This window comes from Acidimicrobiales bacterium (assembly GCA_035630295.1).
Taxonomy (GTDB): domain Bacteria; phylum Actinomycetota; class Acidimicrobiia; order Acidimicrobiales; family Iamiaceae; genus Iamia.
In genome coordinates this window covers 1-56,623 of the sequence record DASQKY010000050.1, presented here as the reverse complement: position 1 = coordinate 56,623, position 56,623 = coordinate 1, and the positions used below count along the sequence as shown (strand labels likewise).

At 74.4% G+C, this 56,623-nt stretch carries 53 protein-coding genes and 1 tRNA gene (1 of these 54 cut by a window edge); 22 read left to right on the top strand and 32 right to left on the bottom strand.

Annotated features, from left to right (window positions below):
* Window positions 1-701, top strand: partial view of an EAL domain-containing protein gene (locus tag VEW93_14000; protein HYI62903.1) — the 3' portion only. It extends 1,699 nt beyond the left edge of the window; only the last 701 of its 2,400 coding nucleotides appear in the window; its start codon lies off the left edge, out of view; its stop codon occupies window positions 699-701.
* Between the two features lie 28 nt (window positions 702-729).
* Here the strand turns inward: VEW93_14000 and VEW93_13995 are convergent, their stop codons facing one another.
* From VEW93_13995 to VEW93_13980, 4 genes are all read right to left on the bottom strand, one after another.
* Entirely contained in the window at window positions 730-885 is a 156-nt protein-coding gene (locus VEW93_13995) for a GPGG-motif small membrane protein (GenBank protein HYI62902.1), read from the bottom strand.
* A 69-nt stretch (window positions 886-954) separates the two neighbouring features.
* Window positions 955-1,575 (bottom strand): class F sortase, encoded by a 621-nt coding sequence (locus tag VEW93_13990; GenBank protein HYI62901.1) that lies wholly within the window; start codon window positions 1,573-1,575, stop codon window positions 955-957.
* A 67-nt stretch (window positions 1,576-1,642) separates the two neighbouring features.
* On the bottom strand, window positions 1,643-2,401 hold the full coding sequence (locus VEW93_13985; GenBank protein ID HYI62900.1) for a hypothetical protein: 759 nt from the start codon (window positions 2,399-2,401) through the stop codon (window positions 1,643-1,645).
* 492 nt (window positions 2,402-2,893) lie between these two features.
* Entirely contained in the window at window positions 2,894-3,580 is a 687-nt protein-coding gene (locus tag VEW93_13980) for a hypothetical protein (protein ID HYI62899.1), read from the bottom strand.
* A gap of 166 nt (window positions 3,581-3,746) precedes the next feature.
* Between VEW93_13980 and VEW93_13975 the strand changes: the two genes are divergently transcribed.
* From VEW93_13975 to VEW93_13965, 3 genes are all read left to right on the top strand, one after another.
* Entirely contained in the window at window positions 3,747-6,233 is a 2,487-nt protein-coding gene (locus VEW93_13975) for a hypothetical protein (protein ID HYI62898.1), read from the top strand.
* Window positions 6,230-6,934 (top strand): hypothetical protein, encoded by a 705-nt coding sequence (locus tag VEW93_13970; GenBank protein ID HYI62897.1) that lies wholly within the window; start codon window positions 6,230-6,232, stop codon window positions 6,932-6,934. The genes VEW93_13975 and VEW93_13970 overlap by 4 nt, the downstream gene beginning before the upstream one ends.
* A 148-nt stretch (window positions 6,935-7,082) precedes the next feature.
* Window positions 7,083-7,241, top strand: coding sequence for a hypothetical protein (locus VEW93_13965; GenBank protein ID HYI62896.1), 159 nt, complete (start codon window positions 7,083-7,085; stop codon window positions 7,239-7,241).
* Here the strand turns inward: VEW93_13965 and VEW93_13960 are convergent.
* Entirely contained in the window at window positions 7,238-10,375 is a 3,138-nt protein-coding gene (locus VEW93_13960; protein ID HYI62895.1) for an AAA family ATPase, read from the bottom strand. The genes VEW93_13965 and VEW93_13960 overlap by 4 nt on opposite strands.
* A gap of 120 nt (window positions 10,376-10,495) precedes the next feature.
* Between VEW93_13960 and VEW93_13955 the strand changes: the two genes are divergently transcribed.
* Both VEW93_13955 and VEW93_13950 read left to right on the top strand, forming a co-directional pair.
* Window positions 10,496-11,347 (top strand): class I SAM-dependent methyltransferase, encoded by an 852-nt coding sequence (locus VEW93_13955; protein HYI62894.1) that lies wholly within the window; start codon window positions 10,496-10,498, stop codon window positions 11,345-11,347.
* Window positions 11,344-12,249 carry a carbon-nitrogen hydrolase family protein gene (locus VEW93_13950; GenBank protein ID HYI62893.1) on the top strand — a complete coding sequence of 302 codons (906 nt, stop codon included), beginning with the start codon at window positions 11,344-11,346 and terminating at the stop codon, window positions 12,247-12,249. The genes VEW93_13955 and VEW93_13950 overlap by 4 nt, the downstream gene beginning before the upstream one ends.
* On the opposite strand, the gene VEW93_13945 is transcribed toward VEW93_13950, so the two are convergent.
* The 3 genes from VEW93_13945 to VEW93_13935 are packed head-to-tail and all read right to left on the bottom strand — an operon-like array spanning window position 12,239 to window position 14,693.
* On the bottom strand, window positions 12,239-12,805 hold the full coding sequence (locus tag VEW93_13945; protein HYI62892.1) for an ATP-binding protein: 567 nt from the start codon (window positions 12,803-12,805) through the stop codon (window positions 12,239-12,241). The two genes, VEW93_13950 and VEW93_13945, sit on opposite strands and share 11 nt — an antisense overlap.
* Window positions 12,802-13,110, bottom strand: a complete 309-nt coding sequence (locus tag VEW93_13940; protein HYI62891.1) for an STAS domain-containing protein — start codon at window positions 13,108-13,110, stop codon at window positions 12,802-12,804. The genes VEW93_13945 and VEW93_13940 overlap by 4 nt, the downstream gene beginning before the upstream one ends.
* Complete coding sequence (locus VEW93_13935) at window positions 13,107-14,693, bottom strand: PP2C family protein-serine/threonine phosphatase (GenBank protein HYI62890.1); 1,587 nt, start codon at window positions 14,691-14,693, stop codon at window positions 13,107-13,109. Before VEW93_13935 ends, VEW93_13940 begins: the two co-directional genes overlap by 4 nt.
* Before the next feature lie 136 nt (window positions 14,694-14,829).
* Here VEW93_13935 and VEW93_13930 point away from each other — a divergent pair, with 136 nt between their 5' ends.
* The gene (locus VEW93_13930; protein ID HYI62889.1) at window positions 14,830-15,051 is read left to right on the top strand and encodes a helix-turn-helix transcriptional regulator; all 222 of its coding nucleotides are present in this window, start codon (window positions 14,830-14,832) and stop codon (window positions 15,049-15,051) included.
* Window positions 15,052-15,083: 32 nt separating this feature from the next.
* On the opposite strand, the gene VEW93_13925 is transcribed toward VEW93_13930, so the two are convergent.
* The gene (locus VEW93_13925) at window positions 15,084-15,269 is read right to left on the bottom strand and encodes a hypothetical protein (GenBank protein ID HYI62888.1); all 186 of its coding nucleotides are present in this window, start codon (window positions 15,267-15,269) and stop codon (window positions 15,084-15,086) included.
* A gap of 59 nt (window positions 15,270-15,328) precedes the next feature.
* Window positions 15,329-16,291: an SDR family NAD(P)-dependent oxidoreductase gene (locus VEW93_13920; GenBank protein HYI62887.1), complete on the bottom strand. Its 963-nt coding sequence runs from the start codon at window positions 16,289-16,291 to the stop codon at window positions 15,329-15,331.
* A 145-nt stretch (window positions 16,292-16,436) separates the two neighbouring features.
* On the opposite strand from VEW93_13920, the gene VEW93_13915 reads away from it, so the two are divergent.
* The gene (locus VEW93_13915) at window positions 16,437-17,294 is read left to right on the top strand and encodes an SDR family oxidoreductase (GenBank protein ID HYI62886.1); all 858 of its coding nucleotides are present in this window, start codon (window positions 16,437-16,439) and stop codon (window positions 17,292-17,294) included.
* A gap of 54 nt (window positions 17,295-17,348) precedes the next feature.
* Here the strand turns inward: VEW93_13915 and VEW93_13910 are convergent, their stop codons facing one another.
* Window positions 17,349-17,903 (bottom strand): hemerythrin domain-containing protein, encoded by a 555-nt coding sequence (locus VEW93_13910; protein HYI62885.1) that lies wholly within the window; start codon window positions 17,901-17,903, stop codon window positions 17,349-17,351.
* 118 nt (window positions 17,904-18,021) lie between these two features.
* Between VEW93_13910 and VEW93_13905 the strand changes: the two genes are divergently transcribed.
* Complete coding sequence (locus tag VEW93_13905) at window positions 18,022-18,276, top strand: GlsB/YeaQ/YmgE family stress response membrane protein (GenBank protein ID HYI62884.1); 255 nt, start codon at window positions 18,022-18,024, stop codon at window positions 18,274-18,276.
* A 13-nt stretch (window positions 18,277-18,289) separates the two neighbouring features.
* On the opposite strand, the gene VEW93_13900 is transcribed toward VEW93_13905, so the two are convergent.
* Window positions 18,290-18,556, bottom strand: coding sequence for a Rho termination factor N-terminal domain-containing protein (locus VEW93_13900; GenBank protein HYI62883.1), 267 nt, complete (start codon window positions 18,554-18,556; stop codon window positions 18,290-18,292).
* Between the two features lie 101 nt (window positions 18,557-18,657).
* Entirely contained in the window at window positions 18,658-22,446 is a 3,789-nt protein-coding gene (hrpA, locus tag VEW93_13895; GenBank protein HYI62882.1) for an ATP-dependent RNA helicase HrpA, read from the bottom strand.
* Between the two features lie 133 nt (window positions 22,447-22,579).
* Here hrpA and VEW93_13890 point away from each other — a divergent pair, with 133 nt between their 5' ends.
* Window positions 22,580-24,124 carry a PAS domain-containing sensor histidine kinase gene (locus tag VEW93_13890; protein ID HYI62881.1) on the top strand — a complete coding sequence of 515 codons (1,545 nt, stop codon included), beginning with the start codon at window positions 22,580-22,582 and terminating at the stop codon, window positions 24,122-24,124.
* Entirely contained in the window at window positions 24,121-24,915 is a 795-nt protein-coding gene (locus VEW93_13885) for a response regulator (protein HYI62880.1), read from the top strand. Before VEW93_13890 ends, VEW93_13885 begins: the two co-directional genes overlap by 4 nt.
* Here VEW93_13885 and VEW93_13880 read toward each other — a convergent pair.
* The 3 genes from VEW93_13880 to VEW93_13870 form a co-directional block, all read right to left on the bottom strand.
* Window positions 24,905-25,261, bottom strand: a complete 357-nt coding sequence (locus VEW93_13880; protein HYI62879.1) for an STAS domain-containing protein — start codon at window positions 25,259-25,261, stop codon at window positions 24,905-24,907. The genes VEW93_13885 and VEW93_13880 overlap by 11 nt on opposite strands.
* Before the next feature lie 147 nt (window positions 25,262-25,408).
* Window positions 25,409-25,834, bottom strand: coding sequence for an ATP-binding protein (locus VEW93_13875; protein ID HYI62878.1), 426 nt, complete (start codon window positions 25,832-25,834; stop codon window positions 25,409-25,411).
* 57 nt (window positions 25,835-25,891) lie between these two features.
* Window positions 25,892-27,646 carry a GAF domain-containing SpoIIE family protein phosphatase gene (locus VEW93_13870; GenBank protein HYI62877.1) on the bottom strand — a complete coding sequence of 585 codons (1,755 nt, stop codon included), beginning with the start codon at window positions 27,644-27,646 and terminating at the stop codon, window positions 25,892-25,894.
* A gap of 271 nt (window positions 27,647-27,917) precedes the next feature.
* Here VEW93_13870 and VEW93_13865 point away from each other — a divergent pair, with 271 nt between their 5' ends.
* Window positions 27,918-28,445, top strand: a complete 528-nt coding sequence (locus VEW93_13865; protein HYI62876.1) for a hemerythrin domain-containing protein — start codon at window positions 27,918-27,920, stop codon at window positions 28,443-28,445.
* An 18-nt stretch (window positions 28,446-28,463) separates the two neighbouring features.
* On the opposite strand, the gene VEW93_13860 is transcribed toward VEW93_13865, so the two are convergent.
* Window positions 28,464-28,922 carry an SRPBCC family protein gene (locus VEW93_13860; protein HYI62875.1) on the bottom strand — a complete coding sequence of 153 codons (459 nt, stop codon included), beginning with the start codon at window positions 28,920-28,922 and terminating at the stop codon, window positions 28,464-28,466.
* 58 nt (window positions 28,923-28,980) lie between these two features.
* Window positions 28,981-29,730: a maleylpyruvate isomerase family mycothiol-dependent enzyme gene (locus tag VEW93_13855; GenBank protein HYI62874.1), complete on the bottom strand. Its 750-nt coding sequence runs from the start codon at window positions 29,728-29,730 to the stop codon at window positions 28,981-28,983.
* A gap of 98 nt (window positions 29,731-29,828) precedes the next feature.
* Here VEW93_13855 and VEW93_13850 point away from each other — a divergent pair, with 98 nt between their 5' ends.
* Genes VEW93_13850 through VEW93_13840 form a run of 3 tightly spaced genes read left to right on the top strand, consistent with a single transcriptional unit; the run spans window position 29,829 to window position 31,645 of the window.
* A complete protein-coding gene (locus VEW93_13850) occupies window positions 29,829-30,056 on the top strand; it encodes a hypothetical protein (protein ID HYI62873.1) in 228 nt (75 codons plus the stop codon).
* Entirely contained in the window at window positions 30,053-31,117 is a 1,065-nt protein-coding gene (locus VEW93_13845) for an iron-containing redox enzyme family protein (protein ID HYI62872.1), read from the top strand. The genes VEW93_13850 and VEW93_13845 overlap by 4 nt, the downstream gene beginning before the upstream one ends.
* Window positions 31,118-31,150: 33 nt before the next feature.
* Window positions 31,151-31,645: a DUF6328 family protein gene (locus tag VEW93_13840; protein ID HYI62871.1), complete on the top strand. Its 495-nt coding sequence runs from the start codon at window positions 31,151-31,153 to the stop codon at window positions 31,643-31,645.
* 344 nt (window positions 31,646-31,989) lie between these two features.
* Here the strand turns inward: VEW93_13840 and VEW93_13835 are convergent, their stop codons facing one another.
* A complete protein-coding gene (locus VEW93_13835) occupies window positions 31,990-32,145 on the bottom strand; it encodes a hypothetical protein (protein HYI62870.1) in 156 nt (51 codons plus the stop codon).
* Between the two features lie 245 nt (window positions 32,146-32,390).
* Between VEW93_13835 and VEW93_13830 the strand changes: the two genes are divergently transcribed.
* Window positions 32,391-33,506, top strand: a complete 1,116-nt coding sequence (locus tag VEW93_13830) for a DUF262 domain-containing protein (protein ID HYI62869.1) — start codon at window positions 32,391-32,393, stop codon at window positions 33,504-33,506.
* A 1,180-nt stretch (window positions 33,507-34,686) separates the two neighbouring features.
* Here the strand turns inward: VEW93_13830 and VEW93_13825 are convergent.
* From VEW93_13825 to VEW93_13815, 3 genes are all read right to left on the bottom strand, one after another.
* Window positions 34,687-34,775 (bottom strand) — tRNA-Leu (locus tag VEW93_13825).
* 28 nt (window positions 34,776-34,803) lie between these two features.
* Window positions 34,804-35,679, bottom strand: coding sequence for a 4,5-DOPA dioxygenase extradiol (gene ygiD / locus VEW93_13820; GenBank protein HYI62868.1), 876 nt, complete (start codon window positions 35,677-35,679; stop codon window positions 34,804-34,806).
* A 34-nt stretch (window positions 35,680-35,713) separates the two neighbouring features.
* A complete protein-coding gene (locus VEW93_13815; GenBank protein ID HYI62867.1) occupies window positions 35,714-37,477 on the bottom strand; it encodes an amidohydrolase family protein in 1,764 nt (587 codons plus the stop codon).
* Between the two features lie 169 nt (window positions 37,478-37,646).
* On the opposite strand from VEW93_13815, the gene VEW93_13810 reads away from it, so the two are divergent.
* On the top strand, window positions 37,647-39,188 hold the full coding sequence (locus tag VEW93_13810) for an alkaline phosphatase family protein (GenBank protein HYI62866.1): 1,542 nt from the start codon (window positions 37,647-37,649) through the stop codon (window positions 39,186-39,188).
* A 20-nt stretch (window positions 39,189-39,208) separates the two neighbouring features.
* Here VEW93_13810 and VEW93_13805 read toward each other — a convergent pair whose 3' ends face one another.
* On the bottom strand, window positions 39,209-40,351 hold the full coding sequence (locus tag VEW93_13805; protein ID HYI62865.1) for a hypothetical protein: 1,143 nt from the start codon (window positions 40,349-40,351) through the stop codon (window positions 39,209-39,211).
* A gap of 25 nt (window positions 40,352-40,376) precedes the next feature.
* Complete coding sequence (locus VEW93_13800) at window positions 40,377-40,697, bottom strand: hypothetical protein (protein HYI62864.1); 321 nt, start codon at window positions 40,695-40,697, stop codon at window positions 40,377-40,379.
* Between the two features lie 54 nt (window positions 40,698-40,751).
* Between VEW93_13800 and VEW93_13795 the strand changes: the two genes are divergently transcribed.
* From VEW93_13795 to VEW93_13785, 3 genes are all read left to right on the top strand, one after another.
* On the top strand, window positions 40,752-41,726 hold the full coding sequence (locus tag VEW93_13795; GenBank protein ID HYI62863.1) for a PD-(D/E)XK nuclease family protein: 975 nt from the start codon (window positions 40,752-40,754) through the stop codon (window positions 41,724-41,726).
* 175 nt (window positions 41,727-41,901) lie between these two features.
* Window positions 41,902-42,774 carry a lysophospholipid acyltransferase family protein gene (locus VEW93_13790; protein ID HYI62862.1) on the top strand — a complete coding sequence of 291 codons (873 nt, stop codon included), beginning with the start codon at window positions 41,902-41,904 and terminating at the stop codon, window positions 42,772-42,774.
* Between the two features lie 6 nt (window positions 42,775-42,780).
* Window positions 42,781-43,827, top strand: a complete 1,047-nt coding sequence (locus tag VEW93_13785) for an NAD-dependent epimerase/dehydratase family protein (protein HYI62861.1) — start codon at window positions 42,781-42,783, stop codon at window positions 43,825-43,827.
* Window positions 43,828-43,833: 6 nt separating this feature from the next.
* Here the strand turns inward: VEW93_13785 and VEW93_13780 are convergent, their stop codons facing one another.
* From VEW93_13780 to VEW93_13770, 3 genes are all read right to left on the bottom strand, one after another.
* Window positions 43,834-44,496 (bottom strand): GNAT family protein, encoded by a 663-nt coding sequence (locus VEW93_13780; GenBank protein HYI62860.1) that lies wholly within the window; start codon window positions 44,494-44,496, stop codon window positions 43,834-43,836.
* Window positions 44,497-44,563: 67 nt separating this feature from the next.
* A complete protein-coding gene (locus VEW93_13775; protein HYI62859.1) occupies window positions 44,564-45,496 on the bottom strand; it encodes a Ppx/GppA phosphatase family protein in 933 nt (310 codons plus the stop codon).
* Window positions 45,493-46,077 (bottom strand): DUF501 domain-containing protein, encoded by a 585-nt coding sequence (locus tag VEW93_13770; protein HYI62858.1) that lies wholly within the window; start codon window positions 46,075-46,077, stop codon window positions 45,493-45,495. The genes VEW93_13775 and VEW93_13770 overlap by 4 nt, the downstream gene beginning before the upstream one ends.
* Window positions 46,078-46,153: 76 nt before the next feature.
* Between VEW93_13770 and VEW93_13765 the strand changes: the two genes are divergently transcribed.
* Both VEW93_13765 and VEW93_13760 read left to right on the top strand, forming a co-directional pair.
* Window positions 46,154-47,917 (top strand): hypothetical protein, encoded by a 1,764-nt coding sequence (locus tag VEW93_13765; GenBank protein ID HYI62857.1) that lies wholly within the window; start codon window positions 46,154-46,156, stop codon window positions 47,915-47,917.
* Window positions 47,910-50,333: a polysaccharide pyruvyl transferase family protein gene (locus tag VEW93_13760; GenBank protein ID HYI62856.1), complete on the top strand. Its 2,424-nt coding sequence runs from the start codon at window positions 47,910-47,912 to the stop codon at window positions 50,331-50,333. Before VEW93_13765 ends, VEW93_13760 begins: the two co-directional genes overlap by 8 nt.
* On the opposite strand, the gene VEW93_13755 is transcribed toward VEW93_13760, so the two are convergent.
* The 5 genes from VEW93_13755 to mfd all read right to left on the bottom strand — a co-directional run.
* Window positions 50,323-50,646: a septum formation initiator family protein gene (locus VEW93_13755; protein ID HYI62855.1), complete on the bottom strand. Its 324-nt coding sequence runs from the start codon at window positions 50,644-50,646 to the stop codon at window positions 50,323-50,325. The two genes, VEW93_13760 and VEW93_13755, sit on opposite strands and share 11 nt — an antisense overlap.
* A 77-nt stretch (window positions 50,647-50,723) precedes the next feature.
* Entirely contained in the window at window positions 50,724-52,007 is a 1,284-nt protein-coding gene (eno, locus tag VEW93_13750; GenBank protein ID HYI62854.1) for a phosphopyruvate hydratase, read from the bottom strand.
* A gap of 173 nt (window positions 52,008-52,180) precedes the next feature.
* Entirely contained in the window at window positions 52,181-53,524 is a 1,344-nt protein-coding gene (locus VEW93_13745) for a MazG nucleotide pyrophosphohydrolase domain-containing protein (protein HYI62853.1), read from the bottom strand.
* 13 nt (window positions 53,525-53,537) lie between these two features.
* The gene (locus VEW93_13740; GenBank protein HYI62852.1) at window positions 53,538-54,569 is read right to left on the bottom strand and encodes a hypothetical protein; all 1,032 of its coding nucleotides are present in this window, start codon (window positions 54,567-54,569) and stop codon (window positions 53,538-53,540) included.
* Between the two features lie 20 nt (window positions 54,570-54,589).
* On the bottom strand, window positions 54,590-56,623 hold a 2,034-nt coding region (mfd, locus tag VEW93_13735), incomplete at its 5' end, for a transcription-repair coupling factor (GenBank protein ID HYI62851.1).

The window sequence follows — 56,623 nt, the reverse complement described above, 5'->3', positions numbered from 1 at the left end:
TCGGCGTGGAGGCGCTTCTTCGCTGGGACCACCCCAGCCGCGGCCTCACCCAGCCCGACGAGTTCATCCCGATCCTCGAGCACACCGGCCAGATCAACGATGTCGGCCGTTGGGCCCTCCACCAGGCTTGTGAGCAGATGGCGGCCTGGCACGCGGCCGGCAACATCCTCGACATCTCCGTGAACGTCTCAGGTCGCCAGCTCGACAAGGACGACATCCTCGGCCACATCCGAGACGCCCTCGCCACGAGCGGCCTCGACCCCACCTCGTTGATCATCGAGGTCACCGAGACCGCCCTCATGCGCAACGCCGAGGCCACCGCCGGGCGACTGCGGGCCATCAAGGACCTCGGCGTGAGGGTCGCCGTCGACGACTTCGGCACCGGTTACTCCTCGCTGGCCTACCTGCAGCAGTTCCCTGTCGACTGCCTGAAGATCGACCGCATGTTCACCAGCGCCATCGCCACCTCACCCGAGTCCAAGGCCCTCATCGGGACCCTTGTCCAGCTCGGGAAGGACCTCGGCCTGAAGACCCTGGCCGAAGGCGTCGAGACGGTGGAGGAGATGGACCTCCTACGCGGCCAGCACGTCAACGAGGCCCAAGGGTTCCTCCTCTCGCGCCCGCTCGATCCCCACACCCTCGAGGCCCAACTCCTCGCCCCCGCCCGACCGCCCACCCCGACGAGCGACGTGACCGACTGACGCCGTCGCCATCCCCGTCTACGAGCCTTCAGGCGGTGCGACGGAAGATCGAGACACCACCTGGCCCCACGAGGCAGCCAAGGACGATCAAGGCCACGCCGAAGAGGATCTGCCCTTGGAAGAGCTGGACGATCCCGACGACGACGAGGACGGCGGCGATGATCCAGAGCACGGTCGCGTTCATGACGGGCCCACTCCCCCAAGGAATCTCCCCCAACCACCGCGCTCGACCCCCTGGCATCGGCACGTCGGCCTAGGGCAGGGCCGTGGCGAAGACGACGAGGTTGTCGACGTAGTGGCCCGTCGCCGTGTCGAACTCCCCGTCGCAGGTGATGAGGCGCAGTTCGGGTCCCGGGGTCAGGCCGTAGACAGCAAGACTGGGGAAGGCGTCCTTGGCGAAGCGTTCCGTGCGGAGGACGCCGTAGCGGACCGCGCCACCCCCATCGAGGGCCACCTCGATGACCGCTCCGGGTCGGAGCTCGTCGAGTCGGGAGAACACGGCGGGGCCGTTCGTCGAGTCGACATGGCCGACGACGACCGCTGGACCGCGCTGGCCCGGCTCGGGGCCCCGCTCCCACCAACCGGTCTTCTCCCAGTCGGGGACGGCGAGGGACGCATCCGCGTTGCGAGCCAGATCGACCACCGGGGCATCGACCTCGATGGACGAGATGACGATTCGAGCCGGCGTTCCCCGTGGTTGGGCCGGCAGGGCTTCACCACCGGGAACCCCGGTCGGCGCCGGTGGGGGCACGGTCGTCCCTACATCAGCGTTCGAGGGTGCGGACGCCGAGGGGGAAGGGGTCACCGACGATGGCGCAGGGGACCGGGTGGAAGCCCGGTCCCCTGCCTCATCGCCACCTCCGCAGGCCACCATCAGGACCGTGGTGGCGGTGAGCAGCACACGACTCAGGCGGAGGGGGAACATGTGCACCTACTGGCTCTCAGGCCGCACGGCGACGGAGCACGAGGCCTCCGGCCACGGCGAGGGCTGCCCCGCTCAGGGCGTAGGCGGCGATCGGGACGCCGGAGCCGCTGTCGGTGTCCGCGCCCATGTCGTGGCCAGCCATGCCGCCACCGCCGGTCTGCACGCCACCCATGGGGATGGCGACCATCTCGCCGCAGTTGGCCGGATCGGTGGCCTCGGCGGGGAGCGACGGGTCGAGGTCGCTCATGCGGTCGCCGTCGTAGGCCCCGCTGTCGTCGAAGTCGACGCCGTGCTGGACGATGTGGAGGGCGTCGATGTCATCGCCGACGCTCGCCGGCATCGGGAAGGTCCGTGAGTAGCTCAGGTTGCCCTCCGCGTCGGCGGCGGGCATGCGATCGACGGCCAGCGCGTCGGCCATGGGGTCCATCGCTCCCTCGGTGGTGAGCGAGACCAGGATCGGCCCGTAGGTGGCCTGACCCTCCGAGGTGGTGACGATGCCGTCGCCGTCAGCGTCTTGCTCCGCGGTGGGGCAGGCGCTGTCCTGGCCGAGCACGCCGTGGATGTGTTGGGCGTGCGGTGCCTCGCCGGGGGTGAACCCGCGACCCTGGATCTCGACGGTCATCTCACCGCTCCGCAGGGTCACCGTGGCGGTGGCCGCGGCGCCGGAACCGTTCTGCTCGGTCAGGTCCGCCTGCAGCACCTGCTCACTTGGGGCCTGGGCCATGACCGGCGCACCGGTCGCCAACACCAGGCCGGCGGCGGTTGCCGCGGCCATCAGAAATCGTCTCATCTCATCACTCGTTTCACGTCGGGAATGGGGGAGCAAGCCGGCCGGCCCGCCGCGATTGACTCCCTGCGCGTTCGTCGTCCCCCCATCGCCGGATTGGAGGGCCCGAGACATGGCGGCCACGGACATCCCGAGGGAAGGGTCGCGGGCTCGCATCCCGTCGTCCGCTTTAGCCCTGGCTGACGTCGGTGGTCGCCGGGTTGGGCGCGCCGCCGGCCAGTATCTCGTCGATGTCTCCCCCACCGCCGGGTTGCACCCCCTCTTGCACGGCCGGCAGGGAGTCCCGGGTCGACCAGCGTGACCCCCGACCTTGCCGAGCCGCGCGAAACGACCCAGACCAAAAGGGCACCAGATGTCGGGCCTCTGATCAGGGCCCGGTCGCAGACGATCAGCGCGCTCCAAGCCCCTGGCCCCTGTGGCCAGGGGCTGGATCGTTCCACCGCCCCTTCGGGTTCCCGCCCTTTGCAGGCGAGCCGGCCCTCAGACCTGCTCGTAGATGGCCCGGTTGTAGCCGGCCGGGTCGTTGGGGTTGGCGTCGATGGTGACCGGGACGGTGATGGGCAGCGGCGGGGCTGGATCGGGGTCGATCAGCGGGGGGCAGAGGGCATCGATGGTGAGCTCGCCCTCGGCCCGGAGCGCGATCTGGTCACCTGTGGCCAGCGGGAGGGTGGCGCCGCCGCGGAGGCGACCCCGGGCCCGGAAGCCGTCGATCTCGTAGCTGCACAGCGTCTCGACCGGCGTGCACGTCTCGGCGTCGAGGCGGTAGACGGTCACGGACATGTCCGGGAACCGCATGCGCCGGAACCTGCCCGTCGCCGGGTCGAAGTCGCCCGCCGCGTTCCCCGACGAGGTCCCGGTGTAGACCTCTTGGAAGACGTCGGTGATCGTGAACAGGTCGATCGAGTCACCGGTCCACGTGAGGGTGCCGGTGATGTTGTCGGTGGTGGTGGAGTCGTCGATCGTGCCCGTGAACGTCGACGAGCCGGGGCACAGCGAGGGGTTGCCCTGGTGGGGGATGTCGCGCTCCCGCAGCAACCCGACCAGCTGGGCCGAGACGGCCTCGGTGTCGAAGCTGTGGACGGTGGCCGAGGCCGGGGCGGCCAGGCCGATCCAGCCGGTGAGGGCGGCGACGGCGACCGCCGCCACCCGGTGCACGTGTCGCTTCATGGTGTCTCCTCGCGGTGCGACAGGGGTCTCGGGCGAGTATGGGCATCGGGCATTGCCGTCCGTGAGCGGAGGGCGTTGGAGGGCGATGGTCGGGCTCGGCCCAGCCCTCACGGGGCCCCGGGTAGCCTCGCCCCGGGTTGGTGATGGGACCGGGAGGACGCGACACATGGTGAGTGGTCGGGAAGGCACGCGCTTCGACTGGGACTCGATCGAGGCCGAGTGGGAGGAGCGGGACGATCGCACCTTCGGGCTGTCCGTCGACGCGGCCCTCGGGGACCTGAGCGGGCTCGGGCTCCCGAGCGGGCGCCTGACCGCGCTGGTCGACGACGCTTGGAAGGCGGCGGTCAACGATCGCGACGGCGAGGTCGACGTCCCCTCCTTCGGCGCCATCCTCCGCGGCGCCGATCGCGCCGACCCCAGCGGGACCACCACCGCGCTGACCGCGGCCTGGATCTACTTCTGGCTCCTGGTGCGGTGGGAGAACAGCGACGAATACCCGCTCCTCCGGGCCTTCACCACCGCCGCCACCGATGCCCTGCACACCGATGGCCACCATCCGTCCGACGCCGAGCGGGTGCTGCGCGCCCTCGACCTCCTCTACGACACGCTCCTCATCCAGCTCGACGCCGAGAACGCCATGTTCTGCGGCAGCGCCGGCCTCATGGCCCGTGAGGCGGCGGCCGTCGCCGCCCCGGTGGCCGCCGCCCACGCCGCGCTCGAGCCCCTCGTGGCCCGGGAGCCACCTCTTGACGAGCCGCCGTCGGACCTGGCCGCCCTGAGCGGGATCCTGCTGTCTGACACCGAGGCCCTGACCGTGCACTACCCGGCCGTGGCCGCCGCCGCCGAGGCCTCGGGGGCCTGGCGGCGAACCGTGCGCGGCCGACTTCACGGGGGGTCGCCACCACCGGCCGACCGGGATGCCCTGGCCGCGGCGGTGGCGACCTGCCGGCACGCGGCCGCCGCCCTCGACGAGATCGACGTGGTGCTGGCCAGCGAGCAGCGGGCCCACGCCCATGCCCTCGCCGACCTCCTCGACGTGGCCGAGGCCCCCCTGCTCCACGTGGTCGAGGGCGAGGTCGTCTTCGTCTACCCCTTCGGCCTGCCCGGCTGCGACCCCCACGACCTAGAGGAGCTGGTCGCCCGGTTTCCGCTGGCCGAGGTGGCGGGCCTGGCCGTGCGCACCCAGGAGCTCCGGCTCTCCGACTCGTGGTGGGACCAGGAGGCGACCACGTCCCGCTCCCGCGTCCACCACGTCACCCGCCTGGCCCTCGTCGGGGGCGTCGACCTGGCCACCGCGGCGGGGACTGACGACGAGGAGGTCTGGGAGGGCATCGACGTCGAGCTGTGCATATCGTCGGTGGGCAACCACGGCGTCCGGGTGGTGATCCCCACCGGCGCCGGGCGCCGGCGGCCGGACGGCGCCACCACCACCGACCCGTGGACCCCCTTCGAGCTCGACCAGCTGATCCGGCGGGCCGGCCACCAGTGCGGGCGCGAGCGGATCGCCACCGCGGTGCCACCCCGCCCGGGCGGCGCGCCCCACCACGACGGCATCGGCTGGACGTGGTTCGCCCACCTGGCCTCCGACCTGATCCGCGGCTTCACCATCGAGGCCTCCAGCCTGTTGCGCGACCACGGACGGGCCGGGGCCGAGGAGGTCCGGGCCGCCTGCGGCCACAACGACCTGCGGGCCGGGCGCCACGTCGTCGTCCGCGTCGACCGGGCCATCGCCGTCGACGCCGACGGGGGGCGGCACGAGGTGGACCGGCTGGCCCCACCGGTCGTCCCCGGGGGGGCCGTGGTGGGGACGGCGGTCCTCCACCTCCCCCAGCGCCGCCACGCCACCAGCCTCGACGAGTGGGTGCGCTACGAGGCCCCGGCCCCCGAGGACCTGCTCGGGGCCCTGGCGCTGCCGGGTGACCGGCTCACCTGCGCCGGCGACGTCACCGTGCTCTGGCTGCCCGACCTGCCCAACTGGGCGGTGCTCAGCTACCAGGAGGTGGCCGAGTTCAACGCCCGCCTCGGCGGCGTCTACCACTCGTGGGCGGCCTGGGTCGAGGACGCCGTGCACCGCACCACCGAGGACGTCTCGGCCCACCAGGCCCGGGTGGCGGGCGACCCCGACGGCCCGGACGCCGTCCTGGCCGGGAACTCGGCGGGCGCCCAGGTCACCCTGGACGAGCTGATCGCCTTCGGCACCGAGATCGTCGAGCAGATCGTCGTCGTCCGGTCCATGCTCCGCCACTTCTCCTCCCCCCGGCTGCTGCGCACCCGGGCCGAGCGCGACCTGCTCGACCGCCTCATGGTGGCCAGCGGCATCGTCGAGGTCGGCGAGCTCATCGACCGCTCCCTGAACCTGCTGGTCGACCAGCAGGCGCGCGTCACGCAGCTGACCGAGCGCCGCATGCACCGGCTGCGCGAGCTGGAGGCGGAGAGCGCCCGCCACCGCACCTGGTGGGTCGAGCTGTTCATCTCCGTCATCGGCATCGTGGGCCTGGCCGGGCTCTTCGAGTTCTTCAACAACGAGGTGGTCGACCAGGCCGGGACCCTGACCGGGGTGGCCATCGGGGCGGCCGAGCTGGTGCTGCTGATCGCCGTGGTCATCGCCGTCGTCCGGTGGCGGTGGGCCGACCGGCCGGAGCCGGCCCGATGACCCCCACCGGGGGCCGGACCCGGGCCGTCCGCACCCACGGGGAGATCGTCGCCGATCCCGCCCTCCTCGACGCCGTCGTCGACCAGGTGCTGCTCCCCTCCTTCTCCACCGACGAGATCTGGGACCGCGACACGACCCGGGACCTCGTCGTGGCCGGGGCCCTCACCGCCACCGCCTTGGTCGAGGACGGCATCGTCCTGGGCGCGTCGGCCGAGGAGCGGGGTGGGCCCGGCGAGGTCGGCCTGCTGTCCTACCTGGCGTCCCGGCCGGGGAGTCGCAGCCGCGGCGTGGGCGGCGAGCTCCTCGACCACCTGGTGGCGGACTGGGCCCGGGGGCCGGCGGCCCTCGTCGTCGGCGAGGTCCACGACCCCCGGCTCTGGCCCGAGGCCGACGACGAACGACCCGCAGCCCGCCTGCGGTTCTACGCCCGCCACGGCGCCCGGCTCCTCGACCTGCCCTGGGTCCAACCTGCCCTCACCCCCGGGCGCGCTCCGGTCCCCGGCATGCTGCTGATCACGCTCCACCCCCTCGGTGGCACCCACGTGGAGAGCGCGCCCGTGCGGCGGTGGATCGAGGCCTACACCGGCGACGAGCCCGCGCCCGAGGTCGAGCCCGTCCTCCGGCGCCTGGGCCGGCGCCCCACGCTGGAGACCCTCGACGTCGACGACCTGGCCCGCATCAAGCCCCTCCCCTCGCCCTGAGCTGGCCCCGGGGCCGGACCGGGGCCTGCCCGTCGGCACCGCCTACCGCGACCGTCCTGTCGGCAGCCGTGACAGGGGAGACCGTCCCGGGCTGGTTTGGACCGGCGCAGCCCGGCGAGCGGTCCCGGAGGACGACGAGGAGGTCACGATGGGGTTGTTGAGCGGTGCGGCCAAGGCGGGTCTGGCCCGCAAGGTGTGGAACGAGGTCCGCAAGCCCGCCAACCAGCAGAAGGCCAAGGACATGCTGGGCCGGCTCCGCGACAGCCGCAGCGGGCCGGCCGGCCGCCGGGAGCGCCCGCCGCGCTAGCGGCCCGGGTCCGGCGCGTCAGGTGCCCGTCCGAGGTCGACGGACCAGGAGCACGCCTCGTCGGTCCGGTAGCGGCAGTAGGTGCCGGTGATGATGGTGCTCTCGAGGTGGGTGGCGAGCTCGGGCAGGACCGGGTGCAGCTTGCGGATGGCGTCGCGGACCCGGGCCGTGACCGCCTTGCGGGCCCGTTCGGCCGGGTGGTTGGCGAACTGGCGGGGCTGACCGGCCGGGCCGGTGATCCGTCCCAGCTCGTCGAGGAGGGCCTGCCGCTCGACCGCCACCCGGGCGATCCGTCCCTCGTCGTGGTGGCGGGCCGCCTCCTCGGCGTCGTCGTCGAGGTCGCGCAGGCGGCCCCGGTAGGCGTCGAGGGCCCGGCGGTCGACGACGGTCCCGGCCGGGCCCGAGCGGTCGCTGGCGCCGGCCAGGTCGAGCACGTGGACGTCGGTGTTCGGGGCGGTGACGAGGCGGGCGATGTCGGCCAGGCCCTTGGTGTGGGCCGTGGTGGCCGAGCGCCCGGCGAAGCGCAGGTGCCACAGGTTGCCGTCGCGTCGCATCGAGGCGGCGGCCGCCGACGGGCTCGACGCCGGGGCCATGGCCTCCAGGGCGTGGCGGGCCTCGACCAGCCAGCCGGCGGCGCCCAGGCGCCGGTAGGTCTCGACCGCACTCTCCAGCGAGGCCCGGGCCGCGTCGTGGCGGCCGAGGGCGGCCGACAGGAGGCCGGCGGTGTGGGCGTGGCACCCGGCGAAGGCCACCACCGCGCCGTTGACGCCACACGTGGTGGCCAGGGGGGCCACGTCGTCGAGCAGGTCGGAGCACAGCTCCCGGTCCTGGAGGGCCGCGGCGGCCCAGGCCAGCTCCCGCACCAGCACCGACCACAGGTAGGAGCGATCGGCTCGCCACGTGCCCAGGTCCACCACGGTGGCCACGTGGTGAGCGGCGGCGTCGAGGTCCCCGGCCCGGGTGTGGAAGCCGGCGGCCACGGCGTGGGCGTGGATCGGCGCTCCGGTCCAGTGCTCGACCGCGGCGCGGGCGAAGGCCCGCAGCTCGTCCTGGTCGCCGCCGGCCCGCACCAGCTCGAGGCGCTGGGACATGGCGACGTTGCCGGTGTCCGGCTCCCGGATGCGCTCGCCCATGGCGACGGCGGAGTCGATCGTGGCCGCCGCCGCGGCCAGGTCGCCGCCCAGCAGGTGGAGGCAGGCCCGGCGCGTCTCGGCCACGTAGCGGTGGCGGGGCTGGGCCAGCTGGTCGAGGAGGGCGAGGTGCCGGTCGAGGGCGGCCCGGTAGGCGCCCGAGCCCTGCTCCAGGAGGGCGTTGGCCAGCAACAGGTGCCCGTCGGCCTGCCGCTCCGGGTCACCGGCGGCCACGGCGACCTCCACGATCTCGCCAGCGATCTCCGCCCGCTCCACCGCGGTGCCGGGGGTCCAGACCACGTCGTGGCGGGCGAGGAGGCAAGCAGCCAGCGTGGCCGGATCGGCGGTGCGGCGCCCCAGCTCCAGGGCGCGCTCGCTGAGCGGGCCGGCCCGGGGGCGGTCCTCGGCCACCGAGTGCTGGAGCTCGCGGGCCAGTGCCGCGCTGAGCCGGGCCTCCAGGACGGGGTCGGCCTCACCGGCGGTGACGGCGGCCAGGGCGTGCTCGAGCTCGGCCACGACCTCGTCCCGCCGGGCCGAGAAGCGGGCGCCGAGTTGGGCCGTGGCCAGGGCCACCCGCGCCGTGCGGGCCGTGTCGCCGGCCCGGTCGGCCACGTCTCGGGCCACTCGGAGGAGGCCGCGGGCGTCCACCGCGCTCCCGCCCCGGGCCAGGGCCTCGGACTCGGCCAGGAGCACGTCGACCAGCCGGTGGTCGTCGAGGCCGGCCCCCGAGTCGGCGACGGCGGCCCGCAGGCGCCGGAGCTGGGCCGCCGCCTCCCCGAAGGCCAGTGCCGCGCTGTCGGCGGCAGCCGCCTCCAGGGCCCAGCGCGTGGCCCGCTCGGGGCCGTCGAGGGCGATGGCGGCGATGGAGTGGCGGGCCACCTCGGACGGCACCACCGGCCCGCGCCGGGCGGCCCGATCCTCCAGGGCGGCGGCGACGGCGCGGTGGACGGCGATCCGTCGGGGCGGTTCGACCCCGGCCAGGATCGTCTCGCGCCAGAGGTCGTGGGTGAAGCGCAGGGCGTCGGGCCCGGCGGTGAAGACGCCGGCCTCGACGGCGTGGCGGGCGGCGACGTCGACCTCCACCGTCGAGGACCCCAGCGCCGCGGCGAGCACGTCGGGGCGCAGCTCGGGGGCGGCCACGGCGGCCACCTCCAGCATGGCCCGGGTGGCGGCCGGCAGCCGGTCGACCTTGCGCCCGATGGCGTCGCGCACGGCCCCGGGGACGTGTTCGGCCCCGAGGCCGGCCCGGTCGGCGGCCAGGGCCACCTCTCGCACGAAGAAGGGGTGGCCTCCGGTCCGCTGGTGGACGGCGGCGGCCAGGGCTCCGTCGACGGGCCGGCCGGAGACCCGCTCGACCAGGGCCCGCACCGCGTCCACGCCGATGCCGTCGAGCTCGATGCGGTGCCCGTGGCTGACCAGGGGCGCCAGGTGCCGGCGCACCCCGTCGGCCAGCTCGTCGTGCCGGTAGGCCCCGATCAGGCACAACCCCGCCGGTCCCGGGGCGCGGGCCACGAAGTCGAGCAGCACCAGCGAGGACTCGTCGGCCCATTGGAGGTCGTCGAGGACCACGACCAGCGGGCCGGCCCCGGCCAGCGCGTCGAGGAACCGGGCGGTGGCGTCCATCAGCAGCAGCCGGGCCCGGTCCGACGCCTCGCCGTCCGTGGGCTCCCCCAGGGCCGGGGCGATGGTGGCCAGCAGCGGCGCGTCGTCGCCCGCCAGCTGGCGGGCCCGCGGGAGGCCGACGGAGCGGACCAGACCGTCGAGCACCTGGGTCCACGGCCAGTAGCCGGGCGCGCCGCCGACGTCGATGCAGGTCCCCCACCCCACCCGGGCCCCGGCGCCGGCCACCGCCGCCCGGACCAGGGACGTCTTGCCGATGCCGGCCTGCCCGGCGACCAGCACCGTGCTCCGGCCGTCGTGCAGGCCCCGGTCGACCGCCTCGGCCAGCTGCGCCAGGGGGCGCGACCGGCCGACCAGCTCGGGGAGGGTCGCTCCGTCGGACACGCCGGCCATTCTCGCCGCCCCGGCGGGCCCTCGGGTCTGGCGATGTGCCAGACGGGACCTTCCGCGGTGGACCGGTGATCTCGCGCCCAGTCGGGTGACAGCCACACGAGGAGGCCCCCGATGAGCTTCGACCCGATCCAGTACAAGGCCACCACCCGCCAGCAGTGGGAGGACGCGGCCGACGCGTGGCACCGCTGGGGCCCGACGCTGGAGGCGTGGCTCGGCCACGCCACCGAGCGCATGCTCGACACGGCCGGCGTCACCTCCGGGAGCCGGGTCCTCGACGTCGCCGCCGGTGCCGGGGGCCAGAGCCTCGCCGCCGCCCGGCGGGCCGGCCCGTCGGGGCGGGTGGTGGCCACCGACATCTCCCCGACGATCCTCAGCTACGCGGCCAAGGCCGCGGCCGAGGCCGGGCTGACCACCGTCGAGACCCTCGAGGCCGACGGCGAGACCCTCGACGGGCTGGCGCCGGGGTCCTTCGACGCCGTGATCTCCCGGGTGGGGCTGATCTACTTCCCGGACCAGCAGCAGGCGCTGGCCGGGATGCGCCGGGCGCTGCGCGACGGCGGACGGGTGGCCGCCGTCGTCTACTCGACCCCGGACCGCAACGAGTTCTTCTCCCTCCCCGTGTCGATCATCCGGGCCCGGGCCCAGCTGCCGGCGCCCCAGCCGGGCCAGCCCGGGCCCTTCAGCCTCGGTGGCCCCGGCGCCCTGGAGGCGGCGCTGGCCACCGCCGGGTTCCGGGACGTGACCGTCGAGACCGTGCCGGCTCCCCTGCACCTGGCCTCGGCGGCCGAGTGCGTCCGGTTCGAGCGCGAGTCATTCGGGGCCCTGCACCAGATGCTGGCCGGCCTGCCGCCCGACGACCGACCCGGCGTGTGGGAGGAGATCGAGGCCGCCCTGACCCGGTTCGAGACGCCCGACGGGTTCGTCGGCCCCTGTGAGCTCCTGGTCGCGGCGGGCACCCGATGAGCGCCGGGGGCCGGACGTTGACGGTGGCGGCGGTGCAGGCCACGCCGGCCTTCCTCGACCGCGACACCACCGTCGAGCACTTGGCCGACCAGGTGGCGGAGGCGGCGGCGGGGGGAGCCCGGCTGGTCGTGTTCCCCGAGGCGATCATCCCCGGGTACCCCGACTGGGTGTGGCGCACGCCGGCGTGGTCGGACGGGGGCTGGTACGAGCGGCTCCACGACCAGGCCGTGGACATCCCCGGCCCGGCCACCGAGCGCCTCGGCGCCGCCGCCGCGGCCGCCGGAGCCTGGGTCGCCGTCGGGGTGACCGAGCGGGTGGCGTCGGGCACCCTCTACAACACGCTGCTCTACCTCGACCCGGAGGGCCACGTCGCCGGCGTGCACCGCAAGCTCGTGCCCACCGGTGGCGAGCGCACGGTGTGGGGGCAGGGCGACGGGTCCACCCTGACCGTGGTCGAGGCCGGGTTCGCCCGCATCGGCGGCCTGATCTGCTGGGAGAACCTCATGCCCCTGGCTCGCGCCGCCCTCTACCAGCAGGGCGTCGACATCTACCTGGCCCCGACCTGGGACAACAGCGACGCCTGGGTCTCGACCCTGCGCCACATCGCCCGCGAGGGCCGGGTCTTCGTCATCGGCACCAACACCTGCCTGCGAGGCAGCGACGTCCCCCGCTCCCTACCCACCGCCGAGGACCTCTACGGCGGCGACGACGACTGGATGTCCCGCGGCAACACGGCCATCGTCGGCCCCGACGGCACCGTGCTGGCCGGGCCCCTGCAGGAGGAGGCCGGCATGCTCCTCACCACCATCGACCTCGACGAGCTCACCATCGCCCGCCGCCAGTTCGACCCCGTCGGCCACTACGCCCGCCCCGACGTGTTCCGCCTCACCGTCAGCCGGTAGGGGACGGGGTGGCGGCCCGGCGCAGGGCCGCTCGACGCCGAGTGCAGTGCGCCGTCGGGTCCTGGCGGCACGTGCCCTTGGAGCCCCGGCCCGGCCACGGGGCCGACCGGCCGGGGACGGGGCCAGGCCGGCTGGGGCTGCCGCTGCGGCCCGGGGTCCGGGCCCGATGGCGCTGCTCCGGCGGGGCCGAGCCGGGCCCGGTGGCCAGGACGAACCAGACGGTCGTGCCCCGGTCGTCGTCCTCGACGCCCCACGTCTCGGCCAGCGCCTCCACGATGCGGAGGCCCCGGCCCGACAGCGCGCTCGGCGACAGGGCACCGGCCCGGGGCGTGCCCTGGCCCCGGTCGGTCACCTCCACCCGGACGTCGGTGCCCTGCTGCGTCACCGAGAGGCGGAAGGGCGACCGGGCGTGGCGCACGCTGTTGGAGGCCAGCTCGGAGACCATCACCGCCAGCGACGACAGCTCCTCGCCGGTGAGGCCCCGCACGGCGCCCTCGGCGAAGGCCCGGGCCTCCCCGACCGACGCCGTCTCCCCGTCGAAGCGACGCTCGCTCACGGCTCGACCACCAGGACACCGCTCAGGCCGGTGACGTCGATGATCCGGCGCACCGTCGTCGAGGCGTTGCGCACGATCACCGGGTGGCCGGCGACGTTCGTCTTGACCAGCACAGCCAGCCCCGAGCTGTCCATGAACGTGACCTCGGACAGGTCGAACACGACCGGCCGGTCGCCGCAGGCGCCCATGAGCTGCTCGGCGGCCGCGGCGAAGACGTCGCAGGAGTCGATGTCGATGGCGCCGAAGGCCCGGACGACGGGCGGATCGTGCTCCACCTCGCAGCGGAAGTCGTCGCCGTCCGTCACGCCGGCCACCGTAGGGCAAGGATGGCCACGTCATCGGTGGCCGACTCGCCCGTCAGCTCGGCCAGGATCGCGTCCACCACCGACTGGAGGGGTCCCTCGGCCCTGGCCGCCGCGGCCCGGAACCGCTCCAACCCGACGTCGATGGCCTCGTCCCGGCGCTCGAAGAGCCCGTCCGTGGCCAGCAGGAGCGTGGCGCCGGGCGGGAGGGTCTCCGTGGAGGAGGCGTACTGCACCTCGGCCCCGGCGCCCACCGGGGGGCCGATCGGCACGTCCAACCAGCGGGCGTCGCCGCCGGCCACCACCAGGGGCCGGGGGTGCCCGGCGCTGGCGAAGGTGACGGTGCGGTCGGTGGCGTGGGCCACGCCGCACACCACGGTGGCGAAGTGTCCGGAGCCCTGGCCCTCGTCCAGGTGGTTGCTCCGGGTGAGGATCTCCTCCGGCGAGAGCCCCTCGGCGGCCAGGGTCCGGACGGTGTAGCGGACCGAGGCCATGGAGCTCGCCGCCGTCAGGCCCCGGCCCGACACGTCCCCGACCACCACGACCAGCGAGCCCTCCTTGTCGATGACGTCGTACCAGTCACCGCCCACGTGGGTGCCCTCCACGCCGGCGACGTAGCGGACGGCGATCTCCACGCCGGCGACGGTGGGCAGCGAACGGGGCAGGAGGCTCTGCTGCAGGAGCAGGGAGCCGGCCCGCTGCTCGCCGTAGAGGCGGGCGTTCTCCTCGGCCAGCACCTCGGCGTACCGCCTCCGGCGCTGCAGCCTCTCGGTCAGGGCGCCGGCGACCAGGACCATGACCAGGCCCACCCCCAGCACCAGCAGGGGCAGGCGGGCCAGCAGCGAGCCCCCCAGGTCGCCCTCCGGCGACACCGCCAGGCGGAGCGACGCGTCGCCGAAGGGGATCGCCTCGACGGCCACCCGACCGCGCAGCGGGAGGTCGCTGGTGCTGGCCAGCAGCAGCGTGTCGGGCGAGCCGTCCATGCGGAGCGACAGCGAGTACTCCAAGCCGTCGAAGGCCGAGTCGGGCTGCACGACCGCGGTCCGATCCACCGGCAGGGCCTGCTCGGCGTAGACCAGGAGCCCGGCGTCGTCCGGCGTCGGGAAGGCGTAGCCCAGCCGCGGCGTGTCGCTGCCCAGCAGGTCGTGGATGGTGAAACCGTCGGTGGCCACCGCCCTGCGGAACAGCGCCCGCCTCTCGGCGTCGCCCGCGCTGGCCAGCCTTGGCTCCTCGCCCAGGACGATGGTCGGGGTCGGCACGTCGACCCGCCACACCGACAGGGAGACGAACGGGCCCCCCTGGCCGACCTGGGTGCCCATGGTGCGCCGGAAGACCTCGACGCCGCGGCCGTCGTCGTCGACGACTTCGGCCAGGGCCGCCGAGGTGGCCAGCGGGGCCTCGAGGCCGGGGACGGCGGCCTGGAGGACCGCGGCCGCCTCCCGGGTGCGCTGCCGGAGCAGGCGGTCCTCGTTCTCGTCGTGGGCGGCCCGGGCGGCCAGGGCCAGCGCCACGGTCACGACGACCCCGGCCACCACCACGACCAGGCTGACCGCGGAGGGCGTCCACGGCGTCGATCGGTGCCCCACGGTGGGGAGCATGGTCGATGGCGGGCCGCCTGTCACGGGCACCGGGTCGCCGTCCCCGTCTGCGGGGTCGCCGAGGCCGATGGAATACTCATCAGTCTGTCGACCTATGGGTAGCGGGTGACCACCCTGGAACCTTGTGGAAGGCGATCTGCAGCGGACCTTCGGGAGGAACGTACGAGCGCTCCGCGAGGGCCGGGGGATCGGCCGGGAGCAGATGGCCGAGGAGATCGGCTTCCACCCCACCTACCTGGGCGCCATCGAGCGGGGCGAGCGCAACCTGACCCTCCGCTCGGTCGAGCGGCTCTGCGGCGCGCTGGGCATGGCCCCGGACCGGATGCTCGCCGCGCCCGCGACCTGACCACCCCCCGGCTGGCGCCCCTCACCCGCCGACTACTGAGCCGGGTCGGGGTCGGGATCGGGGCCGGGTGGGATGTCGGTGGGGCCGACCTCGCCGACGATGTTGGGGTCCTCGACGCCGACACCGGTGCCCCGCATGCGGTCGAGGAGGCCCTGCTCCTCGTCATCGGCCTCGGGGTCGTCGTCGGTGGGCACCTGGGGGTCCTGGGGATCGTCCATGGTCCTCCCCTTCCCGCCAGCGGGCGGCGTGCACCGATCCGGCCCCGGCGGCGGGACGGCTAGGCCGGGTCGGCGCCCCGACGCCCCTGCAGGGTGCCCAGCCGCTCCCCGGCGGCCCGCCGGAGCCGGCCGCCCCGCCGCCACCCACCGTGCACGGGCCCGGCCCGGTCCGGCTCGACGACCGCGCCGGAGGTGGGCGAGGCGGGGGTCGGGCGCAGGATCAGGCGGCCGGCGGCCTGGGCCACGGCCCACTCGGTGGCGGCCGGGGCCAGGCGGTGGGACGCCAGGATGAGGTGGGAGGCGACGCCCACGGTCATCTCCCGGCGGGGCCGCCGGGCACAGGCCACGATGCCGGCCGCCACCCGCTCGGGGGCGTAGGCCGGGGGGATGGCCCGCAACTGCCGACCGGTGCGGTTGGCGGCCCGGGCGAACAGCGGGGTGTCGATGGGGCCGGGCATGACGTCGCACACGTGGATGTGCCGCTCCCCGGCGACCAACTGGCGCAGGCTCAGGGTCAGGCCCCGGACCGCGAACTTGCTCATCACGTAGGACGGGACGACCGGGTTGGGCACCAGGCCGAGCAGCGAGGAGACGTTGACCAGGGTGCCGTGGCCCTGCTGGCGGAAGGTGGCCAGGGCGGCCCGCGACCCGAACAGGGGGCCACCCACGTTCGTGGCCACCAGGGCCTCCAGCTCGTCGACCTCCTCCTCCCCGAAGGGGGCGGCGACCAGCACCCCGGCGGCGTCGACCCAGACGTCTACGTGACCGAACTCCTCCACCGCCCGGCGCCGCAGACGGTCGACGGCCTCCGGGTCGCGCACGTCGGTGGGCACCGCCACCGCCTCGGCTCCGGCCTCCCGGCAGGCGGCGGCCACCTCGGCCAGCGCCTCCTCGGTGCGGGCGGCCAGCACCAGGCGGCTCCCGTGGGCGGCGAAGGCCTCGGCGGTGGCCCGGCCCAGCCCGCTGGACGCCCCGGTGAGGACCACCACCGCGCCCCGGAGGTCCCGGGCCCGCAGGATCACCGGTCCTCCTGCTCTCGTCGGGCCGGCAGCGGGTGGGCGTCCACACCGGCGGGCTACCCGCGTTCGGGCGCGTCACACGGCCGGTTTGTCGACCCGGGCACCGGGAAGCTCGCCGGCCGCCGTACCCCCAGGCCGAGGAGCTGCCGTGCCCACCGATCCCGACCCGCCGCCCCAGGAGCAGGAGCACCCGGGCTCCACCGAGGACATGGACCCGCAACCCGAGGACTCGATGGAGGGCTACACCGGCACCGGGCTCCTGGAGGGCAAGCGCGCCCTGATCACCGGAGGGGACTCCGGCATCGGCCGGGCGGTGGCCGTGGCCTTCGCCAAGGAGGGGGCCGACGTCGCCATCAGCTTCCTGAACGAGCACGACGACGCCGAGCGCACCGTCGAGCTGGTGCGGGCGGCCGGGCGCACCGGCACCTCGATCGCCGGGGACCTGTCCGAGGAAGGGCCGTGCACGGAGGCGGTGGCTCACGCCGTCGAGCAGCTGGGCGGCCTCGACATCGTGGTCAACAACTGCGCCTACCAGAACCCGGCCGACCGGTTGGAGGACATCACCACCGAGCAGTGGGACCGCACCTTCCGCACCAACATCTACAGCTACTTCTGGGTCACCAAGGCGGCCCTGGCCCACCTCCCCGACGGCGGGACGATCATCAACACCAGCTCCATCAACGGCCTGCGGGGCAACAAGGCGCTGATCGACTACGCCTCCACCAAGGGCGCCATCCTGGCCTTCACCTACTCCATGGCCCAGGCCCTGGACGAGCGGGGCATCCGGGTGAACTGCGTGGCCCCCGGCCCGGTGTGGACGCCGCTCATCCCCGCCACCATGCCCCCCGAGAAGACCGAGTCGTTCGGCGAGCAGGCCCCCATGGGCCGGGCCGCCCAGCCCGACGAGATCGCGCCGTCGTTCGTGTTCTTCGCCGCTGGGCGCCTGTCCAGCTACTACTCGGGCGAGGTGCTGGCCCCGATCGGGGGCGAGACCCTGCCCGGCTGAGCGGGCCCATCACCCCCGCCGGGCCACCGGGGGCACCACCCTCCGATCGGCGGCCTACCGGCGGGCGTCGGCGATGGCGTCACGGACCCGGTCCATCACCGCCACCGCGGGACCGACCACCAGGTTGCCGACCATCCCGTCGGGCCCGTGGGGATGGGGGTGGGTGGGCGCCATGCCCTCGGCCACCTTCAGGAGCGTGGTCATGCCCCGGAGGACCCGCTGGTCGTCGACCGCGGCCAGGAGCGGGAACTCGAGCTGCTCCTCCTGCTCGGCGTGGGCCTCGACCGCGGCCCGGACCACGGCCAGCTGCTCGTCGAAGCCCTCGCCGCCGACGCCCACCTTCTCCAGGTCGGCCAGGAGCTGCTTGGCCTCGGACTCCTCCTCCAGGCGGGCGGAGACGATGTGAGCCCCACCCTCCTCCAGGCGCACCCGCGGGTGCACCACCTCCTCCTCGCCCACCTCGTGCACGGCCAGGAGCCGCACCAGGCACTGGAACGCCTCCTCCCGGCCCTCGGCCCCGGCCGAGGCCACGTCGTCGAAGAGCTGGCGGATCTGCTCGTGCTGGTGGCGGAGGAACGTCACCACGTCCATGTCGTCGTCGCTGGTCATGGCCGCGCCTCTACCCGCTCGGGGCCCGGGAAACCGACCGGCCCGGTGAGCCTGTTGCGTGGGGGCCCCGGGCCCGGGAAGGGGACCGTGTCCCCCGGACCTCAGGAGCAGCAGCACCATGATCGGCTTCATCGTCTTCGGTCTCGTCGTCGGCGCCTTGGCCCGCCTCGTCCTCCCCGGCCGCCAGCACCTCAGCCTGGTGGTCACCCTGCTCCTCGGCCTGGTCGGGTCGGTGGTGGGCGGCGTGGTGGCCAACGCCCTGGGCACGGGCGACATCTTCGAGCTGAACGTCCTCGGATCGGTCGTCGCGGTGATCACCGCCGCCGTGCTCATCGCCGTGGTGGACGGCGCCACCACCCGCCGGACGACGTAGGCGGCCGCGCCGCTCAGTGGTTGCGCAGGGCCTTGATCAGCTCGGACTTGGACATGCCCGAGCGCCCGTCGATGCCGACCTCCTTGGCCTTGGCGTAGAGCTCCTGCTTGGAGCGGTCCTCGTAGTCCCCGCCCTTGCCGCCCTTGCGCCCGGTCTCCGAGCGCGATGAGGCGGCCGAGGCGTTGGCGATGCGGGCCGCCTTCTCCTTGCTGGCGCCCTCCCGCCGGAGGGCCTCGTACTGCTCGTCGTCCTTGACGCTGGATCCGTGGTCCTTGGCCATGGCGGCCTCCTGCTCGCTCGACGGCTGTCCGGTCGCCGCTACCCCACCGCCCCCGGGCCCAACCGGTCCCCGGGGGGCGCCGACGGTCCCGGGCGGCCGGCTCAGTCCAGGTGGCCGGCGAAGAGCTGGCCGATCTCGTGGCCGATGCGCTTGGCGCTGACCGGGACCCGCGCCCCCACGGCCTGGGCGAACAGGCTCACCCGCAGCTCCTCGAGCATCCAGCCCACCGCCACCACCCGGGGCGTGACCTGGCTGGGGGCCAGGGCGCCGAGGAGCTCGCGGTAGGCCCGCTCCACCGGGGCCACCTCGGCCATGCGGGCCTCGTCCCGGGCCGGGGCCTCGGGCAGCTTCTCCAACCGCTTGGTGATGCCCCGCACGTAGCGGAGCACGTCGGGCAGGCGGGCCGTGCCGGCGGTGGCCACGAAGCCGGGGCGGACCAACCGGTGCAGGTGGGCCGAGGCGTCGGCCACCGAGCGGGCCAGCGACGGGGCGGCCAGGCGGTCCAGCCCCGCCGTCACCTCGGCCGCCGCCACCACCACCTCCCCGGCGTCGCCCAGGGCCCGCGACGCCACCGGCCGAAGCTCGGCCCGGGCCCCGCCCAGCACCGCCTCGAAGCCGGCCTCGGTCCAGGTCACCCCCCCGTGGGTCGCCACCACGGTGCCGGCCGCAGCGGCGATGACGTCGCGCAGCAGCCCGCCCAGGGTCACCTCGGGCACAGCGGCCAGCGCCAGGCGGACCCGGTCGGGCACCTCCCGCTCCAGGCCCCGCACCCCGACCGGCACCGACAGCAGCACCAGCCGGCGGAGCCCGGCGGCCATGACCCGATCGGCCACCTCCGGCCGGGAGAACACCTTGACCGACACCGAGTCGCCGTCGTCGAGCAGGGCCGGGTAGCCCTCCACCACGTGGCCGTCGACGGTGGAGCGCACCACGCGGGGCAGGTCGCCCCCGTCCCAGCGGGTGAGGCCCGCCCGCTCGATGCCCGGGGTGGCCTCGGCCACGGCCCGCCGGACCCGCCCCCCGACCAGGCCGCGCACGGCGTCGAGGTCCTTGCCGAAGGCCAGCACGGTGTCGCCGTCCTCGACGGCGAAGGTCAGCCGCAGGTGGGGCGGCACCCGGCGGACGTCGAGCTCCTCGGGCCCGATGGGCACGCCGGCCAGGTCGGTGAGCACGTCGGCCAGGGCCTCGACCACCGGCCGCTCCTGGAAGGCCAGGACCTCGGCGGCCCGGGCCGCGGTGTCGGCCAGGGGCGAGAGGTGCCGGCGCACGGCCTTGGACAGGGTGGTGACCAGGCTGGTCACCAGCTCCCGCCGGTACCCCGGCACCTGCCAGTCGAAGTCCCACGGCTCCACCCGGTTGAGGACGGGCAGGGGGATGTGCACGGTGGCCCCGTCGAGGTCCTCCCCGGGGGCGAAGCGGTAGGTGATCGGCAGGGCCAGGTCGCCCTGGTGCCAGGTGTCGGGGTGGGCGCCGGGGTCCAGCTCGGCGTCGTCGTCGGTCAGGTCGGCCAGGGTCAGCGTGAGCCGGTCGGGGTCGTCGCGCCGGGCCTCCTTCCACCAGCGGTCGAAGTGGCGCCCAGAGACCACCCCGGCCCCGACGCGGCCGTCGTAGAACCGGAACAGCGTCTCGTCGTGGTCGAACAGGTCGGCCCGTCGCAGGCGGTGGCCCAACTCCCGGGCCCGCTCCAGGAAGGCCTCGTTGTCGGCCAGGAACCGGTGGCCCGTCTCCCACTCCCGGCGCACCAGGGCGTGGTCCACGAACAGCTCCCGGGCCGCCTCCGGGTCGACCCGGTCGTAGCCCACGGTGCGGCCGGGCACGATGGGCAGGCCATAGAGGGCGACCCGCTCGCTGGTCACGGCGCGCCCGGACCGCTCGTCCCACCGGGGGTCCCCGTAGGAGCGCTTCACCAGGTGGCCGGCCAGGTCCTCGGCCCACTCGGGGCGGATGGTCGCCGCCCCCCGGGCCCACAACCGGTTGGTCTCCACCAGCTCGGCGGCCATGACCCAGGGCGGGGGCTTCCGGGCCAGGGCCGAGCCGTGGGCCAGCTGGAAGCGGGCGCCCCGGGCCCCCCGGTACTCGCGGGTGTCCCGGTCCCGCATCCCGATCTGTGACAGCAGCCCGGCCAGCACCGCCCGGTGCACCTGATCGGGTGGAGCCGCCTCGGCGCCGGCCACGATGCCCACACCCGCCGCGGCCCGGGCCAGCTGGCGCTGGAGGTCCCGCCACTCCCGCACCCGCAGGTGGTTGAGGAACTCGGCCTTGCACTCGCGCCGGAACTGGTTGGAGGTGAGCGCGGCCCGCCGCTCCTCCAGGTGGTCCCACAGCTTCACCAGGGCCAGCAGGTCCGAGCCGGGCACGGCGAAGCGTCGGTGCAGCTCATCCGCGGCCTGCTGCTTGTCGAGGGGTCGCTCCCGGGGGTCCTGAAGGGACAGGGCCGCGGCCAGCACCAGCACCTCGCGCACGCAGCCCCGGCGCTCGGACTCCAGCACCATGCGACCCAGGCGGGGATCGATGGGCAGGCGCACCAGGCGCTTCCCCACCGGGGTGAGGCGCCGCCGGTCGGCCGGCTGACCCGGGTCCACGGCGCCCAGCTCCTCCAGCAGGGCCACGCCGTCGCGGACGGCCCGGTCCTCGGGCGGGTCGAGGAAGGGGAAGGCGGCCACGTCGCCCAGGCCCAGGCTGGTCATCTGGAGGATGACCGAGGCCAGGTTGGTCCGCAGGATCTCGGGGTCGGTGAAGGCGGGCCGGGCCGCGAAGTCGTCCTCGGAGTAGAGGCGGATGCAGATGCCCGGCGCCACCCGCCCGCACCGGCCGGCCCGCTGTTCGGCCGAGGCCCGGCTCACCGCCTCGATGGGCAGGCGCTGGACCTTCAGGCGGTGGCTGTAGCGGGAGATCCGGGCCGTGCCGGCGTCGACCACGTACCGGACGCCGGGGACGGTGAGCGACGTCTCGGCCACGTTGGTGGCCAGCACCACCCGCCGGCCGCGGTGGGGGGCGAAGACCCGGTGCTGCTCGGCGGCCGAGAGCCGGGCGTAGAGCGGCAGCACCTCCAGGTCGCGCCGCGCCGAGCTGTCCAGGGCCTCGGCCGTGTCCCGGATCTCCCGCTCGCCGCTCAGGAACACCAGCACGTCGCCGGGTCCCTCCCGGGCCAGCTCGTCGACGGCGTCGACCACGGCCTGGACCTGGTCGCGGTCGTCGTCGATGACGTCGTCGCCCTCCTCCGCCGCCACCAACCCGCCGTAGGGCCGGTACCGCACCTCGACCGGGAAGGTTCGCCCCGACACCTCCACCACCGGCGCCCCCCGGAAGTGGGCGGCGAAGCGGGCGGTGTCGATGGTGGCCGAGGTGATGACCAGCTTCAGGTCGGGCCGCTGCGGCAGCAGGCGGTGGAGGTAGCCCAGCAGGAAGTCGATGTTGAGGCTGCGCTCGTGGGCCTCGTCGATGATCAGCGTGTCGTACCGGCGGAGCAGCCGGTCCCGCTGGACCTCGGCCAGCAGGATGCCGTCGGTCATGACCTTCACCAGGGTGTCGTCACCCACCCGGTCGGTGAAGCGCACGGTGTAGCCCACGGCCTGGCCCAGCTCGGTCCCCAGCTCCTCGGCCACCCGCTCGGCGATGGTGCGGGCCGCCACCCGCCGGGGCTGGGTGTGGCCGATGAGGCCCCGCACCCCCCGGCCCAGCTCCAGGCACAGCTTGGGTAGCTGGGTGCTCTTGCCCGATCCGGTCTCGCCGGCCACGATCACCACCTGGTGCCCGCCGATGGCGGCCAGCAGCTCGTCGCGCCGCTCGGTGATGGGCAGCTCGGGGGGGTACGTGGGGACGGGCGGCCGCGCCCGCAGGTCGCCGCCGGTGGGCTGGGGCGCCGCCGGGCCGGAGGAGGGGTCGGTCACGGCAGCAGCGAGGTCGGCGGGGAGGGGCGAGGACCGGGCCGGGCCTCTCGGCGCCGGGGCGGGCGACCGCCCATGGTACGCCCCGGGCCCGAGGGGCCGGTCGGGAACGGCGGGGGCGGCCTAGCCTCACGACATGGACCGCTTCGCCCTCGACCGCCAGCCCGGCCCGGGCCCGGCGGCCGAGTCGGAGGCCGGCCTGCTCCAGCTGCTCGTCCACGCCGTCACCGACTACGCCATCTTCGCCCTGGACCCCGACGGCGTGGTGGCCACCTGGAACCCCGGCGCGGCCCGGCTCAAGGGGTACCGGGCCGAGGAGATCATCGGCCAGCACTTCTCCCGCTTCTACACCGAGGAGGACTTGGCGGCCGAGCTACCCGACCGGGAGCTGGCCATCGCCGCCGCCGAGGGCCACTTCGAGGACGAGGGCTGGCGCATCCGCAAGGACGGCACCCGCTTCTGGGCCAACGTGGTCATCACCGCCCTCCGGGCCGAGGACGGGCGACTGGTGGGCTTCGGCAAGGTCACCCGCGACCTCACCGAGCGCAAGCACGGGGAGGACATCCTCCGGGACAGCGAGGAGCGGTTCCGCCTGCTGGTCAGCGGCGTCCGGGACTACGCCATCTTCCTGCTCACCCCCGAGGGCCGGATCGCCAGCTGGAACCTGGGCGCCGAGAAGCTGAAGGGGTACCGGGCCGACGAGATCATCGGCCAGCACTTCTCCCGCTTCTACACCGAGGAGGACCGCCGGGACGACCTTCCCGGCCACGGCCTGCGGACCGCCCTGTCCGAGGGGCGCTGGGAGAGCCAGGGGTGGCGGCTCCGCAAGGACGGCACCCGCTTCTGGGCCGACGTGGTCATCACCGCCCTCCGGGACAGCGAGGGCCGGCACCGGGGCTTCGCCAAGGTCACCCGCGACCTCACCGACCGCAAGCGCAACGAGGACGCCCTGCGGGGCGTCCTGGAACGAGAGCGCGGCGTGGCGGCGCGCCTGCGCGAGCTCGACCGGATGAAGAACGAGCTGGTGGCCGTCATCGCCCACGACCTGCAGGAGCCGATCGGCGTGATCCGAGGCTTCCTCCAGCTCGCCCGGGCCGACTGGGCGACCACCTCGGAGGCCGAGCGGTTGGAGATCCTGAGCCGGATCGCCGATCGGACCGAGGTGTTGGCCCACCTGGTCGACGACGTGTTGGACATGGCCCGCATCGAGGCCGGCCAGCTGCGGATCGACACCGTGCCGGTCGACCTGGAGGCCACCATCGCCCAGGTGGTGGCCGACGCCGCCGTGCGCGCACCGGACCGGGTGGTGGACGTGGACCTCGACGTCAACGGCGCCCTGGCCCTCGGCGATCCCCAGCGGACCTGGCAGGTGCTCGCCAACCTGGTCTCCAACGCCCTGAAGTTCTCGCCCGAGGACACCCCGGTGACGATCACCACCGAGGGGCGGCCCGGCGAGGTCGTGGTCTCGGTCGCCGATCGGGGCCCGGGCATCCCGGCCGAGCAGCAGCCGCACCTCTTCGAGCGGTTCTCCCGGCTGCCGCACGGCGAGACCCGGCCCGGCACCGGCATCGGGCTGTTCATCGCCCGGTCGCTGGCCGAGGCTCAGCAGGGCCGCCTGTGGGTCGAGTCCGCCCCCGGCGCCGGCTCGACGTTCCGCCTCGCCCTGCCCGCCGCCCCGTGACCGGACCGGGGGCCACCGCACCGGTCCGGGTGTTGGTGGCCGACGACGACGCCGACCAGCGGCTGCTGCTGCGCCGCCTGCTGTCCCGGGCCGGCTTCGACGACGTGGTGGAGGCGGCCGACGGCCACGAAGCCCTGGCCGCGGCCGTGGCCCACACCCCCGACCTCATCCTGCTCGACCTGGCCATGCCCGGCCGCTCCGGCGTCGAGGTCCTGCCCGACCTCCACGACCAGGTGCCCACCGCCCGGGTGGTCGTCCTGTCCAACCTGCCTCGGGGGCGGCTGGGCAGCATCGTCCGGGACCGGGGGGCGGTGGGCTACGTCGAGAAGCGGGTCGATCCCGACCGCCTGGTGCACGAGGTCCTCGTGGCCGCGGCGTTGACCGAGCGGGCCGCGGCCCGGGCATCCACCCGACTCCCGGCCGCGGCCGCGGCGGCCGGCGCAGCCCGCGCCTTCATCCGTGACACCCTGGACGGCCCGGACCGGGCCCTGCTGGCTGAGGTCGAGCTCCTGGTCAGCGAGCTGGTGACCAACGCCGTCCTGCACGCCTCGAGCGCGCCGCGCGTCGACGTGGTCCTGGCACCGCAGCACGTGCGGGTCGAGGTGCAGGACGACGACCCGGACTTGCCGGTCCTGCGGGCCCAGACCGACCCCGACACCATCGGCGGCCGGGGGATCCTGCTGATCGACCGCATGGCCTCGCGCTGGGGCGCCGAGGCCCGGGACGACGGCAAGGTGGTGTGGTTCGAGCTCGACCGGCCCGGGCCGGCCCCCGGTGGGATCACCGGCTAGGGCCGTCGACCCCACGGAACAGTGACCCCAGGCCGGCGATGTCGAGCACGCGGGCCAGCATGGGGCTGGGATCGTGGAGCGTCACCGAGCCGCCGGACCGCTCGACGGCCAGGCGGAGCTCGTTCAGGGCCCGGACGCCGGCCGAGTCGCAGAACCTGAGACGGCCGCAGTCCACCACCACGGCGTGGACGCCCTGCAGGGGGTGGTCCGGCGTGGGGGGGAGCAGGTCGGCGGTGGCCAGGTCGAGCTCGCCCTCCAGGGCCACGGTCGCGGTGCCGTCGTCGCGTGCGACGACGACGTGCAGCCGTGTCCCTCCGGACGTGGGCTCGGGGACCTGGCCCTCCACATCTGCTCCTCTCGATCGACGAGCCGTCCCGTCGGACGGCGCGACGGACCCGGCCTCCCCACCTCGGCGGTGGCTGTCACCGCTCCGTGGCCGTGCCGGCACTCTAGGTCCGAGCGGTTCCCCTGTCACGATGTCTGACAGGGACCGTCAGTCGTCTGAGCTGTCGATGACGGCCCAGACGACCTTGGACCCGCCCGGCCGCCCCACCGTCACCCCCCAGCGCTCGGCCAGGGCCTCCACCACGTGCAGGCCCAGGCCCCGGGTGTGGCGCTCGTAAGGGGTGATCTTGACCGGACGCTCGGCCGACTCGTCGGTGACCTCCAGCAGCGCCTGGCCGCCCTCCAGGCGCGACAGCCGGACCAGGGCCGGGGAGCGAGCGTGGACGATGGCGTTGCCGATCAGCTCGGTGGCGATCACCTCCACGGCCTCCACGTCGCGGACCCCCCAGGCGGCGGCCGCGGTGGCCAGGTGGAACCGGGCGTCTCCCAGCGCGGCCAGGTCGCAGGGCACGCTGATGACCACCGATTCCGGGTCGCCCCCGATGGCGGCGTCCGGGAGGCCATCAGCGTTCATCCTCGCTCCGCTGCCCACGGATCGGGGCCCCACGCAGGTCCGTGCCGGCGCCGCCGGTCAGGCCACGACACGGACCACCACACAGACCACGTCATCGGCGTGGGCCTCGTCGGTGAGGTCCTCGATGACCAGATCGCACACAGCCCGGGCCGGGGCCTCCCGGTGCCGGGACACGATCTCGGCCAGGGCGGCGACGCCGTCGTCGAGGGGGGCGTCCCTCCGCTCGACCAACCCGTCGGTGAACAGGACCACCAGGTCGCCCTCGGCCAGGGCCAGGCGGGCGGCGCGACGGCGGATCCCGCCCAGGCCGGCGCCCAGCATGCCCCCGGCCATGGTGTCGGGCTCGGGCCACGACCACGTCCCGTCGGCCCGGACGACGAGCGGTGGTGGGTGGCCGGCCCGGGCCACCTCCATCACCCGGGTCCCGGGGTCGTAGGAGGCGACGATGGCGGTGGCGTACTCGGTGATCCCGGCCCGGGCCATGTAGCCGTCCACCCGGTCCAGGGCCTCGGCCGGCGCCGCTCCCTCGATCGAGTAGAGCTGGACGGCGTCGCGCAGGCGGCTCATGGCCATGGCCGCCCGCAGGTCGTGGCCCACCACGTCGCCCACGGCGACCACCACCCGGCCATCCGGCAGGCTCTGGACGTCGTACCAGTCCCCCCCCACCTGGGCCAGGTCGCTGGCCGGGACGTAGCGGGCCGCGATGTCGACCCCGGGTGGGGCGGCGATGGGCTGGGCCAGCAGCCGCTCCTGGAACCGGACCGACAGGCGGTGCTCGGCCTCGAACATCTGGACCCGCTCCATGGCCGCGGCGGCGTGGCGGGCGATGCCCTCGGCCACCCGCTCGGCCCGGGCCGTGAAGACCCCCGGGTCCTCGTGGCCGAAGAACAGCCCCCCCAGCACCTCACCGCCGCCGGAGATCACCGGCGCGGCGAGGTAGCTGCGAACCGACAGGTGGCCCTCCGGCATGCCGTGGAACGGCGGGTTGTGGCCGTAGCGCTCGTCCTCGGTGACGTCGTGCAGCCGCACCGTCCCCACACCCTCGAACGTGGGCCCGAAGACCTGCGTGTTGCGGGGCAGGGGGAACCCGGCGAACCGCTCCTCGGGCACGCCGGCGATGGTGAAGAGGGTGTAGGACTCACCCCGGGCGTCGACCACGTTGTAGAAGAAGGCGCCGAACTGGGCCCCGGTCAGGCGGGTGGCGGTGTCGGTGGCGTAGCGCACCACGTCGGAGAGCCGGTGGATCCCGGACAGGGCGATCGACTCCTGCCGGAGGATCTCCAGGACCTCGGCCTCGTCCCGCAGGGCCTGCTCGGCCCGGGTGCGCCGCACCCCGGCAGCCATCAGGTCGCCCACCGCCGAGAGGGCGTGGGTCGTGGCCTCCCCCACCGGGCGGCGGCTGGCCACCGCCAGCACCCCCACCAGGTCGCCGGAGGCCACCAGGGGCACGGCGGCCAGCGCGGCCACGCCGTGGGCCTCGGCCCAGGCCCGGTCGACCGCGACGTCGTCCGCCACCGGGCCGTTGCAGACCACGGGCCGGCCAGCCGCTGCGGCCCGGCCGAGGGCACCGGCCCCCTCCCCGAGGCGCTCGACCCGCGGCCACCCGGTGGACGGGAGGGTGCCGGTGGCGGCCCGGCGGCGGAGGCGGCCCTGGTCGGGCTCGGCCAGCCAGGCCGCCGCCGACGGCGCGTCGAGGCGTCCGGCCACCACGGTCACGCACTGCTCCAGCACCTCGTCCACGGACCCGGCCCCGGCCAGGACGGCGGCGACGTCCTGGAGCAACCCGATGATGGCGTCTGGGGGCGATCCCACGTAGGCACCTCCCGGGCGCTGACGCGGGCCGTGGGGGTGGGCCCGCGGGCCGATGGTAGGCGGCAGCCACCCCCGCCGGGACCCGGGCCCACCCGGGCCGGGTGTCACCCGGGGGCTCAGGCCGCGTCGGCCTGGCGACGGGCTCGGGCGGGGCTGGGGCGGGGCCGGGCCGACGTGGCGGGCCAGGGGCCGGATGATCTCGGGGTCTGCGTGGATCGGGCCGGGTCGGGGTAGAGCGCGGCCCCCGACCCGTCCCCGCGGAGGATCCACCATGCCCGACGTCCTGGCCCACCTGATGGAAGAGCACCGCAAGGTAGAGCGGATGCTGGCCCAACTGAAGGACTCCGACCCCGGCGACCAGCGCGACGAGCTGTTCCGCGACCTGACCGACTCGCTCCGCACCCACATGGCCGTGGAGGAGCGGTTCCTCTACCCGCTCATGGCCGAGCACCTGGACGAGGAGACCGCGGCCGACGCCACCGACGAGCACGAGCTGGCCCGTAGCGGCATCTCCGAGGCGGCCCAGCGCCTGGAGGAGGGCGCCTTCTCGGCCGCCATCGAGATCCTGGAGGCCGGCATCGGACACCACGTCGAGGAGGAGGAGTCCGAGTTGTTCCCCAAGCTGCGGGAACGGGCCGCCGGCCAGTTGGCCCAGATGGAGCCCGACGACCTGGAGGCCCAGGTGGCCGGCGACGACCAGACCCGGGACGAGCTGTACGAGAAGGCCCAGGAGGCCGACGTGCCGGGCCGCTCCACCATGACCAAGCAGGAGCTCCAGGAGGCGGTGGCCGAGCAGTAGGCCCCTCGCCGGCGCCGGCTACGAGGCGCCGGCCTCCGGCAGGTCCCGCAGCCGTTGCAACGACCGCTTGTTGCGGGCCAGGATCAGTGGCTGGGCCAGGGGCGTGAGGGGGGCCAGCAGGCCGAGCATCCCCTCCCTCATGGTCACCTCGGAGCCGCCGGAGGCGGGCCGCACCTCGATCTCCACGTGGGCCCGGCCGAAGGGCCGGGCCCGGGCCTTCAGCACGAGGGACCGGGGCGCATCGAGGTCCACCACCGTGGTGCTGTCCTCGGTGGTGAGGGGGCCGGCCAGCCCGACGCGGTGGCGGAACGAGGTGCCCGGCTCCGGCCAGTGGTCGTCGACGTGGAGGATGTCGACGGCGCCCACCAGCCAGCGGGGGTAGGTGCGGGGATCGGACACGACGGCCCAAGCGCGCTCGACCTCCACCGGGAGCCGGATGGAGGCCGAGCGCGTGGAGGGGGGGGACAGCACGGGCATGGCAGGCCACTCGCCGACGCCCACCGGGTCAAACCCCGCTCACGGGTCAAACCCCCGCTCAGGCGAAGGTGCGCACCAGGCACAGGACGGCGTCGGCGTCGGGGCCGTCGGCCACCAGGCCCACGTCCGCGGCCCGGGCCCGCTGGCCGGCCACGGTGCACAGGGCGTGTGCCGTGCCCCGCACCACGGTCGGGGCGTCGCCCGGGCCGAAGGCCCACCGGGTGCCGTCCGGCGCCTCCAGGTCGAACGCCACCGGGCCGGCCGGTTCGTGGCCCCCGCCCGCCAGGGCGTAGGGCACCGTCCTCCAGGCCAGGCGGGCCACGTGCCCGAGGCGGGCGGTCGGCGCCGGCTCGGGCCCGACGGCCACGGCGGCGTCGACGGTGTGGATCCACGTCTCGGCCAGCCGGGTGGTGGCCAGCGACCGGGCGGCCATGTCACCGGCCACCCACTGCACCCGGTCGGCCGGGTCACAGGCCGCGAACGCCTCGGCCTGGACCTCGGCGCTGGTCGCCCACCGCTGGCGGGCCGCTTCGGGGTCGCCCCGCTCGGCCTCGACCCACGCCCCGGCCCAGTCGTCGACCGAGGAGCGTCGGTCCTGGGCCGCGGGCAGCCCTTCGACGGCGGCCGTCAGCCGGCCCTGGCAGCTGGCCACGGCCACCTCGTTGGTCTGGGCCAGGTGGAGCAGGACGTCGGCCACCGTCCAGCCCGGGCACCGGGACGGGCTCAGCAGGCCGGCGGGGTCGAGCAGGCCGACGATGCCGGCCAGCTCCTCCTGCTGCTGGCGGAGGGCGGCCACGATCACGTCCATCGCCCCATGATCGCGTGCCGGCCGGCCAGCGAACCGGTTTGCCGCCGCGCCGCCGCGGGGAGCGGGGGGGTCCCACCCGTTGCCCGGAGGACAACCCGATGCCCAGCACGAAGGCCGCACCGGAGCCCACCGGGGCCGGGGACGCCCTCTACGACCTCGTCGTCCTGCTCCAGCAGGCGCTGGAGGACTGCGTCCGGTACCAGCACTTCGCCGACGACGCCCGCCACGCCGACGACGAGGAGCTGGCCTCGTTCTTCGCCGAGCTGGCCGACAACGACCGGGAGGTGGCCGAGCGGGCCAAGCAGCTCCTGGCCGAACGTCTGTGAGCACCCTCGCCGCCCCCCCGCCGGCGGCCGATCCGGTGCTGCCCCGGCCGCCGGCCCCCACCCTCCCCCCACCCCGGGGGCCGTTGGGCCGGGCCCTGCACGCCCACTGGCAGACCGGCGCGCCCCTCCCCCCGCCGACGGCCCCCGTCGACGACCCGCTGACCGACGACGACCTCCACCTCGCCCTGTGGAGCTGCTACCAGCTCCACTACAGCGGGTTCGCCGAGGTCGACGACCGCCTCGAGTGGGACCCGTCCACACTGGCCTTCCGCGCCGGTCTGGAGGCCCAGTTCGAGGGCGCCCTCCGGGCCGAGCACCCCGACCACCCGGCCGACGACCCGCTGGCCGCCCTGGACGACGTCGCCACCTGGGCCGGCCCGCCCCTGGCCCGCACCATCGCCACCCGGGGCACCCTGGACCAGCTCCGGGAGTTCGCCATCCACCGCTCCGCCTACCAGCTCAAGGAGGCCGACGCCCACACCTGGGGCATCCCCCGGCTGGCCGGGCCGGGGCGGGCGGCCATGATCGAGATCCAGGCCGACGAGTACGGCGACGGCGTGCCCGGGCAGGCCCACGCCGAGCTGTTCGCCGAGGCCATGGCCGACCTCGGGCTCGACCCCACCTTCGGCCGCTACGTCGACCGGCTCCCGGGTGTCACCCTGGCCACCGACAACCTGGTGAGCATGTTCGGCCTCCACCGCCGCCTGCGGGGCGCCCTGGTCGGCCACCTGGCCCTGTTCGAGATGTGCTCCGTGCTGCCCATGTCCCGGTACCTGGCCGCCGCCCGCCGCCTCGGGCCGCTGCCGGCCCTCGAGCGCTTCTACGCCGTCCACGTCGAGATCGACGAGCACCACGGCCGCCTGGCCCGCGACCAGATGGCCGCCCCCGTGGTGGCCTCCGACCCCTCCCTGGGCCCCGAGGTGGTGTTCGGGGCTGCGGCCCTGAGCCGCTGCGAGGCCCGCCTGGCCGGCCACATCCTGGGCGCCTGGGACCGGGGCCGCTCGTCGCTCCGCCCCCCCACGCCGGCTCCGCTGGTGGTTGCCGGCGACGGCGCCGGGTAGCGGCGGGGTCACCGCCCCCCGGAGGAGCCACCGATGCCGTCGCCGTCCCAGCCGGCCGGGGAGACCGAGCACGAACGCCTCAACCGGGAGCTGGACCAGCTCCTGAGCGAGCTGCGGGTGGCCCTGCCGGGTGTGCAGGTGCTGCTGGCCTTCCTGCTCACCGTCCCCTTCAGCGACCGCTTCGACGCCGTCACGGCGGAGGCCTCCGGGGTGTTCGTGGCCTCGGTGACCCTGACCGCGGTGGCCTCCATCCTGCTCATCGCCCCCGTGGTGCAGCACCGCCTGCGCTTCCGGGACGGGACCAAGGAGGAGACGATCAAGACGGCCAACCTCCTGGCCCTGATCGGCGCGGCCTGCCTGGCCCTGGCCATCGGCTGCGCCGTCTACGTGGTGGGGGTGGTCGGCTTCCCCGACACGCCGGTGCGGTGGATCGGCCCGGTGCTGGTCGTGGTGGCCGCCCTGACCTGGTTCGTCCTCCCCCTCCGCTTCCGCCCGAACCAGACCCCGCCCCCCGGCGACCCGTCCTGACCCGTCCGCCCCGCCCTCCGTGCTTGTCGGATCTGGCGTGGGAGTCGGTGTCGATCGTGATGGCGATGGTCGAGTGGCCGAGGCGATCGGACAGGACCTTGGGTTGGACGCCGGCGGCCAGGGCCAGCGACGCCCACGTGTGACGGAGCAGTCCGTGAGCAAAGGGCCGCCCTCACGCTCCGAGTCCAGGTGTGTGGCTCGCGTCCTTCGGAGAGGGTTTGAACACCGACGCTGTTGCCCCGGTCGACCAACTCGACGCCGAGTACACGCCATCACAGTCGTCGAGATCGAGAGCGAACACATCGGCGCGCGATCGCCGCCGTCCGTCGACCGGCCAGCAACGCTCAGGACGCCGATCTCGGCGACACGCTCATCGTCACGCGCTCGAACCCATCTCCGTCGAGCAGCACCACCCGAGCATTCGACGACGTCTGGCCGTCCTCGGCCTCGCCGCGGGTGGTGGCCAGCCGGATGCGAGGGACCCCGGCCTCATCGACCACGACGACCTCCGCACCTGGCTCCCCACTATCAACCGCCGGTCGGTCAACTCCCTCTCCAGCTGTCCAACCGTCCCACCGCAGCGTCATCCATTGGTCCGCTCCTGACCAGGGGCAATCGCATCCCTACTCTTGTCCACGACAGCTCCAACGAGCGAGCTCGCTGCCCGGCCAGCTACGGTGCGGTCGCAGTGTGAGGGCGCTGCATTACAGGGCCCGAACGGCAACCCTACGCTTAGGAGCCTGAATTGTCCGCAGTTGGTCCGGGCTCTGAAGAGCTAAGCGCTGAGGAATTGGACCTCGAAGAAGTTGCCGAGTCCTTTCCAAAATCTGAGCCGATCACCTTCTATGGCACGGACTTCGATGTCCATGGCCTTGTTCGTCGGCTCAACCAGGGAGACATCGTCGTCCCAAATTTCAACCCCGGAGGCGAGGCTGACCATGAGATGGTTGGGTTCCAGCGCGCCTTCGTATGGCGCCGTTACCAGATGGATCGTTTCGTTGAGTCGCTCCTCCTGGGCTATCCAGTTCCTGGAATCTTTCTTGTGCAGCAGGCAGACAACAAGTTACTAGTCCTTGACGGCCAGCAACGTCTACGCACGCTGCAACGCTTTTATGCGGGCAGGCTCGAGGACGGGACGGAGTTTGACCTCGAGAGCGTGGGTGATGAGTTTCTCAGGTTGACCTACGAATCGCTCGATCCGGAACTTCGACGGGCCCTTGACAATAGCTTCATCCATGCCACGGTGATTCGGTACGACCCTGATCAGGGCGGCGATGAGTCTGTGTATCAGCTGTTTGAACGTTTGAATGCGAGCGGCTCCAACCTTTACCCTCACGAAATCAGGGTTGCCCTATATCCGGGCAAGCTTGTTGAGGAGATCGCTTCCTTGAATACGAACATAGACTGGCGGAGTATTTACGGTCAGAAGAATCCGCGACTCAAAGATCAAGAACAGATCCTCCGGTTTCTCGCCCTGTACACGGAGAACGCAACGTACAAGCGTCCACTGAAAGGATTTCTGAACAGTTTCCTAAAGCGGCATCGAAATCTCGAGGACTTGGACATGCCCGCTCTCGTGCAGTTGTTCAAGGACGTTTGCTCGGTTCTTGCTGAGTCTGCGGGCCGCGAAGCATTCAGGACTGGTGGCGGTGTGAATGCTGCGATGGTCGATGCCGTGATGATCGGCGTCGCTCGGAGGGTGCGGGAAGGGGATCGCCCAGACGCCCGGAAGCTGAAGAGGGCGCTCGACCAACTCAAGGCGGACGCCGACTTCTTGGCCTCGGTGGCACGTGCCACGGCGGATGAAGATCGTGTAGCTACGCGGCTGCAGAAGGCGACCGACGCGTTTGCTAGCGCTTAACGATGGCCTCTGGTCATCGAGAGTACTCAGCCCGGACTGACGTTGACCGTTGGCGCCGTTCTCTCGAGGGCCTCTTTGAGCGAGCTGATGCTCTAGACCAGGGCTCCGCGGTCGCCGGGGACCTGAACAGGTACCTCTGCGTTCGAGTGGCTGGATACCTTGAGCAAAGTCTCATCTCCATTGGACGATCGTCGATAGAGCGCCTGTCGGGGGGTGTGGCAGAGGCCTTTGCGCTATCCTGGCTTGAGCGAAGTCCAAATCCTTCGGCGTCCGAGGTCGCACGATTTGTGGGGCGCTTTTCCAACAGGTGGCGGGAGGAGTTCGAGGAATTCATGCAGGCCGACGGTCGCGGCCAGCGGCTAAATGCACTGATCGGAATTAGGAATGACGTAGCCCATGGAAAGAATCAAGGTGTATCGGCCCGACAGGTAAGGGACTACCTCGACGTTGGGCAGGATGTGGTCGATTGGCTCTTGGATCGATTGGAGCCAAAGGCGGGGATGGCCCCTGCCTCAGCCCCTAGCTAGCTCGACTATTCGACTTCTTGGGTCCGTATGAGACGCCTAGAGGAACAGACGGCGCTACGACGTGAGGATTTGAGCCCGGGATAGGTGGCAGGTCAACCGTGGGCGGGGCGCAGCGGGACCTGGGGATTTCGAGCTTCGGGCTCACCTCGAACCCCGCCGCGACGTCTCGATTCGAGGATTCAGAGCCGGAGCAGGGGATCCGCCTTCGGACGGACGTGCTCTAACGAGAGCGGTGGCGCCGAGCACCGCCTGCCTGCCCTCAAGGGCATCTCAGACCGGCGACCGACCGGATCGTGATCCGATCCTGGACATCGAGCCCGTCTCGGCTCTCGATCAACAGCGACACAGGGACCAGACGAGCCTGCAGCTCGGCGATCGCTCGTCTGAGGCAGAGGCAGAGGCAGAGGCAGAGGCACGGGAAGCATCCACCAAGGCGGTCGTGCGAACTGTCGTGTTCGGTGTCGTACTCAGTGTCATGCTCAGCAACGTCTGGTCACGGTCCTGCACACGACGTTGCTCGGCGAGGACGCGGACGGTGGCGTGATCGAGAACGAGGCGGCGCCGGCTGCGATCGGTCGCGAGGGGCGAGACCGCGACGCCTGATCACCCTCCGAGCGGGGTACGCAAGATAGCCCGGAAAGCCAATGTCAGAGTGGTGCCCGGGGCGGGGGTTGAACCCGCACGGTGCCTGAGCACCCGAGGGGTTTAAGCCCTCTGCGTCTGCCGATTTCGCCACCCGGGCGGTGGGGCGACGCTACCCGCAGGCTGGCTCAGGTGTTGGTGGCTTCGGGCGGGACCCGATCGGGGTCGGGCAGCGGCGCCGCGGCCGGGCCCCCGTCGGTGCCGTGGGGGGCATGTGCTCCCACGGTGCAGGCCATCATCGAGATCGAGCCCATGGCGTAGCCGTCGACCAGCACATCGGCCGCCGTCCCGGACTCTGCCGCCATCCCGGCCAGGTACAGCAGGGGCAGGAAGTGGTCGGGCGTGGGGACGGCCAGGTCGTGGTCGGGGTGATCGGCCAGGTCCACCACCCGGGCCGGGTCGGTGGTGAGCAGCCCGACGGCCTCCTCCCCGAAGCGGCGGGCCCAGTCGTAGGCGGCCTCGGGCCGGGCCCAGTCGACGCGGCGCAGGTTGTGGACCACGTTGCCGCTGCCCACCACCAGCACCCCCCGCTCCCGCAGGGCGGCCAGCCGCCGCCCCAGATCGAGGTGCTGGGCGTAGCCCTTGGTGGCGTCGAGGGCGAGCTGGAGGACGGGCACCTCCGCGTCCGGGAACATGTGCACCAGCACCGACCACGTCCCGTGGTCCAGGCCCCAGCTGTCGTGGTCCAGGCCCACCCACACGGGGGCGGCGACCTCGGCCACCTCATCCGCCACGTCGGGGGCGCCCGGGGCCGGGTAGCTCACCGCGAACAGCTCGTCGGGGAAGCCGAAGAAGTCGTGGATGGTTCGGGGGTGGCCCATGGCCGTCACCGCGGTGGCGTTGACGTACCAGTGAGCGGAGACCACCAGCACCGCACGGGGCCGGGGCACCGACGCCCCGAAGGCCCGCCAGGCGTCGGTGTAGCGGTTGCGCTCCAGGGCGTTCATGGGGCTGCCGTGGCCGACGAAGGCCGTCGGCATCAGAGCGGTGGTGGCATCACTCATGTCCTGGGGCCCTCCCGCGTCGCAGCCGGCCGGGTCAGGCGGCTCGGGGGCCGCGGATGAGGCGGCCGGGGCGGGCGCCGGTGTCGGTGTCGGCCTCCCGCGTCACCTCGCCGGCCACCAGGGTGGCCACGTAGCCCCGGGCCGGCTGGAGGATGCGGCTGGCCCCGGTGGGCAGGTCGTGGCGGAGGAACGGGGCGCTGATGGACAGGCCCTCATGGTCGATGACGTTCAGGTCGGCCCGCAGCCCGGGGGCGATGACCCCCCGGTCGTCCAGGCCGTAGAGCCGGGCGTTGCCGCTGGTCAGCTTGGCCACCAGGTGCTCCACCGGCACCCGCTCACCCCTCGTCCGGTCCCGGCCCCAATGGGTCAGGTGGAAGGTGCTGGCCGAGCAGTCAGAGATGAGGTTCACGTGGGCCCCGGCATCGGACAGGCCGGTGACGGTGTGCGGCGCCAGCAGCATGTCCCGGCACACCTCCAGCGATCCCCCGACGTAGTTGGAGCCCAGCACGGCGTAGAAGGTCCGTCCCTCGTCGGCCAAGAGCAGGTCGTACATGTGGGCCTCGGGGTCGACCCCCAGGGCGAAGGCCCGGGCCGTCACCGAGGCGTCCAACGGCGGCTCGTAGTCCACCGGCTCGACCAGCGGGAACGTCAACGGCAGGGCCACCGAGAACAGTGCGGTCAGGTTGTCCGAAAGGTCGGGCCGGGCCCCGGCCGCCGGCCGCTCGGCCAGGATGGCGTCGCGCACCTCGGGCCGGCGCATCTCCGCCACCCGCTCGGCCAGCGGCAGGTCGGCCACCTTCTCGTAGGTGGGCCGGCCCCGGAACAGGTGGTAGGTGTCGAGGTTGGTCATGATGGTGACCGACCGGGGGATGATCTGCGGGTGGAGGCGGGCCCCCCGCCCGTTGGCCTCGGCCGCGGCGTCGAGCACCCGGCGCCAGTGGCCCGGGTCCTCGAACAGCTGGGCCACGGTGAAGGTCACCGGCCGGCCGCTGGCCGTCGACACCGCCTCCAGCAGGGGCACCTCCTCCAGAGGGGTGGCCTTCTCGCCCCCCAGCCCGTCCAGGCGGCCGATGGTGCCGGCCACGATGGCCTCGAACACCCCGCTGCCGGCCGACCGCATGCCCCGGGCCAGGGCCAGCAGCTCGTCCTCGGCCGCGAAGGTGCCGGGGACGGGCCGGCCCGACACGGACCGGTGGCCGATGGTCCGGGACGTGGACACCCCGAGCGCCCCGGCCTCCAGGGCCTGCTGCACCAGGGCCGTCATCTGCTCCAGGTCCTCGGCGGTGGCGTCCTCGTTGGCCGCCCCCCGCTCCCCCATGACGTAGAAGCGCAGCGACCCGTGGGGTAGCTGGGTGCCCACGTCGAGGGCGTACTCCCGGCCGTCGAGCAGGTCGAGGTAGTCGGCGAAGGACTCCCAGGTGCCCCAGGGCATGCCCACGTGGAGGGCCGAGCCGGGGATGTCCTCCACCCCCTCCATCAGGTCGATGAGGGCGTCGGTGTCGCCGGGGCGCACCGGGGCGAAGCCGACCCCGCAGTTGCCCATGACGACCGACGTCACGCCGTTGGTGGCCGACGGCTCCAGGGCGTCGTCCCAGGTGACCTGGCCGTCGTAGTGGGTGTGGACGTCCACGAAGCCCGGCGTCACCAGGCATCCGTCGGCGTCCACCTCCCGGCGGGCGGCCTCGTCGACGCGGCCCACGGACACGATCCGCCCGTCCCGCACGCCCACGTCACCGGTGACGCCCGGCACCCCCGTGCCGTCGATGACCGTGCCGCCCCTGATGACCACGTCCAGCATCGCTCCGACCTCCGGTCCGGTGTCCCCGCAGGATACGACGGTCCGGGATCTCCCGCTTGACCGGGTGGTCAAGAACATGCCCGGAGGGCGCTCAGGACGGACGTGACCCACTGCCCCGACGGCCGGCGGGTAGGTTGCGCCGCGGTTCCACCAGAGGGGGTTGGCCCACATGGATCGACGCACGTTCCTCCGCCAAGCGGGGCTGGCCGGGGGCGCCCTGGTGGCCGGCGGGGTGCTGGGTGCCTGCTCCGACGACGACGGCGCCTCGGCTCCGCCCAGCTCGACGACCACCCGACCGCCCAAGAGCACCACCAGGCAGCCCGAGGTGTCGGCCTATCACCCCACCGGGCCGACCATCGTCCCGGCCGACTCCATCCTCAACGGGCCGGCCTCCAGCTCCCCCATCGACCACGTGGTGGTGATGATGATGGAGAACCGCTCCTTCGACCATTGGCTGGGTTGGTTGTCGACCGACGACGCCTGGCTGGAGGCGGGCAAGCGCGCCTACGGCGAGTTCGCCATCGCCGGCTACCTGGGCCAGCGCTACGTCGACACCGCCGGCAAGGGGGTCATCACCGACCACATGAGCACCGTGTTGGCCGACGGCAACCCGTGGCGAGGTTGCGGGCACCCCGACCCCGGCCACGGCTGGGTGTCGGGCCGGGCCCAGCGCGACGGCGGTTTCCTGGCCGAGGGGAGCGGCAACGACATCTTCGCTCTCGGCTACTACCTCGGCGACGACCTGCCCTTCACCAGCCAGCTGGCCCGTCGCTTCAGCGTGTGCGACCACCACTTCTCCTCGGTGCTGGGGCCCACCTACCCCAACCGCGAGTACCTGCACTCCGCCCAGTCCGGCGGCAACAAGAGCAACGACTTCGCCACCAGCGGCGACGGCTTCGCCTGGGACACCATCTGGGAGCGCCTGGCCGCGGCCGGGGTCGACGCCCGCTACTTCTACTCCGACCTCCCGGTCACCGCTCTGTGGGGGAGCCGGCTGGGGGGCATCACCTCCTCGGTCGACGACTACTTCTCCCGCTGCGAGGACGGCACCCTGCCCGCGGTGAGCTTCGTGGACCCCGGCTTCCTGGAAGAGACCCGCACCGACAACCACCCCCACGGCGACATCCGCTCCGGCGAGGCCTTCGTCCGGGACGTGTTCGCGGCCTTCGCCCGCTCCCCCCACTGGGAGTCGGGCCTGTTCGTCCTCACCTACGACGAGTGGGGCGGCTTCTTCGACCACGCCGCCCTGCCCCACTTCCAGGACGACCGAGCCAGCGATGACGACGCCGAAGACTTCGGCCAAGCCGGGTTCCGGGTGCCCACCGTGGTGGCCTCGCCCTTCGCCCAGCCCGGCTCGCTCGACCACCGCCTCTACGACCACACCTCCGTGCTGCGGTTCCTGGAGTGGCGCTTCCTCGGCGCCCCACCCGAGGGACCCGGCACCGAGAGCGACACCTGGTTCCTGACCCAGCGGGACCGCCACGCCCTCAACCTGGGCGCCACCCTGGTCACCACGCCCACCAAGGACCTGGACATCGACCTCGACGTGGACATCGCTGCGGCGTCGGCCCCGTGCCGGGGACCGGTGGCCGAGGGGGCGGCCTGGACGGCCGACCCTCACAGCTTCGAGATCGCCCTCCACCAGGGCCACTTCGAGCGGATGGGCTACGCCCCCCGGCCCACCACCATGGCGGGCCAGTGGCGCTTCTGACCCGACCGGCTGGTTGACCCTCAGGCCGCGCCGGGGGCGGTGACCACCAGCGACACCGGCGTGGGCCCGGCCCGGGTCCGCAGGCGCACCTGCCCCGGCAGCCCGGTGGCCGCGGCCAACCGGGGGTCGGCCATCAGCAGGGCCACGCCCCAGCCCGGGAACCGCTCCCGGGCCACCTGGCCCAGCCGGGCGTAGAGGTCGCGGAGGTCCCCGCCTCCTTGGAGCCGGCCCCCCCACGGCGGGTTGGCCACGATCCACCCCGGGTCGGCGCACTCCGGCGGAGCGGCGGCCGACACCGCGCCGTGCTCCACGGTGACCAGGCTCGCCACCCCGGCCCGCTCGGCGTTCTCGGCCGTGGCCGCCACCGCCCCGGCGTCCCGGTCGCGGGCCACCAGGGGCGCCACCGGAGTGGGCGGGTCGTCCGGGGGCCGAGCCGCGGCCTGGACCGAGGCCCAGGTGCCAGGGGCGAACGACGGCCAGCGGGTGAAGGCGAAGGACCGGGACCCACCGGGCGCCAGGCCCGCGGCCCGGCGGCCGGCCTCGATGGGCAGGGTGCCCGAGCCGCAGAACGGGTCGACCAGGGGCTGGCCCGGCTGCCACCCCGAGGCGGTGAGGACGGCGGCGGCCACCGTCTCCCGCAGGGGGGCCTTGGCCGCCGGTCCCCGCCACCCCCGGTGGTGCAGGGGCGCCCCCGAGGAGTCGACCCGGAACGAGAACCGGTCGCGGTCGATGCGCACCACCACCAGCGCGGCCTCCACGTCGGGCGCCGGCGCCGGGCCGAGGCGCCACACCCGCCGCAGGCGCTCCTCGACCGCTCCGGTGTGGACCAGGCGGGAACGGTGGCTGGAGATCCGAAACCGCACCGCCACACCCGGGGCCACCCACGGCCCCAGGTCGACCGCGGCCACCCGGTCCTCCAGGGCGGCGAAGCTGCGGGCCGTGACCTCCCCCGCCTCGACCAGGACGCGGGTGGCCGAGGCCAGGGCCACGTTGGCCAGGTAGAGCTGCCGGTCGGTCATGCGGGCGGCCAGGGCGCCGGCCCCGGCCGGGCGGTTGGTGATGCCCAGGGCGGAGAGCTCGGCGGCCACCACATCCTCCAGGCCGGGGACGCACACCACCACGGCGGCGGCCCGATCGGGACGGGGAGAACGGGACGGCGCCATGGGAGAGGGCGACGCTACATGGCACTCAGGCGGCCACCACCTCCTCGCGCTCGGGCCCGGCCAGCACCGACTCCCACAGCGCGGTGCGCAACCGGGTGGCATCGGCGCCCTCCACCCCGTTGACCACCACCACCCCCTCGACCATGTCGGCCACCACCGCCTCGCGGGGCCGGCCCCGCACCTCGACCGACACCGTGGCCCCCCCACCCGACCACCGCCGCAACGTCCGGGCCGCCCCCGGCAACCGGGGCGGGCAACGGAAGGCCGGCACCACCAGGCCCCGGGCCCGGGCCGCCTCGCCGATCAGCCGGGCGGCGGTGGCGAAGTGCACGGCGGTGGCATCCATGGGACCCATCATGAAGACCCCCCGCGACAGCGGACCGGCCCGTAGCCTCCGGTGGTGGCCGACCCCGTCCCGCTGCCCGAGGTCCCCGCCCTCACCCCGGCCCAGAGCGACACCCTGGCCCGACTGAGCGCCGCCCCGGCTGACCGGCCCACCTTCCCCGCCGATCTGCGGGACCGGTTGCGGGCCCTCCTGGAGGGGGAGCTCTCGGGCCCCGCCACCGCCATCCCCGACGGGACCACGCTGTTCGTCAACAAGCGGGCCCTGGCCGGCGTGCACGGGTGCGAGGCCCGCTGGCAGGCAGAGGACGAGGCCGGGTTCACGCCCTCGGTCCCCGTGGTCATCGGCTCCGTGGCCCACAAGGCCATCGAGCTCAGCATCCACGGCGCCCGACCCCGTGACCCCGGGGACCTGGTGGACCGGGCCCTCGAGCGCCTTTCCGGCTCCGAGCGGTGGATGGGCGACTGGCTGGAGCGTTGCGACGAGGACGACCGGGCCGAGGTCCGGTCGGCGGCCATCGCCAAGGTGGCCGCCTTCGACGAGATCTGGCCCACCCTGGAGAGGAGCTGGCGACCGGTCACCGAGGCCTCGGTCCGCCAGGACCTGCTGGGCCGCCGCATCTCCTTGAACGGCAAGGTCGACATCTCCCTGGGCCACCCCGACGGCCTCACCGCCCGCAAGGTCATCGTCGACCTCAAGACGGGGCGCTTCGCCCTCCACCACCGCGACGACCTGCGCTTCTATGCCCTGGTCGAGACCCTCCGCATCGGGACGCCACCCCGGGCCGTGGCCACCTCGTACCTCGAGTCCGGCGAGCTCCACGTCGAGGAGGTCACGGAGGACATGCTGGCCACCGCGGTGGCCCGCACCGTGGACGGCGTCGAGCGCATCGTCGGCCTCCGCTTCGGGGGTGACGAGCCGGTGCGGCGCCCGTCGGGGGGCTGCCGCTGGTGTCCCCTGCTGGAGCAGTGCGATGTGGGGCGGGCCCACCTCGACGCCCCCGCCGACACCGCCGCCCACTGGGACGCCTGACCCCCTGGCCCGCCCGGCCCAGGAGACAGCGGTGACAGGTCCGAACCGGCGGTTCGGGCGACGGACGCCATCGACGGCCTATGCACCCGTCTCGAGCCACCAGGACCAGGGGCTCCGGCCCGGCGGCGGACCCTCCCCTGGCGACGTCTCGGCGACCGGCCGGTACCATCGGCGGATGGCCCGGCCCACGCAGGAGCGCTCCACCGCCCTGGTGCCGGTCTCGCTGCCCCGGCCCGCCGAGGAGCCCGAGCCCCTGCCCGACCCCCGGCGCAGCGACGTCGACGAGTGGGGCCGCAGCGAGCACATGCGGGAGCTGGCCCGCCGCCTCTACGCCCCCGTCTACGAGCGGTGGTTCCGGGTCGAGTGGGAGCACATGGACCGCATCCCGGCCGACGGCGGGGCCCTGCTGGTGGCCAACCACGCCGCCGCCGTGCCCTCCGACGCCCCGGCCATCATGCACGGCATCGAGACCGAGATGGGCCGGCCCGTGTACGGCCTGGCCGACCACTTCTTCAAGTCGGTCCCCGTGGTCGGCACCCTGTGGGCCCGCAACGGCGGGGTGGTGGCCCAGCCCGACAACGCCTACCGGCTGCTGCGGGAGCAGCGCCAGCTGGCCCTGGTCTTCCCCGAGGGCACCAAGGGCCCGGCCAAGACCTACCAGGAGCGCTACCGGCTCCGGCGCTTCGGCCGGGGCGGCTTCGTGGAGATCGCCATGCGGGCCGGCGTCCCGGTGGTGCCCATCGCCGTGGTCGGGGCGGAGGAGTCGATGCCCACCGTGGCCCGGGTACCGGCGGTGGCCAAGGCCCTGGGCCTGCCCTACTTCCCCATCACCGCCAACATGCTGGCCCTGGGGCCGCTGGGCGCCCTGGCCTACTTCCCGGCCAAGTTCAAGATCCGGGTGCTGGAGCCGGTCACCTTCGACGTCCCCCCGGACCAGGACCGCTACTCGCGGAGCCGGATCATGGACGCCTCGGAGGAGATCCGCCAGAGCATCCAGGCCGCGCTGTACGACATGCTCCAGCAGCGCCGCTCGGTCTGGTTCGGGTAGGCGGCGATGGGACGGCGCGTCCTGGTCACCGGCCTGGGCACGTTCTGGGGCGGCCGCCTGGCCCAGGCCCTCGAGCGCGACCCCGACGTGGAGGTGGTGATCGGCCTCGACACCGAGGAGCCGAAGGTCCACCTGGAGCGCACCGAGTACGTCCGCTCCGACGAGAACTACTCGATCCTGTCCCGCATCGTGTCGGCCACCCGGGTCGACACCATCGTCCACACCTTCCTGGTGGTGGACAGCACCCAGGTCTCGGGCCGCCAGCTCCACGAGACCAACGTCATCGGCACCATGAACCTGTTCGCGGCGGCCTCGGCGGCCGGCAGCACGGTGCGCAACGTGGTGGTCAAGTCCTCGGCCCTGGTCTACGGGGCCACCCCCCGGGACCCCCGGTGGTTCACCGAGACCATGAGCCGCAAGGCCACCCCCCGCACCCGCATCGAGCGCAGCCTGCTGGAGGTCGAGGGCTACGTCCGGGACTTCGCCATCGACAACCCCCACGTCGAGGTCACCCTGCTGCGGTTCTGCAACGTGCTCGGGCCCCGCCTCAGCACGCCGTTCAGCAAGGCCCTGCGACTGCCGGCGGTGCCCTCGGTGCTCGGCTTCGACCCCGGGTTCCAGCTCGTCCACGAGGACGACGTGGTGCGCTCGCTGCTCTTCGCCATCGGCGAGGGCCGCTCCGGCATCTACAACGTGGCCGGCGACGGGCTGCTGCCGTGGAGCGAGACGGCCCGCATCTGCGGCAAGCCCACCATCCCGCTGCCCTTCGTGGCCACCAACCTGGCCGCCGAGCCCCTGCGCCGCCTGGGCGTCGACATCCCCCCCGAGCTGCTCGACCTGCTGCGCTACGGGCGGGGCATCGACAACCGGCGCCTCAAGGAGGCCGGCTTCACCTACCGCCACACCTCGGCCGGGGCGGCCGACGCCTTCATCCAGGCCGTGCGGCTCCGCAAGACGGTGGGCGACCGCGACTCGGAGTACCGCTACGAGGAGGACGTGGAGCAGTTCTTCCGCCACTCCCCCGCCGTGGCCCGCGACGGCGACCCGGCCTGACCCGCCTCAGCGGGGTGCCAACCAGGCCATCTCCAGCTCCTCGCCCCGCTCGTCCCACTCCTCGGAGGTGAGGGCGTAGCGGATGTGGTCCTCCCACTCGCCGTTGATCTCCAGGTAGCGCTGGGCCACCCCCTCGTCGCGGAAGCCCAGCTTCTCCGGCACCCGGCGGCTGGCCCGGTTGCGGGGGATGACCGAGATCTGGAGCCGGTGCAGGCCCAGCTCCTCGAATGCGTAGCGGGCCAGGACCACCACCGCCTCGGGCATGAGCCCCCGGCCGGCCACCGCCTCGTCGATCCAGTAGCCGACGTACGCGTTCTGGAACGGGCCCCGCTGGATGGTGTTGAGGTTGATCTCGCCGCAGAAGCGGCCCTCGTGGAAGATGCCGAAGCCGTGGCCCGTGCCCAGGGCCCGCTCCCGCTGCCGGGCCGCGCACCGCACCCCGAAGGCGTCGCGGTCGACGGTGGGGTCGGGGGCGCCGACCTGGCGGCTGGGCTCCCACTTCAGGAGCCAGTCCTGGCACCGCTCGCGCACCTCGCTCCACGTCCCGAAGTCCGACAGCACCAGGGGGCGGAGCATGACCTGGCGCCCGAACAGGGCGGCGGAGCGCGGCGGCTCGGGGCCGGGGGAGGGGGCCGGGCGGGGCCGCTCCGTGGTCCGTTCGCGGCGCATCGGCCCCACCTTCGCACGATCACGCCGGCCCCGCACGACCGGCCGTCCGGCCCCCGGCCCTGACCGGTCAGCCCAGGAGCGACAGGGCCAGGCCGTCGAGGATGTCGGCCTCGGAGACCAGCAGCTCCTCCAGCCCCAGGCGGCGGTACAGGGCCACCAGGGCGCAACACCCGCCGATGATGACGTCGGCCCGGGCCTCCTCCAGCCCCGGGTTGTGGACCCGGTCGGCCCGGGCCTCGGTGGCCAGGGTCCGGAACACGTCCTCGGCCGCCTCCTTGGTCAGGGTGAAGTGGTGGAGGCGGTCCCGGTCGTAGGTGGCCAGGCCGATCTCCACCGCGGCCACCGCGCTCACCGTCCCGGCCAGGCCGATCACCGTCGGGGCCGCGGCCGCCCCGGGCATGTCGCGCAGCACGTCGTCGAACCACGCCTCGGCGTAGGTGATGGCCGCGGTCAGCTCCTCGGGCCGGGGTGGGTCGCTGGCGATGAAGCGCTCGGTCAGGCGCACGCAGCCGATCTCCAACGACATCGAGGCCTCGACCCGCTCGGTGCCCCACGCCAGCTCGGTCGAGCCGCCCCCCAGGTCGACGACCAGGAACGGCCCCCGGGCCGGGTCGAGGCCAGCGGTGGCTCCCCGGAAGGACAGGGCCGCCTCCTCGGTGCCGATCAGCAGCTCGGGGGCGACGCCCACCGTGGCCACCACCTGGTCGAACCAGGCCTGCCGGTCGGTGGCGTCCCGGGCCGCCGAGGTGGCCGCCACCCGTACCCGGCCCGGGGCGACGCCGTGGTCGTCCATGACGGTCCGGTACTCCTCCAGCACGGCCTGGGTGCGGGCCACGGCCGCCGGGTCGAGGGCCCGGGTGCGGTCGACGCCGGCCCCCAACCGGGTGATGCGCATGAGCCGGGTCACCGTGCGCAGGCCACCGTCGCCGTCGGGGGCGGCCACCAGCAGGCGGGTCGAGTTGGTGCCGCAGTCGATGGCGGCCACCGGCGCGCCGGTCACCGGCGGGCTCCCTCGGGCTCGGGTGCGGCCCCGGGGGCGACCCCGGGCGCGGGTCGGGCGGGCGGCGGTGCGACCGGGGGCGGCGGCGTGACGGCCGGCCCCCCGGTGCCGGGCGGGCCACCCCCCACCTCAGGCAGGTGGGCCGCCACCCAGGCCCCCACGGGGTCGTCACCCCCGGCCAGCCACCAGGCGTAGTGGGCGTGGAGGCACTTGACCCCCCGGCGGGTGCCGGCCACACCGCCGGCCGGCCGGGGCCCCCGGTGGCCGGCGGGCAGGGCCGCGTCGCGCTCGGCGGCGTGGCGCCGGTGGGCCGCGGCCAGCGTGTCGGGGTCGACCTCGGCCTCGGCCCGGTCGACACCGCCGGCGCTCTCCAGCCGACCGGCCCAGGTGCGCTCGGGCTCGCCCACCAGCCAGTAGCGGGTGGGCATGGGCCGGCCCGAGGGCAGCAGCGGGGCGTTGCGGATCACCACCGGTCCCCCGTCGGCGTGGCGCACCACCACCTCGAAGGTGCCCTCCGGTTCCCGGCCCAGCAGGGCGGCCACCGCGGCGCGATCGGCCTCGGGGTCGACGGGGGGTCGCACGGCCCCGACGCTACCGATCCCCGGTCCGGGCCCCGCCAACCGGGGCTCCGGGCGCCCTGGCCTACGATCCGCCGTCGTGCGTGCCCGGTCCCCGATCACCCGCGTCGACGGACCCACCCTGGTGGTCCGCACCGAGCTGGTGGCGGCCGACGGGACCGAGCTCCCGCCGCTGGAGGTGAGCCTGCCCCGGGCCCACGCCGACCTGCTGGACCCCACCGCCTCCCCGGCCCTGCCCACCCTGGCCACGGTGGCCGCGGCCCGGGGAGAAGACCTGGAGGTCGAGGGCCCGGTCGACCCGGCGGCCCGGGACGCCGCGATGGCCGTCGCCGACCTGCTGGCCCGCCGGTGGGGCACCGACCCGATCGCCGTCCGCGCCGCCGAGGAGGCCCCGGCCGCCCGGACCGGCACCGGCGTCGGGCTGTTCTTCACCCGGGGGGCCGACTCCTGGTCGACGCTCCTCGACCTGCTCGACGCGCCCCCGCCCGCTCGCGTCACCCACCTGGTCTCGGTGTTCCACGGGCCCCGCCCCACCGACGCCCCCCTGCACGCCGAGCTGGAGGCCGGGCACCGGGCGGTGGCCGCCGAGCTGGGCCTGACCCTGGTCTCCTTGGGCACCACGGCCCGCGACCTCCTGGACCCCCTCCAGCCCTGGGGCGCGGTGGTGGGCCCGGTCCTGGTCAGCACCGGCCTGGTGGCGGCGGCGGGGATGGCTCGCCTGGTGCTGTCCGGGGTCAACCGGGCCGCCGTCCCCATGGGCAACGGCTCGGACCCCGCCCTCCTGGCCCTCCTGTCCACGCCGGCCACCGAGGTGGTCCTGGGCAACCCCGACCGGGACCGCCTCCAACGGCTGGCCCACATCCTCGGCCACCGGCGGGCCCGGGCCACGCTGCAGGTGTGCTGGGAGGGCGGGACGGCCGGAAACTGCGGCCGGTGCTCCAAGTGCCTCTCCACCTCCAGCGGCCTGCTGCTGGCCGGCGACCCCGACCACGGGGGGGGCTTCGACGTGGCCCCCACCCCGGAGGCGGTCCGGACCGTCCGCCTCGGCCCGGCCGACACCAGCGGCCTGGCCGCCCGCCTGGCCGACGAGCTGCCCCCCGAGCACGAGGACCTGCGCCGAGCGTGGGCCGACGTGCGCGACCTGAGCGCCGGGGCGCCCCCCCGGGCCCGCTGGGGCGACTGGAGCCCACCGGGCCTGGCCGGCCCGGGGGTGCCGACCCGGGTGGCCCGGGCCCTCCGGGCCACGACGGGCACGGCCGACGGCCCCACCCCCGCGCCCCTGGGCTGGCGACCGGGCACGGTGCCCCTCCGCCCCGCCCTCGCCGATCACGACCGGGTCCGGGCCCGGGCCCGGCGGGACCTCGGGGGGACCCGGGCCTGGGCGGTGGTGGAGCACCACATCCGCGACGACGACCGGGACGTCCACCAGGCCGTCCTGGCCGCCCGGCTCCAGGCCCACCACGGCCCCGGCACCTGCTACCTGCCCGGCATCCTGTGGGCCCCCCGGGCCGCCCCCGGCCTCGACCCCGACGCCGTGGCCCGGCTGCTGGCCACGGCCCGGGCCCGGCTGTGGTGGCGCGCCGAGGGCGACCTCGAGCCGCTGCGCGTGGTCGAGGCGGTGGAGCACGGCCTGCTCCCCCTGCAGGTCATGCCCGACGCCGCCGCCCACCACCTGGCCGCGGCCCTCGACCCGCCCCTGGCCGGCCTGGTGGTGGCCGAGTCCGACGTGCCCGGCCTCGACCTGTCACCGGCCGCGGTGGCGGCCCGACGGGGCCCGGTGGTCGAGCACCTGTTGCGGGGGTCGGCCGAGCGCGACCTGATGGCCGGGGCCTACCGTGCCTGAGCGCCCGACCGACCAGCCGGGCCCGGCCACCCGGGCGCGGGAGTACGCCTCCCGGGCCCGCCAGGCCCCGGCGGCGGTGGCCGCCGCCAGCGCCGAGCTGGCGGCGCTCCGGGCCGCCCTCGACACGCTGCGCCACGAGCTCGGCGACCTCCGCCACCGGTCCGACACGAGCCTCGACGACCTGCAGGCCCGGGCCCAGGCCCTGGACGACGCCGCCACCGGGTGGGTGGAGGGGCTGGCCCGCCTCGACCACGGCCTGTCCGAGGTCGACGTGGCGGTCGAGGCCCACGCCACCGCCCTCCTGCGGGCCGTCGCCGCCCCGGCTCGGGCCGCCGCGGCCCGGGCCCTGCACGAGGCGCTGGGCCCGCCCACCACCCTGCGACCCGGCCTCTCGATCTTCACCCTGTGCTGGAACCACGGCGAGCTGCTGCCCGAGGCCGTGCGGTCGGGCCTGGCCGTGCTCGACCGGCTCCCGGCCGATCAGCAGGGCCAGGTCCTGGTCCTCGACGACGCCTCCTCGGACCGCACCGCGGAGGTGGTGGCGGCCCTGGCCGCCGGCGACGAGCGCGTCCGGGTCGTCCGCGCCGAGGTGAACCTGGGGCTGGCCCGGGCCCGCACCGCCCTGCTCCACGTCTCGCCCACCACCCACGCCTTCCAGCTCGACGCCGACAACACCGCCTTCCCCGACGGGGTCCTCGACCTCCACCGGGTGGCCACCACGACCGGTGCCGCCCTGACCTACGGGACCGTGGTGCAGGAGGGCGAGGACGGCACCCCCCACGGGCCGATCTCCAACGAGCCCCCGACCGAGGCCCTGTTCCGGGCCAACTACGTCGACACCATGGCCCTGACCGACGTGGCCGCCTTCCGGGCCCTGGGCGGGTGGGACCCCGACCCCCTGCTGGAGCACGTCGACGACTGGGCCACCATCCACCGGGTGGCCCGGGCCGGCCTCCTGCTGGCCTTCGTCCCCACGCTGGTGGGGCGCTACCGGGTGCTCGACACCGCCTTCCACCTGACCGTGTCGGACCCCCGCATCGGCGCCCGCCGGGTGGCCCGGGTCTTCGACCCCGCCGGCCGGTTCCAGGGGCCCGACCCGCTGGCCGGGGTGGCGGCGGTGGCCGTCCACCCCGACACCGGTCCCCTGTGGGCCACGCCCGCCGCCGTCGCCCTCGACCCCGACCTGGCCCCGGCCCCGTCGGACCCGGCCCCGGTGGCCGCCCCCGCCCGGCGGCTGCTGGTGATCGCCCCCGGCGGGGTGGCCAACCTGGGCGACGACGCCATCACCGTGCGGGGGCTGGAGCGCCTCCGGGGGGCGTTCGGCGACGACGTCGCCCTCGACCTGGTCACCGACGGTGCCGCGCCGTCCGAGCTCCCGACGCCGGTGCGCTGGCTGGGGCCGCTGATCGACGTCCTCCCCGGCCTCCGCATGGAGGAGCTGGGCCGCCTGGACGCCGCCCTCGACCACGCCGCCGCCGCCCTGCGCATCGGCGAGGGTCGGTGGCGACCCCTGGAGCCCGGGGCCTACGCCGCCGCCGTGGTCCTGGGGGGCGGCTCGCTGTCGTCGTCGTGGTCCGAGGGCCTGATCGGCCCGCGGGCCGTGCTGGCCGCCGCCCTGCGGACCGCCGGGGTGCCCTACGCCTGCTCGGGCCAGGGCATCGGCCCCCTCGACCCCGGCGACGACCGGGCCCTGGCCGCCGGCCTCCTGGCCGGAGCGGCGGCCGTGGCCACCAGGGACGAGGCCTCGGCCGCCCTGGCCCGGTCCCTGCCCGGGGTCGACCCCACCCGGGTGGCCGCCACCGGCGACGACGCCCTGGGCCTGGCCGCCCCGGACCTCGACCGGCCGGACCGGCCCACGCTGGTGGTCAGCCTCCGTCGGGCCGGCTACGTGGGCGACCCGGCCCGCGACCCGGCCCGGGCCTGGGCGGTGGCCGCCGACGCGCTGGCCGCCGAGCGGGGGTGGGACGTACGGGGCGTGGCCCTCAACGCTCAGGACCCCGAGCCGGAGATCGCCACCCTGGCCCAGATCCGGGCCACCACCGACCTCCGGGTCCCGTGGCACCTCGTCGACTGCGGGCCCGACCCCCGCCGCCTGGTGGCCCTGGTGGCCGGCGCCGTCGGGGTGGCCACCCAGTCGTTCCACGCCGCCCTGTTCGGCCTGGCCGCCGGGCTCCCCACCGTGCTGGGTGCGGCCTCGCCCTACTACCGGGGCAAGGCCGAGGGCCTGGCCCAGCGGGCCGGCCTGCCCGCCGAGCTGGCCGTGGCCGACCCCGCGGAGATGGGCGCGGCCCTCGACACGGTGGCCGGGGCCCTGGGCGGGCGGGCCGCGCCCCTGGCCGGGGCCGAGGCCGCGGTGGACGCCTGGTGGGGCGCCCTGCCCGGGCGGCTGGACGCCGCCCGCGCCGTCAGCGGTTGAGCCAGTCGTCGGCCCCGGTGAAGGGCCAGGTGTCGGGCAGGTCGACCGGCGCCACCGGGGGCGGCAGGATCTGGTAGGCCTCCTCGCCGGGGCGGACCATGCCGAACTCCTCGCGGGCCAGGCGCTCGACCTCCTCCTCGGTCCGGAGGGTGGCGATGCGCTGCTCCAACTGCTCGCTCTCGTCCTGCTGGCGGGCCAGCTCCTCCCGGCGCTGGCCCAGCTCGTCGCGCTGGGCCCACCACTGGCGGGTGGGGAACACGCCCACCAGCAGGACCAGCATCAGCACGAACGACACGGCCAGCCCGACGGCCACCCGGCGGCCGGGGCGGCGGGCCCGGGCCGACGGCGTCGGGCGCCCCGAACGCCTCGGCGTCGCGGAGCGGTCCCGGCTCATCCGGCCCCCCGGGCCAGGGCCGCGGCCCCCGGGAAGGCGGCCGCCTCGCCCAGGTCCTCCTCGATGCGGAGGAGCTGGTTGTACTTGGCCACCCGGTCGCTGCGGGCCGGGGCCCCGGTCTTGATCTGCCCGCAGTTGGTGGCCACGGCCAGATCGGCGATGGTGGCGTCCTCGGTCTCGCCCGAGCGGTGCGACATCACCGCGGTGTAGGCGGAGCGGGTGGCCAGGGCCACGGTGTCCAGGGTCTCGGTCAGGGAGCCGATCTGGTTGACCTTGACCAGGATGGAGTTGGCCACCCCCTCGGCGATGCCCCGCTCCAGGCGCTCCACGTTGGTGACGAACAGGTCGTCGCCCACCAGCTGGACGGTGGCGCCCACCTTCTCGGTCAGGGTGGCCCAGCCCTTCCAGTCCTCCTCGGCCATGCCGTCCTCGATCGAGACGATCGGGTAGCGGTCGCAGAGGTCGGCCCAGTAGTCGGCCAGCTCGACCGAGGTGAGGGTGCGGCCCTCGCCGGCCAGCACGTAGGACCCGTCCCGGTGGACCTCGCTGGTGGCCGGGTCGAGGGCGATGGCGATGTCGGACCCGGGGGTGAAGCCGGCCTTCTCGATGGCCTGGACCAGGAGCTTCAACGGCTCCTCGTTGTCGGGCAGGTCGGGGGCGAAGCCGCCCTCGTCGCCCACCGCGGTGGACAGGCCCTTGTCGTGCAGGATGCCCTTGAGGACGTGGTAGGTCTCGGTCCCCCACCGCAGGGCCTCGGAGAAGCTGGCCGCCCCCACGGGCATGACCATGAACTCCTGGAAGTCCACGTTGTTGTCGGCGTGGGCCCCGCCGTTGAGCACGTTCATCATGGGCACCGGCAGGACGTGGGCGTTGGTGCCGCCCACGTGGCGGTAGAGGGGCACGCCCCCCTCGCGGGCTGCGGCCTTGGCCACGGCCAGGGACACGCCCAACACCGCGTTGGCCCCCAGGTTGCCCTTGGCGTCGGTGCCGTCTAGGTCCAGGACGGCCCGGTCGACGCTGCGCTGGTCGAAGGCGTCGAAGCCCACCACCTCGTCCCGGATGGCCCCGTTGACGTGGCCCACCGCGGTGAGCACGCCCTTGCCGCCGTAGCGGTCGCCCCCGTCGCGCAGCTCGACCGCCTCGAACTGCCCGGTCGAGGCGCCCGACGGCACCGCGGCCCGGCCGACGGCCCCGGAGGCGAGCACCACCTCGACCTCCACGGTGGGGTTCCCCCGGGAGTCCAGGATCTCGCGGCCGACGACGTCCTCGATGGTGCTCATCGGCGCATCATCCCATCGGTCCTCACACCCAGCGAAGTGCCGGTTGCCGGGCACCGATGAGCACTGACGGCTCCGCCGTCAGAGAGCCCGTGTCGTCTGGTTCGCTCGCTGCGCTCGCTCATGGTGACCGCGAGGCTACGCGACCGATCCTCGGCGGCCCGGCACCGATCGGGTCAGGGGGCGTCCTCGGTGGCCCGCACCCGGTCGCGGATGCGGGCTGCCGCGGAGCGCAGGGCGGTCTCGGGGTCCAGGTCGGCGGCCCGAGCGGCGTGGACCAGGGCCAGGAGGCGGGCCCCCAGGTCCTCGGCGCCGCCCAGCTCCGCCACCGGGGCCGGCGGGGCCCACGGCTGGCCGGCGGCGTCGGCCTTGCGCAGCACCTTGTGGGCCCACAGCAGGGAGGGCAGGGCGTCGGGCAGACCGTCCATCACGCTGGTGCGGCCCGTCTCGTCCCGCTTGATCTCCTCCCAGGTGCGGGTGATCGACTCCACGTCGGACGGGGCCAGCTCGCCCCCCTCCGGCGGGAACACGTGGGGGTGGCGGCGGACCAGCTTGTCGTGGATGCCGCGGGCCACCTCGGCCAGGGTGAAGGCGCCCCGCTCGGCCCCCAGGGTGGCGTGGAACACCACCTGGAACAGCAGGTCGCCCAGCTCCTCGGCCAGGTGCTCATCCGCGTCCACCTCGGCGTCGGTGCCGGCGGCGGCGTCCCAGGCGGTGACCGCCTCCACCACCTCGTAGGCCTCCTCCAGGGCGTGGCGGGTGAGGGTGACGTGGGTCTGCTCCCGGTCCCACGGGCACCGCTCGCGGAGCGTCCGAACCAGCTCGGCGAAGGCCACCAGCTCGGCCGCCACCGGGGCGGCCAGGGCCGGGATCCACAGCGAGGTCAGGTGGTCGGGCTCGACGCTGCGGTCCAGGTCGGCCCAGGCCACCTCGGTGATGGCCTCGTCGGGTGAGCCCAGGCGCTGGAGCACCAGCACCGGCTCGTCGGGGGGCTCCTCCACCGCCAGCTTCACGTCGGAGAGGACCCGCCGGTTGTGGCAGTGGGCCACCAGCAGGGGTCCCCGCTGCCCGGCGGCGGCGGTGGCGAAGCGGTGGCCGTCGACCAGCCGCACCCCCTCCTCCAACGGGTCGACGCCGAGCCGCACCCAGGTCAGGTCCAGGAACGACAGGGCGGGCCGGACCTCCAGTGCCACCCCGGCCGGCCCCGCCTCGGCGGCCAGCAGGTCGACGGTGCGCTCCAGCACCCGGGGCGAGCCGGGCACGGCGTAGACCACGTGCTGGCCGGCCGCCGCGGTGGCCAGCAGGTCCTCGGCGATGCGCCGGTACACCTCGGCGAAGGTGTCGGCCTCGTCGTAGATCGCGTCGTAGCTGGGGGCACCCGGGGCCAGGGCCTCGGCCGCCGGGTGGCGCCCGGTGCGCAGGCGGACGGGCCGATCTCCGGCCAGCAGGGCGGCGGTCTCGGTGGTGACCAGCTCGGCGCCGGCGGGGCCCAGGCCGCAGGCCACGATGCGGCCGGTCACCGGCCCGGTCCCCTCAGCGCCCGGGGGCGGACGGGGCCACGACCTCGAGCGCCTCGGCGTCCCACCGGCCGAAGCGGGGGTCGATGCGCACCTCGGCGCCCTCCAGCTCGGCGGAGAGCAGCCGGGCCGACAGGTCGCGGCCCACCAGGTCGATGTTGGTGTTCAGGAACTCCTGGACCTGCTCGAAGGGGGCCACCGAGGGCTGGCCCACCTCGAAGAAGAGGACGTCCTCGGAGGTCGGGTCCTGCTGGGAGGCGGCCGAGAAGGGGCCGGCGATGCCCCCCTGCAGCACGGTGGAGATGCCGGCCCAGATCTCGGGCGGGAGCTGCTGCTGGACCTGGAGGTCGGGGGCGCAGCCGGCGTCGCCGTTCGAGGACTGCAGCTGCGGGTCGGTGGACAGCTCGCCGGACAGGGCGCCGAAGTCCTCCCCGCCCTCGTACCGCCGTCCGAACTCCTCCACGCCACCGGCGGGGAGCTGGGCCACCCGGTAGCAGCGGGTGAGGAACCGCTCCGGGTTGGCGTCGTAGAAGTCGCGCAGCACCTGCGGGTCGGAGGTGAGCTGGCGGCGCACGGCCACCACGTCGGCGCTGATGTCGACCAGCCAGGCCCGGGTCTCGTCGCTCAGGCGGTCGAGGAGCTCCGTCCCGGCCGCCGGGTCGGCGCCGCCCTCGGCTCCGGTCCCCAGGGCCTCGGCCAGGTCGGCCTCGGCCGCGTCGACGTCCTCGGGCGACGGGAAGATGCCCCGCCGCCGGGCCTCGTTGGACAGGGCCACCCGCTCCACCAGCACCTGGAGCACCCCGGTGGCCGAGGCCAGCCGGTAGGTCCCCTCGACCCCGTCGCCGGCGCTCAGCTCCCGGGCCTCGGGGGACAGCGCGGTGGCGGCCCGGACCATCTCGTCGAGGTGCTCGGCCGAGATGTCGGTCCCGTCGATCGACGCCGCCGGCGGCCGGCCCGGGTTGCAGGCCGAGGCCCCCACCGTGACGGCCACCACCAGCACCAGCCCGAGGGCACGGGCGCGACGGGTCCGGGCGGGGAGGGCGGTCACGGCGGCGATGGTAGGGGCGCTCAGGCCGCCGGGACGAGCTGGCGCAGGAGGTCGACCAGGGTGCCGGCCAGGTCCGGCGTCTTGGGCACGGGCAGCACCAGGAGCTCCTGGTCCTCCTTGTAGACCGCGCCCCGGAACAGGCGCTGGAGCCGCAGCTGCTGGCTCTGCTTGAGCACCAGCGGCGACACCCGGGCGGTGTGGGCCGGGCCCCCGAAGGCCGGGCCCTTGGTGACGTTCACCTCCCGGGCGCCGATGCGGTGGCACTCGGCCCGCAGGCGGGCGATCTCCAGGAGCTGGGCCGCGGGCTCGGGCACCGGGCCGTAGCGGTCCTCCCACTCGGCCCGGATGTCGTCGACCTCGGCCTGCGAGGTGACGGTGGCCAGCCGCCGGTAGGCCTCCAGGCGCAGGTCCTCCCGGGGCACGTAGGTGGCGGGCAGGTGGGCGTCGAGGGGCAGGTCCAGCTTCACCTCGGCCGGTTCCCGGGCCTCCTCGCCCTTCAGCTCGGCCACCGCCTCGGACACCATCTGGCAGTAGAGGTCGTAGCCCACGGCGGCGATGTGGCCCGACTGGCCGGTGCCCAGCAGGGTCCCGGCCCCCCGGATCTCCAGGTCGCGCATGGCGATGCGGAACCCCGAGCCCAGCTCGGTGGCCTCGCCGATGGTCTTGAGCCGCTCGTAGGCCTCCTCGGACAGGGCCATGTCGACCGGGTGGAACAGGTACGCATACGCCCGCTGGCCGGCCCGGCCCACCCGGCCCCGGAGCTGGTGGAGCTGGCCCAGGCCCAGCCGGTCGGCCCGGTCCACCACCAGGGTGTTGACCGTGGGCATGTCGATGCCGGACTCGATGATGGTGGTGCACACCAGGACGTCGAAGCGGCCCTCCCAGAAGTCGAACACCACCTGCTCCAGGGTGCCCTCGTCCATCTGGCCGTGGGCCACCGCCACCCGGGCCTCGGGCACCAGGTCCCGGAGCTGGGCCGCGGTGCGCTCGATGTCCCGGACCCGGTTGTGCACGAAGAACACCTGGCCCTCGCGCAGCAGCTCCCGGCGGATGGCCTCCGACACGGCCCGCTCGTCGTACTCGCCCACGTAGGTGAGGATGGGCTGGCGCTCGGCCGGCGGGGTGTGGAGCAGGGTCAGGTCCCGGATGCCGGTGAGGCTCATCTCCAGGGTCCGGGGGATGGGCGTGGCCGACAGGGTGAGCACGTCGATGTCGCTCTTGAGGGCCTTGATCTTCTCCTTGTGGCCCACCCCGAAGCGCTGCTCCTCGTCCACCACCAGCAGGCCCAGGTCCTTGAACTCCACGTCGCCGGAGAGCAGGCGGTGGGTGCCGATCACGCAGTCCACCTCGCCGGTGCGGACCCCGTCGGCCACGACCCGGGCCTGGCCCGCGGTCAGGAACCGGCTCAGGACCTCGACCCGCACCGGGTAGCTGGCGAAGCGGTCGGAGAAGGTCTGGAAGTGCTGCTGGGCCAGGAGGGTGGTCGGCACCAGCACCGCCACCTGCTTGCCCTCCTGCATCGCCTTGAAGGCAGCCCGGATGGCCACCTCGGTCTTGCCGAAGCCCACGTCGCCGCAGATGAGCCGGTCCATGGGCTTGGGACGCTCCATGTCGCCCTTGGTGTCGGCCACGGCCTTGGCCTGGTCCGGCGTGAGGTCGAACTCGAAGGCCTCCTCGAACTCCTTCTGCAGGGGCGAGTCCGGGGCGAAGGGGTAGCCTGGCACCACGCTGCGGCGGGCGTAGAGCTCGATGAGGTCCTTCGCCAGCTTGACGATGGACTTCTTGGTCTTCTCCTTGAGGGTGTCCCAGCTCTTGCCGCCCAGCTTGGAGAGGACGGGCACGTGCCCCTCCTCGGAGGAGTACTTCTCCAGCTTGCCGAGGTCGGTGACCGGCAGGGCCAGCTTGTCGCTGCCCTGGAAGTCGAGCAGGATGCAGTCGACCTGGTGCTCCATGCCGTCCGACGGGGAGCGGGCCTTGATGCGCTTGACCCCGACGAACTTGCCGATGCCGTAGTCCTCGTGGACCACGTAGTCGCCGCGGGTCAGCGACTCGAA

Coding starts and splice junctions, on each gene's coding strand:
- VEW93_13900 (HYI62883.1), bottom strand. CDS start 18,556: ATGGCCAAGGACCACGGATCCAGCGTCAAGGACGACGAGCAGTACGAG.
- VEW93_13990 (HYI62901.1), bottom strand. CDS start 1,575: ATGGTGGCCTGCGGAGGTGGCGATGAGGCAGGGGACCGGGCTTCCACC.
- VEW93_13790 (HYI62862.1), top strand. CDS start 41,902: ATGGCCCGGCCCACGCAGGAGCGCTCCACCGCCCTGGTGCCGGTCTCG.
- VEW93_13860 (HYI62875.1), bottom strand. CDS start 28,922: ATGCCCGTGCTGTCCCCCCCCTCCACGCGCTCGGCCTCCATCCGGCTC.
- VEW93_13985 (HYI62900.1), bottom strand. CDS start 2,401: ATGGCCGCGGCAACCGCCGCCGGCCTGGTGTTGGCGACCGGTGCGCCG.
- VEW93_13905 (HYI62884.1), top strand. CDS start 18,022: ATGATCGGCTTCATCGTCTTCGGTCTCGTCGTCGGCGCCTTGGCCCGC.
- VEW93_13910 (HYI62885.1), bottom strand. CDS start 17,903: ATGACCAGCGACGACGACATGGACGTGGTGACGTTCCTCCGCCACCAG.
- VEW93_13805 (HYI62865.1), bottom strand. CDS start 40,351: ATGGCGCCGTCCCGTTCTCCCCGTCCCGATCGGGCCGCCGCCGTGGTG.
- VEW93_13965 (HYI62896.1), top strand. CDS start 7,083: ATGGGGTTGTTGAGCGGTGCGGCCAAGGCGGGTCTGGCCCGCAAGGTG.
- VEW93_13810 (HYI62866.1), top strand. CDS start 37,647: ATGGATCGACGCACGTTCCTCCGCCAAGCGGGGCTGGCCGGGGGCGCC.
- ygiD (HYI62868.1), bottom strand. CDS start 35,679: ATGAGTGATGCCACCACCGCTCTGATGCCGACGGCCTTCGTCGGCCAC.
- VEW93_13975 (HYI62898.1), top strand. CDS start 3,747: ATGGTGAGTGGTCGGGAAGGCACGCGCTTCGACTGGGACTCGATCGAG.
- eno (HYI62854.1), bottom strand. CDS start 52,007: ATGAGCACCATCGAGGACGTCGTCGGCCGCGAGATCCTGGACTCCCGG.
- VEW93_13875 (HYI62878.1), bottom strand. CDS start 25,834: ATGAACGCTGATGGCCTCCCGGACGCCGCCATCGGGGGCGACCCGGAA.
- VEW93_13980 (HYI62899.1), bottom strand. CDS start 3,580: ATGAAGCGACACGTGCACCGGGTGGCGGCGGTCGCCGTCGCCGCCCTC.
- VEW93_13850 (HYI62873.1), top strand. CDS start 29,829: ATGCCCAGCACGAAGGCCGCACCGGAGCCCACCGGGGCCGGGGACGCC.
- VEW93_13840 (HYI62871.1), top strand. CDS start 31,151: ATGCCGTCGCCGTCCCAGCCGGCCGGGGAGACCGAGCACGAACGCCTC.
- VEW93_13855 (HYI62874.1), bottom strand. CDS start 29,730: ATGGACGTGATCGTGGCCGCCCTCCGCCAGCAGCAGGAGGAGCTGGCC.
- VEW93_13865 (HYI62876.1), top strand. CDS start 27,918: ATGCCCGACGTCCTGGCCCACCTGATGGAAGAGCACCGCAAGGTAGAG.
- VEW93_13890 (HYI62881.1), top strand. CDS start 22,580: ATGGACCGCTTCGCCCTCGACCGCCAGCCCGGCCCGGGCCCGGCGGCC.
- VEW93_13970 (HYI62897.1), top strand. CDS start 6,230: ATGACCCCCACCGGGGGCCGGACCCGGGCCGTCCGCACCCACGGGGAG.
- VEW93_13995 (HYI62902.1), bottom strand. CDS start 885: ATGAACGCGACCGTGCTCTGGATCATCGCCGCCGTCCTCGTCGTCGTC.
- VEW93_13780 (HYI62860.1), bottom strand. CDS start 44,496: ATGCGCCGCGAACGGACCACGGAGCGGCCCCGCCCGGCCCCCTCCCCC.
- VEW93_13955 (HYI62894.1), top strand. CDS start 10,496: ATGAGCTTCGACCCGATCCAGTACAAGGCCACCACCCGCCAGCAGTGG.
- VEW93_13815 (HYI62867.1), bottom strand. CDS start 37,477: ATGCTGGACGTGGTCATCAGGGGCGGCACGGTCATCGACGGCACGGGG.
- VEW93_13925 (HYI62888.1), bottom strand. CDS start 15,269: ATGGACGATCCCCAGGACCCCCAGGTGCCCACCGACGACGACCCCGAG.
- VEW93_13785 (HYI62861.1), top strand. CDS start 42,781: ATGGGACGGCGCGTCCTGGTCACCGGCCTGGGCACGTTCTGGGGCGGC.
- VEW93_13800 (HYI62864.1), bottom strand. CDS start 40,697: ATGGATGCCACCGCCGTGCACTTCGCCACCGCCGCCCGGCTGATCGGC.
- VEW93_13950 (HYI62893.1), top strand. CDS start 11,344: ATGAGCGCCGGGGGCCGGACGTTGACGGTGGCGGCGGTGCAGGCCACG.